A 55,439-nucleotide genomic window follows, 5' to 3' on the forward strand; every position below is an offset into this window, starting at 1 on the left:
GCCGGTGGGTCGTCTGCGGGTGCGTTGCCGCTGCGCGGAGGCCGGTTCCCCTACCCGCCCTTCCCCCGTTCCCCGGGCTGCGCCCGGACCCCTTCGGGGGGCTCCGCCCCCAGACCCCCGCGCCTCAAACGCCGGCGGGGCTGGATGTATCCAGCCCCGCCGGGAGCCATCGGCTACGCGATGCGGTCCAGGACGATCGGGTTCGCCGAGAACGCGGTGCCCGCGGGGGCGATGTCGTGCGAGCCCTCCAGGGAGGCCAGGGCGTACTCGAACTTCTCCGGGGTGTCCGTGTGCAGGGTCATCAGCGGCTGGCCGGCCGTGACCGTGTCGCCCGGCTTCGCGTGCAGCTCGATGCCCGCGCCCGCCTGGACCGGGTCCTCCTTGCGGGCGCGGCCCGCGCCCAGGCGCCAGGCGCCGACGCCGACCGCGTACGCGTCGAGGCGGGTCAGGACGCCGGAGGCGGAGGCGGTGACCACGTGCTGCTCGCGGGCGACCGGCAGGGCCGCGTCCGGGTCGCCGCCCTGGGCGGAGATCATCCGGCGCCACACGTCCATGGCGGAGCCGTCGGCGAGGGCCTTCGCCGGGTCGGCGTCCTTGATGCCCGCGGCCGTCAGCATCTCCTGCGCGAGGGCGATGGTCAGCTCGACCACGTCGGACGGGCCGCCGCCGGCCAGGACCTCGACGGACTCGCGGACCTCAAGGGCGTTGCCCGCGGTGAGGCCGAGCGGGGTGGACATGTCGGTGAGCAGGGCGATCGTCTTGACGCCGCTGTCGGTGCCGAGGGCCACCATGGTGGAGGCGAGCTCGCGGGCGTCCTCGATGTTCTTCATGAAGGCGCCGGAGCCGACCTTCACGTCGAGGACGAGGGAGCCGGTGCCTTCGGCGATCTTCTTCGACATGATCGAGGAGGCGATCAGCGGGATGGCCTCGACGGTGCCGGTGACGTCGCGCAGGGCGTAGAGCTTCTTGTCCGCCGGGGCCAGGCCGTCGCCGGCGGCGCAGATGACGGCGCCGGTGGTGTCGAGGACGTTCAGCATCTCCTCGTTGGAGAGCAGGGCCCGCCAGCCGGGGATGGACTCCAGCTTGTCGAGGGTGCCGCCGGTGTGGCCGAGGCCGCGGCCGGACAGCTGCGGCACGGCCGCGCCGCAGGCGGCGACGAGCGGCGCCAGCGGGAGGGTGATCTTGTCGCCGACGCCGCCGGTGGAGTGCTTGTCGGCGGTCGGGCGGGAGAGGGAGTCGAAGTTCATCCGCTCGCCGGAGGCGATCATCGCGGCGGTCCAGCGGGCGATCTCGGCCCGGTTCATGCCGTTGAGCAGAATGGCCATCGCGAGCGCCGACATCTGCTCGTCGGCGACGATCCCGCGGGTGTAGGCGTCGATGACCCAGTCGATCTGCTCGGGGCTCAGCTCACCGCGGTCCCGCTTGGTCCGGATGACGGAGATGACGTCCATGAGGTGACTTCCTTCTACGCGCATAGAGATGAGGGAGGGAGGTTCAAGGGGGGTTCAAGGGAGGTTCAGGGGGACTTCGAGGCGGGGCGGGAGCGGCGACGGCCCTCCGCCCGGCAGGGCGGAGGGCCGTCGTGCGGCTATCTCAGGTGGTCGGGCCCGAAGGCCTGCGGCAGCATCGCGCTCAGCGGCAGGATCCCGTCCGGTGTCTCCACCAGGAGCTCCGGGCCGCCGAACTCGTAGAGCAGCTGGCGGCAGCGCCCGCACGGTACGAGGATCTCGCCCTTGCCGTCCACGCACGTGAAGTGCGTGAGCCGGCCGCCGCCGGTGGCCTGGAGGGAGGAGACCAGGCCGCACTCGGCGCACAGGCCGAGTCCGTAGCTCGCGTTCTCGACGTTGCAGCCGGTGACGGTCCGGCCGTCGTCCACCCGGGCGGCGACCCCGACCGGGAAGCCCGAGTAGGGGGCGTACGCCCGGGTCATCGCGTCCCGGGCGGCCGTCCGCAGGGCTTCCCAGTCCACCGCCGGAGCCGGGGTCACTTGCCCTGGCCCTTGCGGTACGGCATGCCGTCCGCCTTCGGCATCCGCAGGCGCTGCGCCGACAGGGCGAGCACGAGCAGCGTGGTGACGTACGGGGCGGCGTCCACGAACTGGCTGGGCACCTGGTCGGTGGCGATGTACCAGGCGAAGAGACCGGCGGCGCAGACGGCGGCGATGCCGGCCTGGAGGTACTTCTTCTTGTACAGCTGCCAGCCGACGGAGATCACCAGGAGGATGGCGATCAGCAGCAGCATCGCGTGGACGTTCTCGGCACCGCCGCGCAGCTTGAGGCTGTCGGTGAAGCCGAAGAGGCCCGCGCCCAGCGCCATGCCGCCGGGCATCCAGTTGCCGAAGATCATCGCGGCGAGACCGATGTAGCCGCGGCCGCCGGTCTGGCCCTCCTGGTAGATGCCGGTGGAGACGATCGCGAGGAACGCGCCGCCGAGGCCGGCCAGGCCGCCGGAGACGACCACGGCGATGTACTTGTACTTGTAGACGTTGACGCCGAGGGACTCCGCCGCGACCGGGTTCTCACCGCAGGAGCGCAGGCGCAGGCCGAAGGCGGTGCGCCACAGCACCCACCAGGTGGCGGGGATCAGCAGCACGGCGACGATGGTCAGCAGCGACAGGTGGGTGACCAGGCCGCCGAGGACGCCTGCGATGTCCGAGACGAGGAACCAGTGCTTGGCCTGGAGGCTTTCCAGGCCGCTGGAGAGTCCCGGGATGGTGATCTCGGTGATGGGCTCGATGCGCGGGGACTGCTTGGAGGAGCCGCCCTCGGCCTTGTCGAAGGTGAAGTTCGACAGGTACTGGGTGAAGCCGGTCGCCAGGATCGTCACGGCCACACCGGAGACGATGTGGTTGACGTTGAAGGTGACGGTGATGATCGCGTGCAGCAGGCCGCCGAGGGCGCCGCCGACGATGCCCAGGACGACGCCCGTCCAGGGGCCCCACTGGTAGCCGGCCCAGGCGCCGAACCAGGTGCCGAGGATCATCATGCCTTCGAGGCCGATGTTGACCACGCCGGCCCGCTCGGCCCAGAGGCCGCCGAGGCCCGCGAGGCCGATCGGCACGGCGAGCTGGAGGGCTCCGGAGACCTGGCCGACGGAGGTCAGGTCGTTCGCGCCGGAGATGACCCGGACCAGCGAGACCAGCGCGAGGCCACCCGCGATGATCAGCAGGATCCAGGGCAGGGTGAGCTTGCGGCGGCCGCCCGGCTTGGGCGCGGCTTTCGTCGTGGAAACGGTGCTGGCGCTCACGCCGCGACCTCCTTCTCGGTCTTGATGGCGTGGCCGGCGGCCAGCTCCTCGCCGACCTTCTGCTGCTGGCGGCGGATGCCGTAGCGGCGGACGAGCTCGTAGCTGACGACCACGGCGACCACGATGAGGCCCTTCATGATCGTGCCGATTTCCTTGGCGTAGCCGGCCGTGTCGAGGCCGGCGGAGGCCTTGTCGATGAACGCGATCAGCAGCGCGGCGAAGAAGATGCCGACCGGGTTGTTGCGGCCGAGCAGCGCGATGGTGATGCCGGTGAAGCCGATGCCCGCCGGGAAGGACAGGTTGTACGTGTGGGACTCGCCGAGCAGCAGCGGCATGCTGACCAGACCGGCGACGGCGCCCGAGAGCAGCATCGAGGTCATGATCATCTTCTTGGCGTCCACGCCGGAGGCCTGGGCGGCGGACTCGCTGGCGCCGGTGGCGCGCAGGTCGAAGCCGAACCGGGTGCGGTTGAGGACGAACCAGTAGACGACGCCCAGCGCGAAGGCGATGAAGGTGAAGCCGTAGATCTCCAGGCCGTCACTGAGCTCGACGCCCGGGAACCAGCCCGACTCCGGGATGTCGCCGGTGGTCAGGTCGTTGGAGCCGACGGGCTGCACGCCGAGGTTCTTGGGCAGGATCAGCCAGGCGATCAGCGAGGTCGCGATGGCGTTGAGCATGATCGTCGAGACGACCTCGCTGACGCCGCGCTTGGCCTTGAGGATGCCCGCGATGCCGGACCAGAAGGCGCCGACGAGCATGGCGACGAGCACGATCACCAGGATGTGCAGCGGGCCGGGCAGCGTCACCGCCGCGCCGACCAGGGCGCTGACCATCGCGGCGAGGCGGTACTGGCCGTCCACACCGATGTTGAAGAGGTTCATCCGGAAGCCGATGGCGACGGCCAGGGCTGCCAGGTAGTACGTGCCGGCCTGGTTCACGATGAGGACCTGGACGTCCTCGTAACCGGCCTGCTCGATCATGATGCGCAGCGGCTCGATCGGGTCGACGCCCGACGCGGCCAGCACGATCATGCTGAGTACGAATGCGCTGACCAGTGCCAGCGCGGGTCCGGCGAAGCCGAGGAGCAGCCGGTCCTTGTCGAATTTCTTCATCGGGCCTCGTCCTCCGTCGTGTCGCCGGCGGCGTCGGCGGAGTGGTCGTCAGTGGCTTCCAGGTGCCCGGTGGCGGCGCCGGTCATGGCGGTGCCGAGCTCCTCGGGGGTGATCGTCGCCGGGTCGGCGTCCGCGACCAGGCGGCCGCGGTAGATGACGCGGAGCGTGTCGGACAGGCCGATCAGCTCGTCCAGGTCGGCGGAGATCAGCAGCACGGCGAGGCCCTCGCGGCGGGCCTCGCGGATCGCGTCCCAGATCTGCGCCTGCGCGCCGACGTCCACACCGCGCGTGGGGTGGGCGGCGATGAGGAACTTCGGGTTGTGGCTCATCTCGCGGCCGACGATCAGCTTCTGCTGGTTGCCGCCGGAGAGCGAGGCCGCGGTGACGTCGATGCCGGGCGTGCGGACGTCGTACTCGCGCACGATCCGCTCGGTGTCCTTGCGGGCGGCCTTCGGGTCGAGGATGCCCTTCTTGGAGTTGGGCGCCTCGGTGACGTGGCCGAGGATGCGGTTCTCCCAGAGCGGGGACTCCAGCAGCAGGCCGTGGCGGTGGCGGTCCTCGGGGATGTACCCGATGCCGCCCTCGCGGCGCTTGCGCACCGGCATCTTGGTGATGTCGTTGCCGTCGAGGCTGATGACGCCCGCGTCGGGGCTGATCATGCCCATCAGGGCCTCGATCAGTTCCGTCTGGCCGTTGCCCTCGACACCGGCGATGCCGAGGACCTCGCCCTTGTGGATCGTGAAGGTGATCCCGTCGAGCAGCAGGCGGCCGGCCACGGCGGGCTCGCGCAGGTCGGTGTCGGAGTCGCCGAGCTCGGGGACGGAGGTCTCGGGCGTGACGACGGCACCCGCGTCGGCGACGGTCAGGCCGTCGACCTTCAGCATGGGGGTCGTGGTGACCGTGGACTCGCGGGTCTCCGGCGAGGGCAGCTCGCTGCCGACCATCAGCTCGGCGAGCTGCTTGGTCGTCGCGGTCTTCGGGTCGGCGGTGCCGACCGTGGTGCCGCGGCGGATGACGGTGATGTCGTCGGCGACCTTCAGGATCTCGCCGAGCTTGTGCGAGATGAAGATGACCGTGAGGCCCTCGGCCTTGAGCTCGCGCAGGTTGTCGAAGAGCGCGTCCACTTCCTGCGGCACGAGCACGGCGGTCGGCTCGTCGAGGATGAGGGTCTTGGCGCCGCGGTAGAGGACCTTGAGGATCTCCACGCGCTGGCGGTCGGCGACACCGAGGTCCTCGATCAGGGCGTCGGGGCGCACGCCGAGGCCGTACGCGTCCGAGATCTCCTTGATCTTCTTGCGGGCCTTGGAGCCGATGCCGTAGAGCTTCTCGCCGCCGAGGACGACGTTCTCCAGGACGGTGAGGTTGTCGGCGAGCATGAAGTGCTGGTGCACCATGCCGATGCCGCGGGCGATGGCCTCACCGGGGTTGTTGAAGGAGACCTGCTCCCCGTCGATGGCGATGGTGCCCTCGTCCGGCTTCTGCATGCCGTAGAGGATCTTCATCAGGGTCGACTTGCCGGCACCGTTCTCGCCGATGAGGGCGTGGACCGTGCCCTTGCGGACGGAGATGGCGATGTCCTTGTTGGCGACGACGCCGGGGAAACGCTTGGTGATGCCGTGCAGTTCTACGGCGAGAGGGGGGCTGGACGCGTTGATGACGCACTCTCCTTGGCGCGGAAGGAGCTGGAAAGCCAAGTGGCTCGGCAGGAGGACAGGGCGGTGAGAGAAGGTATCGCGTCCACGATGCCTCTACGCGCGTAGCACTGTCGGAAGTGAAAACTTGCGGCCAACTGGCCACAAGTGGTCACGGACTGGAGAAGCGGAGACGCGGTGCGGGGTCCGGTGCGGTAGAGACCGCATCCGGACCCCGGAGACCGCGACTAGTCGTCAGACAGGGCCGTTACGGCGTGGTCTTGACGGTGATCTTCTTCGCGATGATGTCGGCCTTCGCCTTGTCCACCGCGGCGATCAGCTCGGCCATGTTCTTGTACTCGGGGTTGGAGTCGGCCAGGCCGACGCCGTCCTTGTCCAGGCCGTAGCGGACCTCGCCGGACTCCGGCTTGCCGTCCTTGACCGACTTGATCAGGTTGTAGACCGCGTCGGACACGTCCTTGGTGACCGAGGTCAGGATCTTGTCCTTGTACTTCGACAGACCGGCCTGGTTGTACTGGTCGGAGTCGACGCCGATGGCCCACTTGCCGGAGGTCGCGGCGGCCTCGATGGCGCCCGAGCCGGCGAGGCCGGCGGCGGCGTAGATCACGTCGGCGCCACCGTCGATCTGGCCCTTGGCAGCGGCCTTGCCCAGGTCGGGCTTGGCGAAGCCACCGAAGTCCGGCGGCTGGGAGAGGTACTTGCTCAGTACCTTGGCGTTGGGGTTGGTGTCCTTGACGCCCTGGGTGAAGCCCGCCTCGAACTTCTTGATCAGCGGAACCTCGACACCGCCGATGAAGCCGACCGTGCCGCTCTTCGACGCCTTGGCGGCGGCGACGCCGGCCAGGTAGGAGCCCTGCTCCTCGTTGAAGACCAGGTTCGCGATGTTCTTCTCGGTCACCGAGGTGTCGTCGATGATGCCGAACGTGGTGTTCGGGAACTTCGCCGCGACCTTCTTGATGGCCGGCGCGTAGGCGAAGCCGACGCCGATGACCGGGTTGTTGCCCTTGCGGGCCAGCTCGGTGAGGCGCTGGACCTTGTCGGCCTCGCTCTCGCCCTCGGTGGGCTCCGCCTCGGCGCCCTTGATCTTCAGGTCCTTCTCGGCCTTCTCGAGGCCCGCGAAGGCGGCGTCGTTGAACGACTGGTCACCACGACCGCCGATGTCGTACGCAATGGCCGCACCGGCGGCCGAGGACGACGCGCTGCCGTCGGAAGAGGGGCTGTCCGAGGACTTCTTTCCGCCACAGGCGGTGGCCGAGAGGGCCAGCGCCGCGGACGCGATGCCCACGGTGGCGATCCTGGTGATCCGGCGCAAGGGGAGGCTCCTTCAAAACCTGACCGAAGCGCCACGACCGGCGCTGGTTTCGCGGCGATCGTAACGCGCGTAGATGTCAGTTAAAGGCCCGTTCATGAGTCGTTATCGGATCGTCGCGAACCGGACAGTGACCGATTGGTAACGGGACAAGCGTCCAGCCCTTGTGTACCAAGGGCCGGACGCCGCCGACAGGAGGCCCGCCGGTGCTGTATGGAGCTTTACCCGATCTTTGACGTGACGGCCGTATTGCGGCGTCCGTCGAGGAGCGCGGCGGCGGTGAAGAACTCGACGCCGTAGCCGATCGAGGACTCGTCGACGTCGAAGTCGCCCCGGTGCAGGTCCCGCTTGGCGGTGTCGCCGGGGCGCCGGACGCCGAGGCGGGCCATGGCTCCGGGGACGTGCTCCAGGTACCAGGAGAAGTCCTCGCCGCCGAGGCTCTGCTCGGTGTCCTCCACCGACTCGGAGCCGCGCCGGGCGCCCATGGCCTCCCGGAGCAGTTCGGTCACCCCCGGGTCGTTGACCACCGGCGGAACGCCGCGCACGTGGTTGATCTCGAACTTGGCCCCGTGCATCGTGGCGACCTCGTCGATCGCCGCGTGGATCATGTCCGGGGCCTCGTACCAGGCGTTCAGGTCCAGGCAGCGGACCGTGCCGGACAGCTCGGCGTGCATCGGGATGACGTTGCAGGCGTGCCCGGACTCGATCCGGCCCCAGGTGACCGACATGCCCGAGCGGGCGTCCATCCGGCGGGCCAGCAGGGCCGGCACGTCCACGGCGACCCGCGCGGCGGCCGTCACCATGTCGGTGGTCAGGTGCGGGCGGGCGGTGTGGCCGCCCGCCCCTTCGAGGGTGACCTCCAGGCGGTCGCAGGCCGAGGTGATGGCGCCGGTCCGCAGACCGATCTTCCCCGCGTCGACCCGGGGGTCGCAGTGCACCGCGATGATCTTGCCGATGCCGTCCAGCACCCCGGACTCGATGGCCTCGGTCGCCCCGCCCGGCAGCACCTCCTCGGCCGGCTGGAACAGCAGCCGCACCGGCCGGGGCAGCAGGCCCTGGCGGTCGAGCTCGGCGAGCACCAGGCCGGCACCGAGGACGACGGTGGTGTGCACGTCGTGGCCGCAGGCGTGGGCGCGGTCCGGGTAGGTGGAGCGGTACGAGACGTGCGTCTTGGCGTCCGGGATGGGCAGGGCGTCGATGTCCGCGCGCAGGGCCAGCATCGGCCGTCCCCCGTCCCAGGTGCCGACGTCACAGATGAGCCCGGTGCCGGACTTCAGGACGCGTGGTCGCAGGCCCGCCTTCTCCAGCCGGGCCTTGATCGCCGCGGTGGTACGGAACTCCTGGTGTCCTAGCTCGGGGTGCATGTGCAAGTCCCGGCGGAAGGCGATCAGTTCGGCACGGAGCCGGTCCGGCAGCGTGCCGGGCAGCTCGGGCCGGACGGGCGTGCCGGGCAGGGCGGTCTGGGGCTCGCGGGACATCAACTGGTTCACCCGTTGAAGGGTAGGCGCACGGATGGGTCAACTGTCCGGAGATCACCAAAAGTTCATGCCCTTAGGGGAAAGAAAAGCGGCCTCTGGACGCATGACCGGTTGCGGCCGGGGGTAAACTCGCGCGCTCATCCGGCCGCGGGAGCGCTCCGTGCGGGGAGTCTGCGCACATCACGGGCGGTGTCGGTGACGCCCGCGAGGAAGCCGCGGGCCCGGGGCGAGGCGCCGGGCGCGAGCCAGGCGGGGTCGATACCGCATACGGCCACCGTCACGCCAGTGCCGGTGAGGGCGTAGGGCAGCGTGTGGACGACCGTGGACGGAAAGCTGACGATCGTACGTCCCACCGGTCCCCGACGGGCGATCAGCTCCAGCGGCAGGTCCGGCCGTACGATCTCCAGCCCGGTCGCCTCGCTCAGCGCGCGCAGCTTCTCCGGCGTCTCCCGGCGGTGCGCGAAGTACCGGGTCACGCCGTGCTCGCGGGTCAGGGCGCGGACGGCCTCCAGGTAGCGCACCGGGTCGACGACGCCGGTCTCCACGAGGGAGGTACCGACGAGGTCGGTGCCCCTGGTCAGGCGGGGCGGGCCGAAGCGGGCGCGGGTCCAGGCGAAGTCGTTGACCCGCAGTTCGGTCCCCGGCAGCGGGGTGACCGGCATCGAGGTGAACAGCTCGACGCGCCGCCCCTCCCCCGGCCGCAGCCGGCGCCGGGCCGCGCCGGACACCGGTGCGTACGCGAGTTCCCGCGCCCGGGACAGGGGGCCGCCGCCGGTGCGGTGCCAGCGGCGCAGCCGCTCGCCGCGGCCGAGCTGGGCGACGAACTCCATGGTGGCGGTGCCGTCGTCGACGACGACGAGTTCGGTGGCGGCCGCGGCCGGGGTCAGCAGCAGCTGGACGAAGCGGGAGAAGGGGTCGCCGACCACGATCCGCTCGGCGCGGCGGACGGCCGGGCCGAGGGCGGCCAGGGCGCGCAGGGGGGCGCCGGAGCCGCCGCGGGCCTCCTGCCAGTGGACGGCGTACCCCTCGTCGCGGGCGATCCCGGCGACCCGGCGCAGCTGTCCCCGGGACATCGGGTCGGTGGGCGGCAGGACGACGATGCGCAGCCGGTCGGCGACCGTGCGCGGGTCGGGCCGGTGGCGCCCGGCGCGGGGGCCGGGCTGGGCCGGGACGGCGGCCAGCAGGGGCTCGCGCCCGCGCCGGGTGTGTGCCCACTCCAGCACGTTGAGGAGCTGGACCGGGCTCTCCACGAGGGCCAGGGTGGGGGCGGAAGGGGTCACCGCGTACTCCGCTCGGGGGAGGGGTGGGGCCGGACGGCTCAGACGGCTGCCGGGGCGGGGAGGGCGCCCTGGACCCGGCGGAGCTTCTTCATGGGGCCGAGTTCGGAGGCGTAGACGCGCTTGACGCCGTCGCCGAGGGCGGTCTCGATGGTGCGGATGTCGCGGACCAGGCGGGCCAGGCCGCCGGGCTCGACGGAGGCGGCCTGGTCGGAGCCCCACATGGCGCGGTCGAGGGTGATGTGCCGTTCGACGAAGGCGGCGCCGAGGGCGACGGCGGCCAGGGTGGTCTGGAGGCCCGTCTCGTGGCCGGAGTAGCCGATCGGGACGTTGGGGTACTCCTCCTGGAGCGTGTTGATGACGCGCAGGTTGAGCTCCTCGGCCTTGGCCGGGTAGGTCGAGGTGGCGTGGCAGAGCAGGATGTTGTCGCTGCCGAGCACCTCGACGGCGTGCCGGATCTGCTTCGGGGTGGACATGCCGGTGGAGAGGACGACGGTGCGGCCGGTGGCGCGCAGGGTGCGCAGCAGTTCGTCGTCGGTGAGGCAGGCGGAGGCCACCTTGTGGGCGGGCGGGTCGAACTTCTCCAGGAAGGCGACGGCCTCGGTGTCCCAGGGGGAGGCGAACCAGGTGATGCCCCGCTTGGCGCAGTGCTCGTCGATGGCGAGGTAGTCGGCTTCGCCGAACTCGACGCGGTGGCGGTAGTCGATGTACGTCATCCGGCCCCAGGGGGTGTCGCGTTCCACGTCCCACTGGTCGCGGGGGGTGCAGATCTCGGGCGTGCGCTTCTGGAACTTGACGGCGTCGCATCCGGCTTCGGCGGCGGCGTCGATCAGGGCGAAGGCGGTGCCGAGGTCGCCGTTGTGGTTGATGCCGATCTCGCCGACGACGTAGACGGGCCGGCCGGGGCCGGCGACGCGCGGGCCGAAGGTGCGGAGGCGGGGTTCGGTGGTGGCGACCGTCATGGCGGGTGGTGTCCTTCGCTGGGTGCGTGGGGTGGGGTGCGGGGCGTCGTGCGCGGTGTCTTCGGGGGTGTCGAACAGGGGCGCGAGGAGGCGGGCGCGGGCCAGGTCGTGCGGGTCGTCGATCTCCAGGACGCGGGCCGGGTCGGCGGGGACGGGGAGGGTGCGTCCGAAGAAGCGGTGCCGGGCGGCGCGGAAGCCGGCGGCGGTCATGGCGTACGCCGCGCCGGTCTCCAGGAGTTCCTCGGGGCGGTCCTGGCGGCGGGGGCGGTACGAGGCCTCGTGGTTGACCCCGCTCCCGGAGCCGTCGGCGGCGCGGCGCCAGAGGAAGCCGTGGAAGGGGGCGGCGGTCAGGGCGGAGTCGGCGGTGCCGGAGGCCACGGCGGCGGCGACGGACTCGACGTCGGGTCCGGTGAGGAAGGGGCTGGTGCACTGGACCAGGAGGACCACGTCCACGGTGAGGGAGTGCAGCTCCTCGAAGGCGTCCAGGGCGTGGAGGACGGCGGCCTCGCTGGTGGCGGTGTCCCCGGAGAGGGCGGCCGGGCGGGCGACCACGTGGGCCCCGGCGGCGCGGGCGGCGGCGGCCACGGAACCGGAGTCGGTGGAGACCACCACGTCGGTGACGGTGGGTGCGGCCCGGCAGGCGGCCACCGCGCGGGCGACGAGGGGGATCCCGCCGACGGGCGCGGTGTTCTTCCCCGGCACCCCCTTGGACCCGCCCCGGGCCGGGATCACCGCGAGCACCCGGCGGGGCGCCGGGCCGGCGGGGTCGCGGGGGCTCACAGCTCCCCCAGCCTGCGGATGACCGGGGCCACCCGCTGGACCCCGTGCCGGTAGGCGCCGCGGGCGGCCTCGCGCAGGTGGGCCCGCAGCCACCGCCGGGCCGCCGACCCGTCCCTGCGGACGGCGCCCGGCAGCGGGGTCCCGTCGGGGGCGAGGTGCTGGCGGGCCAGGATCCCGGGGAGGTACCCGGGAGCGGTGGCGAGCGTGTAGTACGGGTCCACGGGCGCCAGCGGCCCGCCCGCGAGCAGCCCGCCGAGGCGCTGCCGCGCGGCGGCGTAGGGGTCGGCGGGGACGGCGGGCTCCGGCCCGGCTCCGGCGGGCCCGGCGGACCCGGGCCGGGCGGACGCCGTGGCGGCGGCGTCCGGCACCGCGGGATCCGCGGCAGCGGCGGGATCCGCAGCTGCGGCGAGCCGGACGGCGGGCTTCGGCCCGGCTCCGGCGGGGTCGGGGGCGGCGGGCCCGGCTCCGGCGGGCCCGGTCGGAGCGGGCGCCGTGGCGGTGGGATCCGTGCCGGTGGCCGGCAGGGCGGCGGCGGGACGGCGGGGGGACGGGACGCCGTGGGCGGTCATCCAGGCGGGGTCGCCCTGCGGGAGCAGTCCCGCGTCCAGGTGGTCCCACGAGGTCAGGCAGCCGGAGCCGAGGAAGTGCTGGTTGCCCAGGGCCTCGCGGATGCCGAGGTCGGTCAGGACGGCGGTCGGGATGCCCCGGTGCAGGGATTCCAGGGCCGCCGTGGAGGACACCGTGACCAGCAGGTCGGCGGTGTCCAGCACCTCGCCCATGTGCCCGTAGACCAGGCGGCAGTTCGGCGGGAGTCCGCCCGGGAGGCGCTCGGCGAGGCGCTGGTAGGGGTGCTCCTCCAGGTGGGTGGTGTGCTCCCCGGGCCGGCTGCGGAGTTTGACCAGCACCTCGCGGTCCGGGTGCAGCCGCGCGTGCCGGGCGGCCCGGCCCAGCAGGTAGCTGCGGTCGGAGCGGCCCTCCGGTACGGACGGCTGGACCGCGAAGACCACCCGGTGGGTGCGGTTCCCGGCGGGGGCGTGCGGCGCCCCGTCCAGGAAGGGAAGGGCCGTCTCGGTGACGGCGTCCGCGGCGGCGCCGACCCCCTCGTAGACGGCGCGGAAGCGGGCGGCGTCGTGGCGCGAGTTGGCGAGGACCAGGTCGGCCCCGTGCCGCAGCAGCAGCCCGTCGGCGAGCTTCTCGTACACGACCCCGACGTAGCCGGTGACGAACACCGGCCGGGCTGCGGGCTCCGGCCACAGGGCGCGGGCCCCGTGCAGCACGGCCTGGACGGCGCCGCCGACGAGGGCGAGGACGACCACGTCGTACCGTTCGCGTCCGCCCGCGATCTCCGCGAGGAACTCGGCGCAGGTCACCTCCGCCGGCGCGGCGTCCGCTCCGACGCCCGCCTCGCCGAGCTGGCGGGCGGTGGGGGTGGCCCGGCCGCGCAGCAGGTAGCCGGTGACCCGGGGGGTCCCGGGGGCGAGGCGGCGGGCGGTGAGGGCGCCCCATTTCCAGCGTGTGTCGGAATCGGCGAGTACGGCGATACGTTGATCGTCCCGGCTGCTTCTGAATGGCACTGGCACCCGGCAGAAGCTATTCCGCATTTCCGGTGTTCGGCCCAACGAGCGCACAACGGCGGGTTAACAACCCGTCGACGAAATGCGAAAGCGCCCGGGTTAACGCGCCCGCCCCGTTTCGTTCACATGGAATCCGCGTCCGGGCCACGGTGAATGACCGGGTGCGTCCTATTGTCTCGCGGGTGCTCAAGCTCTCTGTTGTCGTGCCGTTCTACAACGTGCAGACATACGCGCCCGACGCCCTGAAGAGTCTCGAACTGAACGCCCGCGGGGATTTCGAGTTCCTGCTGGTCGACGACCGTTCCACGGACGGGACCCCCGAGCTGCTGGAGCGTGCGGCGGCCGGCGGGCTGCCGGGGGCGGTGCACCTCAGACGGGACCGCAACGGCGGGCTGGCCACCGCCCGCAACACGGGGCTGGACGCGGCGCGCGGGGAGTACATCGCCTTCCTGGACGGGGACGACTGGCTGGCGCCGGGCCACCTGGCCCGCACCCTGGCCGCCATCGAGGCGCTGGGCTGCGACTTCGTACGCACCGACCACGTCCAGGTGACGGGCCGGACGCGCACGGTGCAGCGGGTGCCGTACGGGCCGGAGGGGGTGGTGGGCGATCCGCGCGCGGGGATCCTGCCGGTCTCGCGGGCCACGGCGGTGGACTATCCGTACGCCTGGGCGGGGATGTACCACCGGCGGCTGCTGGACCGGGGGCTGCTGCACTTCACCGAGGGGCTGCGCACGGCGGAGGACCGGCCGTGGATCTGGCGGCTGCACCGGGAGGCCGCCTCCTTCGCCGCGGTGGGCCTGCCGGGGGTGTTCTACCGGCGGGGCATTTCCACCTCGTTGACGCAGATCGGCGACGAGCGCCAGCTCGATTTCATTCGCGCATTCGACCAGGTCCTCGCGGACGTGGCGACCGACCGGGAATACGAACTGTTGATCCCCAAGGCCGTCCGAACATATTGCGCAATCATCGCGCACCACATCGGGTCCAGCGAGAGGTTCGAACCGGCCGTGGCGAAAAAACTCCGCATCATGAGCACGGCGGCGCTCGGCCGCATGCCCGCGCCGGTACTGGACCGGGTCATCGGCTCCATGGACGCCGAACGTTCCGCCCTGCTGCGGGGTCTGCGCCGCCGGCGGCGGGCCGCGGGGGCCCACGCGGCGGGGGCGGCCTCGTGAACGTCACCCAGCTCTTCCTCGCCTCCACCCTCTACGGGGCCGCCACCCTCGCCGCCGCCGTCGACTCCGGCGCCCTCCCGCCGGCCGGCCGGCGGATCCTGCTGACCAGCAACCACTCGCTCACCCCCGAGATCACCCCGGGCCTCGACGCCCTCCCCGGCTTCGGCGCACTGCGCACCCGCTTCGACGAGGTCCTCGACTGGAACGCGGTGATCGCCCCGCAGCACCCCAGCACCTGGGCCCCGCGCCCGGAGGACGTGCCGATGTGGGAGCGGCAGCTGCGCGCGCTGTGGGGGCTGGGGTCGGACCGGGTCGAGCTGGTCGTGGAGTCCCTCCAGGTGCCGCCCGCGCAGAGCCTGTGCCGGCTGTTCCCCGGGGCGGCCGTCGACGTCTACGCCGACGGGCTCATGTCGTACGGGCCCACCCGCTTCCGGCTCGACCCGCAGATCGGCATGCGGGTGCGCCGGGTGCTGCACCCCGACCTGGTCCCGGGGCTGGAGCCGCTGCTGCTGACGGAGTTCGGGGTGCGCGGGGAGGTGGTCCCGGCGACCGCGCTGCTGAAGGTCCTGGCGGAGCTCGCGGACCTGCCCGGGGTGGCGGACGCCGGCTACCAGCCGCGCGAGGAGGAACCGCCCGCCCTGCTGCTGGGCCAGTACCTGTCGGCGCTGGACCTGATGTCCCCCGACGAGGAGGAGGAACTGCACGCCGACATGGTGCGCGGGGCCTTCGAGTGGGGCCACCGGGAGCTGGTGTTCAAGCCGCATCCGAGCGCCCCGGCGGCGTACTGGAGGCGGGCGCGGGCCGAGGCCGAGCGGCTGGGGGCGCGGCTGACGGTGCTGGACGCGCCGGTACCGGCCGAGGTCCTGTACCAGCGGCTGCGCCCGGCCCTGGTGGCGGGCTGCTTCTCGACCGGGCTGCTGACGGCGCGGGCGCTGTACGGGATTCCGGTGGCGCGTACCGGGACGGCGGCGCTGCTGGCGCGCCTGGCCCCGTACCAGAACAGCAACCGGATCCCGCTGACGCTGGTGGACGCGCTGGTCCCGGACCTGCACGGGCCGGCGCAGGACCCGCCGGCGGACCTGGCCGGGCTGGTCGTGGCGGTGGGCTTCACGATGCAGCCCAAGGTGCTGGCCGGGCGCCGGGCGGAGGCCGAGGCCCACCTCGCGCGGCACCTGACCCCGCACACCCGCCGCTACTTCGGCCGCCGCCGGCTGACCGTGCTGGGGCTGCCGGGCGGGATCCCGGCGCAGCTGTCGTTCCTGCCGCGGAGCCCGGCCGTCCGGCGGACGGTGCACCGGCTGCGCCGGAAGCTGGGCGGACGGCTGGGCTGAGGGCCGGGCCGGGGAGCCGGACGACCGGACGGCCGGGCGGCCCGGCGGTCCGGCGGTCCGGCGGTCCGCCCGGCCGGCGCCGGGTCAGCTTGCGGCGAGCTTCGCGGCGAAGCCGAGGAAGATCACGCCGGCCGCCGAGGTCGCCCCGGCCGACAGCCGCTTGCGGCGGCGGAAGGCGGCCGACAGCCGGGTGCCCGCGAAGATCAGCACGGACAGGTACAGGAAGCTGAGGACCTGCATGACCGTGCCGAGCAGCAGGAACGACAGCGCCGGGTAGGCGTACCCGGGGTCGACGAACTGCACGAAGAAGGACAGCAGGAAGAGGATCGCCTTCGGGTTGAGCAGGCTGACCAGCAGCGCCCGCCGGTAGGGGTGCTCGGCCGCGCCGGCCGGCTCCTCCCCGGTGACGGGCTCCTCCTGCCGGTCCCTGCGGGTGCGCCACATGCCCCAGGCGGCCCGCATCATCCCGACGGCCAGCCAGCCGAGGTAGCCGGCGCCGAACACCTTGACCACGGTGAACAGCAGCGGGCTGGCCTGGAGCAGCGCGCCCGCGCCGACGGCCGTGAGCGCCATGAGCACGGCGTCCCCGGTGAACACCCCGCAGGCGGCCTTGTAGCCCTCCTTGACCCCGCGCCGCGAGGCGACGGAGAGCACGTACAGGGAATTGGGCCCCGGCAGCAGCACGATCAGCACGACGGCGGCGAGATACGTAGGAAGATCTGTCACACCCAGCATGGGCAGGAGTGTCCCATGAGGACACACCTGTCGCGCCACTGCGTTTCAGTGGGTGGAACGGGAGGGTTCATAGCTGCCCCAGACCTCCCGCAGCACCCCGCAGACCTCCCCCACCGTGGCCCGTGCCCGCAGGGCCTCCTTCATCGGGGGCAGCACGTTCTCCCGCGTCCCGGACGCCGCCGCCCGCAGCGCCGCCAGTCCCGCCGCGACGGCGCCGGCGTCCCGCTCCGCCCGCAGCCGGGCCAGGGCCGCGCACTGGCGGGCCTCGATCGCAGGGTCGACCCGCAGCGGCTCGTACGGCTCCTCCCGCTCCAGCGCGAAGCGGTTGACCCCGACGACGACCCGCTCGCCGCTCTCCTGCTCGCGGGCGGTCCGGTAGGCGCTGGCCTCGATCTCCGCCTTCTGGAACCCGGCCTCGATCGCGGCGACCGCCCCGCCCATGTCCTCGATCCGCCGCATCAGCGCGAGCGCGGCCGCCTCCACCTCGTCCGTGAGCCGCTCGACCGCGTACGACCCGGCGAAGGGGTCGACCGTCAGCGGCACGTCCGTCTCGTACGCGAGCACCTGCTGGGTGCGCAGCGCGAGCCGGGCCGCCTTCTCGGTGGGCAGCGCGATGGCCTCGTCGAAGGAGTTGGTGTGCAGCGACTGGGTGCCGCCCAGGACGGCGGCCAGCGCCTGCACGCCGACCCGCACGAGGTTCAGCTCGGGCTGCTGCGCCGTCAGCTGCACCCCGGCCGTCTGGGTGTGGAAGCGCAGCATCAGCGACTTCGGGTCCCGGGCCCCGAACTCCTCGCGCATCACCCGGGCCCAGATCCGCCGGGCGGCCCGGAACTTGGCCACCTCCTCCAGCAGCGTGGTCCGGGCGACGAAGAAGAAGGAGAGCCGGGGCGCGAACTCGTCGACCGCCATGCCGGCGGCGAGCGCGGTACGGACGTAGGCGACCGCGTCGGCGAGGGTGAAGGCGATCTCCTGCACGGGCGAGGCCCCGGCCTCGGCCATGTGGTAGCCGGAGACCGAGATGGTGTTCCACCGGGGGACGTGCTCGCGGCAGTAGCGGAAGGTGTCGGCGGTCAGCCGCAGGGAGGGGCCGGGCGGGAAGATGTACGTGCCGCGCGCGATGTACTCCTTCAGAACGTCGTTCTGCACGGTGCCCGTCAGCTGCCCGCCCGCGATGCCCTGTTCCTCGGCGACGAGCTGGTACATGAGGAGCAGCAGGGCGGCCGGGGCGTTGATGGTCATCGAGGTGGACACCCGGTCGAGGGGGATCCCGGCGAGGAGCACCCGCATGTCCTCGACGGAGTCGACGGCGACGCCGACCTTGCCGACCTCGCCGTGCGCGAGCGGGGCGTCGGAGTCGTGGCCCATCTGCGTGGGCAGGTCGAAGGCCACGGACAGGCCGGTCCCGCCGCCGGCGATGAGCGTCCGGTAGCGGGCGTTGGACTCGGCGGCCGTGCCGAAGCCGGCGTACTGGCGCATGGTCCAGGGCCGTCCGGTGTACATGGTGGGGTGGATGCCCCGGGTGTAGGGGTACTCGCCCGGCCTGCCGAGACTGGCCCGCGGATCCCATCCCGTCAGGTCGTCCGGGCCGTAGACCGGTTCGACGGGGATTCCGCTTTCGGTGCGTGCCGTGGGACGGGTCATGGGATGGAGCCTCCGTGTCCGTGGAGCCGACGGGCCCGGGGCTGGTACAACCGCACCGGGCCCGCGACGGCCTGGTCACAATGGGGCTACAGAGCGCGTTCACCCGCAACTCTCCACGCCCGTGAAGCATCACCTAGATACACAGACGTTGAACTTCGGGGGAACCGCCATGCAGCGAAAGAAAGCATTCATCCGTACGCTCGGCCTGGCCGCCGCCGTCGCGCTCGCCGCGACCGCGTGCGGGCCGCAGGGTGCCGGTGCGGGTCCGGCCGCGCCGTCCGCGCCCGGTGGCGGTTCCTCCTCGAAGCAGGACGACAAGCCGGGGGCGGCCTCGCCTTCCGGTTCGGCCGCGCAGCCGTCCGCGTCCGCCCCCTCGGGGTCGGCGGCTCCCGGTGCCAAGCCGCTCATGGCCAACGGCGACGAGAACGACCAGGTGCGCGAGCTCCAGGCGCGGCTGCGCCAGCTCAAGCTGGTGTCGACGGCGCCCACCGCCTTCTACGGTTCGAAGACGACCGCCGCGGTGAAGACCTTCCAGTCGCAGCACGGGCTGCCCGCCACCGGGTCGGTGGACGGGGCCACCTGGCAGAAGGTGCAGGGGCTGACGAAGGCGCCGACGCCGGAGGAGCTGCGCCCGCCGACCACCAACGAGGTGGACGCTCCGGACCCGCGCTGCATGCAGGGCCGGGTGATGTGCATCAGCAAGGAGAGCCGCACCCTGGCCTGGATGATCGACGGCAAGGTCGTCTCCACGATGGACGTGCGCTTCGGGTCGGAGAACACGCCGACCCGTGAGGGCCTGTTCCAGGTGGAGTGGAAGGCGAAGGAGTGGACGTCGACGCTCTACCACACGTCGATGCCCTACTCGATGTTCTTCAGCCAGGGCCAGGCGGTGCACTACTCGTCCGACTTCGCGGCCCGCGGCTACGACGGCGCCTCGCACGGCTGCGTGAACGTCCGGGACAAGAAGAAGCTGTCGGAGCTGTTCGACCAGGTGAACGTGGGCGACAAGGTCGTCGTCTACTGGTGATCCCGGTCCCGGGAGGGACGTGAGGGAGAGGGGGGCGCGGGCAGGGCCGGGGGAACGTGCCCCGCCCGCGCCGGGTGCGCCGAGCCCAGGGGTACGGGGGGAACCCCGGCTCGTGCGCGGCCGATGACCAGTCGGCTCGATACGTACTGCGCCGACGGTTCGAAAAGTGTTACTGCCCCCGTTCGGGAGCCTTGCCGGAACGTTTCAGCGGGTGCGGAAACCCAGCCCGCCGCTGGTCAGCGGGGACGGGGTGGGCAGCGGGGCGCTGCCCTGGTCGGCCCCGCCGCGCGGGACCGTGCCCTTCGTGGCCCCGTCGAGCAGGGTCGCGCAGAAGCGCTGGACCTTGGCGGCCCCGCCGGCGAGCTTGGAGAGGTACTCGCGCCGGTCCTCGGCGAGCTTCTTGGCCTTGTTGTCCCGGCACAGGTCCTCGGGGCGCGGCCGCTCCGCCTCGATGCCCTGGTTCCTGCCGCTGCTGCCGGTGCCGGTGCCGCCGTCCGCCTTGTCGCGGGTGCCGTCGGTGCCCGCCGCGCCCCCGCCGCCACCGCCGCCCCCGCCCCCGCCGCCCGAGGCGGTCGTGCCGGGCGGTGCCGACAGGCTGGGCGCGGTGTCGGGGAGCGTACGCATCTCCGTGCCCGGCGTCCGCAGGGGGTCCGGGCCGTGCGAGAAGCCGTCGACGCCCAGGGACGGGGTCGGCCGCAGCTGCGGCACGAGGGTGGGCCCGGCGGTGTCCCCCGCGGGCGCCGGGTCCGAGTCGGCGCTGACCGAGACCGCCGGGGCGGGGCCCGCCGTCAGGTGCGCGGCGCGGTCCAGCAGGCCGGTGCCGGCGACGGCGGCGATCCCGCCGACGGCGACGCCGGCCAGCGCGGCCGCCAGCCCGAACCGGGCGGCCGTCGCGGGACGCCGCTGCGCGGGTATCCGTACGCGGGGTATCGGGGCCAGGTCGATCAGCGGTTCGCCGCCGTCTCCGGCCCCGGGTGCGCCGGCCCCGGCGGGCGCCGTCGCGGGCGCCACCGCCGGCGGCGTCGCGGGCAGCTCGGCCCGGGCCGCGCGGAACGCGGCCAGGGCGGCTTCCTCACCGGGCAGTTCGCCCCCGGTGGTGCGGGGCTTCAGGGCGTCGAGGGCGGCGCGCATGCGAGCGGCCTCCGCCCGGGCGCGCGGGTCGGCACCGGATCCGACCGGGCCGGGGGTTCCTCCGCGCAACAGCTCGTCCGCCGTGGCTCCGTCCAGCCACGCGTTGTGCTCGTCGGCCATCACATGTCCTTCTGCGTCCGCCAACGTGAATGCGTCACACCGGTTTGCTCCACCAGGTCCCCCGCCCGCGCGCGCTGCGCGGGCACCGCGTCGAGATCGCGGTCCCGTGCCTGGTCCCCGGCATTATGGCCGACCCGGACCCGGGGTTCCGCTTCGTTTTCCGTCCCGCCCGTCCCGCCCGTCCCGCCCGTCCCGCCCGCCGCGCCGGCGGGGCCGAACTCCGCGCCGATCAGTTCCGCGAGCTTCTTCAGCCCCCGGTGCGCCGCCGTACGGACCGCGCCGGGGCGCTTGCCGAGGGTCTCGGCCGCGCTCTTGGCGTCCAGGCCGACGACCACGCGCAGGACGACGGCCTCGGCCTGGTCCTGCGGCAGCTGGGCTATCAGCTTCATGGTCCGCCCGGTGGACAGGGCCTCCATGGCCTCGCCGTAGGTGTCGGAGTCCGCGGCCCGGCCGGTCAGCTCGGTCTCGTCGCCGCCGATGGCGGGGCGGCGGCCGCGCATGCGGATGTGGTCGAGGGCCCGGTTGCGGGCGATGCGGGCGGCCCAGCCGCGGAAGCGGTCGGCGTCGCCGGTGAAGGAGCCGAGGTCGCGGGCGATCTGCAGCCAGGCCTCGGAGGTCACGTCCTCGGCGTCGGCGTCGCCGACGAGCGTGCGTACGTATCCGAGCAGGCGTGGGTGCACGGTGCGGTACACAGTCCGGAACGCGCTCTCGTCGCCGTCCTGTGCCGCGAGCACCGCGGCGGTCAGCTCCGCGTCGTCCCCCAGCAAAGTCCCCAACCCGTTCAACGTCCTGTACGTGTGGCGCAAATCCGCACGTTACGGCTTTCACGTACCTCTCGTCCACGAGTTGTACAACCAGCAACCAACCCTGCGCGGAGCGGGGTGTGACAGAAAACGCACTCCGTACGCTGACATGAATACGGGCTTGTCGCACGAGTCCGTGACGGATGGCGACCGGGGCCTCTCCTGTGGGGGGTGGCGGCCTCGGTCGCCCTCCCCTCTCCAGCCGGTGCAAACCTCCCCGGCCTCATCCTTTCGGCTCACTTCCGGGTGAAAACCCCGAACGGGCAGGGCACGGCCCCTCGGAGATCGCTAGCGTGGCGGTACACCCCGCGCCGCGCCCCGAGGAGTACTCCGCTGTCCAGCCAGCTTCCGGCACAGGTCCGCGGTCCGGCCTCCGCCCCCGGCGCCGGACTGGCCCGGTTCAACTCCCTGCCGCACGAGACCGCCCGCACGGTCCTGCTGCGCTGCTGCGGCAGCGGCCGCTGGGCCCACCGGGTGGCCGCCCACCGCCCCTACCCGGACACCGCCGCCCTGATCGCGGCCTGCGACGAGGCCTCGTACGACCTCTCCCAGGGCGACCTCACCGAGGCACTGGCCCGGGAGTCCTCGGCGGAGCTCGGCCAGGGCGCCCCGTACGCCGCGCTCCTCGCCCTCGACGCGGCGCGGGCGGAGTACGAGCGGACCTTCGGGCACGCCTTCGTGATCTGCCTGGACGGGCACCCGCCGGAGGAGCAGGTGGACCAGCTGCTGGCGGCGATCCGCCGCAGGATGGCTCACGAGATCGACGAGGAGCGCTCGACCTCCGCCGAGGAACTGCGCCTGGTCGCCCGCTCCCGGACCCTGCGACTGCTGGACCGGCTCGCCGGTGAGCGGCCGTGGGACCCCGACGACGGACTGCCCGCTGCCGATTTCGGGCTATTTGCCCCTGTGGGATAGGCCGTCCGTGCCTGTTTGATCACACCGGCGGACCCCGGGCGAGGGAACCGACGAAGCGTCGCTACGATGTCCGGGGCCGGTGGACCGTACCCGGCCGGGCCCGACCGACAAAGAAGCCGGCTGGCCCCCGCCCCGCTTCCGGAGGGTTTTCCGTGCCGGCTGGAACGTTGTACCGCGGCCGGGAAGGAATGTGGTCCTGGGTGGCTCATCGAGTCACCGGCGTCCTCATTTTCTTCTTCCTGTTCGTACACGTCCTCGACACCGCTCTCGTCCGCGTCTCCCCCGAGGCGTACGACGACGTGGTGGCTACCTACAAGACGCCGATCGTCGCGCTGCTGGAGTACGGCCTCGTCGCCGCCATCCTGTTCCACGCGCTCAACGGTCTCCGTGTCATCGCCGTGGACTTCTGGTCCAAGGGCCCCCGCTACCAGAAGCAGATGCTCTGGAGCGTCGTGGGCGTCTGGGTCGTCCTGATGATCGGGGCCCTGTACCCCGTCCTCGGCCACGCCTACCTCGAACTGTTCGGGAAGTGACACGCATGTCTTCTGACACTTCTTCCGCCAAGGCGATCGGCGACGTGGAGGGCGTTTCCCTCTACGACACCGACAACCCGGCGCCGTACATCGAGGCCCCGCGCAAGCGCACGGGCAAGACCCCGCGCTCTACCCGCGGCAACTTCGAGATGGCCGCGTGGCTCTTCATGCGCCTCTCGGGCATCGTGCTCGTCGTCCTCGTCATCGGCCACCTGCTGATCCAGCTGGTGCTGGACGGCGGCGTCTCCAAGATCGGCTTCGCCTTCGTGGCCGGCCGCTGGGCGTCCCCGTTCTGGCAGGTCTGGGACCTGCTGATGCTGTGGCTGGCCATGCTGCACGGCGCCAACGGCCTGCGTACCGTCATCAACGACTACGCGGAGCGCGCCAACACGCGGCTGTGGCTGAAGGGCCTGCTCTACACCGCCACGGTGTTCACCATCCTTCTGGGCACGCTGGTGATCTTCACCTTCGACCCGAACATCCGCTAGGCAACGGGGCTGAGGCGAAACAGATGAAGATCCACAAGTACGACACCGTCATCGTCGGCGCCGGTGGCGCGGGCATGCGCGCCGCCATCGAGGCGACGAAGCGCAGCCGCACCGCCGTGCTGACGAAGCTCTACCCCACCCGCTCCCACACGGGCGCCGCTCAGGGCGGCATGGCCGCCGCGCTGGCCAACGTGGAGGACGACAACTGGGAGTGGCACACCTTCGACACGGTCAAGGGCGGTGACTACCTGGTCGACCAGGACGCCGCCGAGATCCTGGCGAAGGAGGCCATCGACGCGGTCCTCGACCTGGAGAAGATGGGCCTGCCGTTCAACCGCACCCCGGACGGCACCATCGACCAGCGCCGCTTCGGCGGCCACTCCCGCAACCACGGCGAGGCGCCGGTCCGCCGGTCCTGCTACGCCGCGGACCGCACGGGCCACATGATCCTCCAGACGCTGTACCAGAACTGCGTCAAGGAGGGCGTGGAGTTCTTCAACGAGTTCTACGTCCTGGACCAGCTCCTGGTCGAGGAGGACGGCGTCAAGAAGTCGGCCGGTGTGGTCGCGTACGAGCTCGCCACCGGCGAGATCCACGTGTTCCAGGCCAAGTCCGTCATCTACGCCTCCGGCGGCACCGGCAAGTTCTTCAAGGTGACCTCCAACGCGCACACCCTCACGGGTGACGGCCAGGCGGCCTGCTACCGCCGCGGCCTGCCGCTGGAGGACATGGAGTTCTTCCAGTTCCACCCGACGGGCATCTGGCGCATGGGCATCCTGCTGACGGAGGGCGCCCGCGGTGAGGGCGGCATCCTCCGCAACAAGGACGGCGAGCGCTTCATGGAGAAGTACGCGCCGGTCATGAAGGACCTCGCGTCCCGTGACGTCGTCTCGCGCTCCATCTACACCGAGATCCGCGAGGGCCGCGGCTGCGGTCCGGCCGGCGACCACGTGTACCTGGACCTGACGCACCTCCCGCCGGAGCAGCTCGACGCGAAGCTCCCGGACATCACGGAGTTCGCGCGCACCTACCTCGGCATCGAGCCCTACACGGACCCGATCCCGATCCAGCCCACCGCGCACTACGCCATGGGCGGCATCCCGACCAACGTCGAGGGTGAGGTCCTGTCGGACAACACCACCGTCGTCCCCGGCCTGTACGCGGCCGGCGAGGTCGCGTGCGTGTCGGTGCACGGCGCCAACCGCCTGGGCACCAACTCGCTGCTGGACATCAACGTCTTCGGCAAGCGCTCCGGCATCGCGGCGGCCAAGTACGCGGCCGAGAACGACTACGTCGAGCTGCCGGAGAACCCGGCGCAGCAGGTCGCCGACCTGGTCGAGCACCTGCGCAACTCCACGGGCAAGGAGCGGGTCGCCGACCTGCGCCTGGAGCTCCAGGAGACGATGGACGCGTGCGTGATGGTGTTCCGTACGGAGCAGACCATCAAGACCGCGGTCGAGAAGATCGCGGAGCTGCGCGAGCGCTACAAGAACGTGTCCGTCCAGGACAAGGGCAAGCGCTTCAACACGGACCTGCTGGAGGCCATCGAGCTGGGCAACCTGCTCGACCTGGCCGAGGTCATGGCCGTCTCCGCCCTGGCGCGCAAGGAGTCCCGCGGCGGTCACTACCGCGAGGACTACCCGAACCGCGACGACGTCAACTTCATGCGCCACACCATGGCGTACCGCGAGGTCGACGCCGACGGCAAGGACTCGGTCCGCCTGGACTACAAGCCCGTCGTCGTCACCCGCTACCAGCCGATGGAGCGTAAGTACTGATGGCCACCCCCACCCTGGACAAGGTCGAGGCCGAGGCCGCGGCCTCGCACAACATCACGGTCACCTTCCGGATCCGCCGCTTCAACCCCGAGGTCTCGGCCGAGGCGGAGTGGCAGGACTTCCAGATCGAGATCGACCCGAAGGAGCGCGTGCTCGACGGTCTCCACAAGATCAAGTGGGACCTCGACGGCACGCTGACCTTCCGCCGCTCGTGCGCGCACGGCATCTGCGGCTCCGACGCGATGCGGATCAACGGCAAGAACAGGCTCGCCTGCAAGACGCTGATCAAGGACATCAACCCGGAGAAGCCCATCACGGTCGAGGCCATCAAGGGCCTCACGGTGATGAAGGACCTCGTGGTCGACATGGAGCCCTTCTTCCAGGCCTACCGCGACGTCATGCCGTTCCTGGTCACCAAGGGCAACGAGCCGACGCGCGAGCGCCTGCAGTCCGCCGAGGACCGCGAGCGCTTCGACGACACCACCAAGTGCATCCTGTGCGCCGCGTGCACGTCCTCGTGCCCGGTGTTCTGGAACGACGGCCAGTACTTCGGCCCGGCGGCGATCGTCAACGCCCACCGCTTCATCTTCGACTCGCGCGACGAGGCCGGCGAGCAGCGGCTGGAGATCCTGAACGACAAGGACGGCGTGTGGCGCTGCCGCACGACGTTCAACTGCACCGACGCGTGCCCGCGCGGCATCGAGGTCACGAAGGCGATCCAGGAAGTCAAGCGCGCCCTGATCACGCGCCGCTTCTGATCCCTTCCGGCTGAGCCCGAGCCCGAGGCCCGTACCCCGTTCCGGGGTGCGGGCCTCGGGTGCGCTCGGGGGCGGGTCAGGGTCGGGCCGGGGGTGACACCGATGGTCCGGGGATCTTGCTCTCGGCAGGCTCGCGGTCCCCAGGACACGGTCTCGGACGGCACGATGGTCCGGGCGTGGAACCGGACACCACCGTCGGCCGGGTCCTCCAGATCCTCGGCGCGACGGTCTGAGCGGCCACCCGATCCCGTGAAGCGGCCGCATCCGGCGCCGGAGCGGGACCCCGTCCTACGATGATGGCCTCGACCCATCCCATCGGGAGGCCCGGAATGTCCACAGCACCCGTCGAGCACCCCGAGCACGGCGGCGCGGGGCGGCCCCCGACCCTCCTCGAAACGGCCGCCGAGCTCACGGAACGACTCCCCGGCTACCGCGTCGAGATCATCGGAGGCCAGCTCACCGTGACCCCGCCACCGGACGCCCCGCACGCGCTGGCCCTGACGGAGCTCATGATCCCGTTCATGAGCGCCGGTCTGCACGGTCCCGAGTCGAAGATCGTCCAGGGCATCGGCCTCTGGCTGCCCGGCGGGCCCGAGGACTATGCGATCCCGGACCTCGCGGTGGTCGACGGCGACGTCAAGGAGCATCTGGTCGAGCACAACTGCTACGACCCGGCGGTCTTCCGCCTGGTCCTGGAAGTGACCTCGTCGAACTACAACACCGACCTCCGTTCCAAGGTCAGCGCGTACGCCGACGCCATGATCCCGGTCTACGTCATCGTGAACCGGCAGCACCAGCGGCTGCACGTGCTGACCGACCCCCGGGACGGCGACTACGCCGGCCATCGCGTCTACGCGTCGGGCGAGGTCGCCACCCTCCCCGACTCCATCGGCGCCAAGGTCACCCTCGACGTGGAAGAACTCCTCGTAGCGGGCCGCCCGGCCGAACCCCGACCAGAGGACTGAAGGCACCCCCAACCGGTGCGGATGGCCGGAACACGGCCCGGCGCGTCGACACGGGCGGTCGGGGGCGGGAGCATGGGCGGATGTGACGAGGCTCGCCAAGACCGCATGTCCGGACCGGAGTTCGCAGCAGTTCGGGCGGCGGACGTTCCTCACCGCGCTGGGGACCGTCGCCGCCACCTTCGCCACCGGGACCCCCGCCCACGCCACCGAGCACGCACGGGACGCCGCCACCGCCGCCGAGTACGTGGACGTGCAGCTCCTGAACATCACCGACCTGCACGGCTACCTCCAGGCCGCCCCCGGCGGCAACTCCGTGATCAGCGGCAACGGCGGGCGGAGCTACACCGTCGGCGGGGTCGCGTACATGGCCGCCCACCTCGCCCGGCTGCGGGACGGGCGGGCCAACTCGTTCTTCTTCACCCCCGGGGACGCCTTCGCCGGGTGGGAGTTCGACGCCGCCGCCTTCGCCGACGAGCCCACCATCGAGGCCCTCAACCGGATGGGGCTGGACTTCGCGACCGCCGGGAACCACGAGTTCGACAAGTCCCCCGCCATGCTGCGGCGGCACATGGAGCAGGGCGTGCCGTTCCCCGTCGAGGGCCGGGACGCCTCCTTCACCGACTCCTCCGGCGCCCGCTTCCACGGGGCCGACTTCCGCTACCACAGCGCCAACGTCGTCTGGGGCGCCGACGGGCGCACGGTGCTGCCCGCGTACAACGTCGAGACGGTCCGCACCGCCGCCGGCCAGGAGCTGCGGATCGGCTTCATCCACCTGACCGCCCTCGGCACCGAGCTGATGCCCGGCTCCTACCAGCCGGGGCTGGCCACCCTCGACGAGGTCGCCACCGCCGACCGGTACGCGGCCCTGCTCAAGGCCCAGGGGGTGGGCGCCATCGTGCTCAGCATCCATGACGGGGCCGTGGCCGGGGCCGACTTCAACAGCGGCGCGGACCCCTCCGGTCCGGCCCTGGACCTGGCGCTGCGGGTCTCCCCCGACATCGACGCCATCGTCACCGGGCACTGGCACACCCGGTTCAACATGATGGTCCCCGACCCGGACGGGGTGCCCCGTCCGTTCGTCGAGGCGGGCTGCCACGGCCAGCTGATCAACGAGATCAGCCTCCGCCTCGACCCGGCGACCGGGAAGGTGGTGCGCGAGCTGACCGTGTCCACGAACCATCCCAACACCCGTGACGTCGCCCCCGATCCGGCGCTGAAGGAGGTCGTCGACTACTGGGCCGGCCAGGCCGCCGCCCGCGACGCCACCCGGATCGGCCGGCAGACCGGCTCGTTCTCCCGGACCCGCAACACGGCGGGCGAGTCCACCATGGGCGACCTGGTCGCCGACTGGGCGCTGTGGGCGGGCCGCCGCCCCACCGATCCGGAGAACGACGCCAACGTCCACCCCAACGTGCCGGCCCAGCTCGCGCTGGTCGCCGCCGCGCCCCGGGTGGGGCAGGCCGTCATCGCGGGCGATCTGCCGCGCGACGCGGCCTCGGGCGGGGCCGTCACCTTCGGCCGGGTATGGCGGGCCGTCGGCTTCGGCGACCCCGTCGTCAGCGCGACGGTGACCGGGCAGCAGATCCACGACGCCCTGGAGCAGCAGTGGACGACGGCGGCGAGCGGCGAACTGCTCTTCGCCCCGCTCGCCGTCTCCCGGAACGTCCGCTACACCTTCGACGCCCGGGGCCGGGTCGGGGACCGCGTCAGCCCGGCGGACGTGTTCGTCGACGGCGTCCCGCTGGACCCGGCCCGGACCTACCGGCTCGCCGCCCCCTCGTACACCTTCCTGGCGCACGACGGGTACGGGGCGCTCGGCGGCTTCCAGGCCCCGTACCGCCACCAGCGGGACTACGAGAGCTTCGTCGCGTACGTCCGCGAGACGCAGACGCTGACCCCCGCGCCGCTGAACCGGGTGACGGCCGCGAACACGACCCGGCGCGGCGCCGATGTCGGCACCGTCCTGGAGCCGGAGCCCTACCTGTTCTCGGACGGCTCCCCGATGCCCCGGCCGGAGGCGGCCCTCGTCGCGGCGGACCGCCCGCCCGGCACGCCCTGGGGTTTCCGGCCGCCCTGCTGAACGGATCCGCCCCGCGGGTGCGGCACGCGGTATGGACCAATTCCGGGGCGCAGTCCGGGAAGCGGCCCGTGACGACCACGGCTCCGCACCCCGATAAAGTCAAACACCGTGACAGATCAGAAGGCGCCCAAGAGCGAGCAGACCCGCACGCTCATCCTCGAAACCGCGCTCCGGCTCTTCCAGGAGCGCGGGTTCGACAAGACGACCATGCGGGGCATCGCCAAGGAGGCGGGGGTCTCGGTCGGCAACGCGTACTACTACTTCGAGTCGAAGGAGCACCTCGTCCAGGGCTTCTACGACCGGATCGGCGCGGCCCACCAGGCCGTGGTCCGGCCGATCCTGGACCACGAGCCCGATCTGCAGAAGCGGCTCGCCGGGGTGCTGACGAGCTGGCTGGACGTCGCGGAGCCCTACCACGAGTTCGCCTCGCAGTTCTTCAAGAACGCGGCGGACCCGGAGAGTCCGCTCAGTCCCTTCTCGGCGGAGTCGGAGGCGGCCCGCAAGGCGGCCATCGACATCCACCGCGAGGTGCTGGCCGGGGCGAAGACCAAGGTGCCGGCCGAACTGGCCGACGTGCTGCCGGAGCTGATGTGGCTCTCGCAGATGGGTCTGGTCCTGTACTGGGTCTTCGACCGCTCGCCCGGCAGCGAGAAGACGCGGCGGCTCGCCGAGCGCGGTGCGCAGCTGACCACGCGGGGCATCGTGCTGGCCCGGTTCCGGGTGCTGCGCCCGCTGGTCCGCGAAGTGCACGAGCTGTTCGCGGACTTCCTGCCGGGCATGGCCCAGACGGCGGCCGCGCGGGGCGGGAAGCGCGCTTCGGACCCCCACCCCGGCGAGGAGTGAGGGTCCGGGGACCGGGGCGGCCGGGGCCGGCTCAGCCCAGGACGAGCAGGGTGGCCACCGCCGGGCCGAAGGCGCCGCCGAGCTGGTAGCAGAGGGTGAACAGGCCGATGGCGCTGGGCCGGTGGGCCTCGTCGGGGGCGGCCGAGACGGCGTGGGTGGACAGGACGGCGTTGGCGGCGCTGGCGGTGAACACGCCCACCGCGGTGGCCGCCACCAGCAGCAGGCCGGACGAGGCGAGGACGCCCGTGAGCGCGGCGGCGGTGCCGGCCGCGACGAGCACCGTACGGACGGCGGCGCGGCCCATCCGGGCCGAGGCGGCGGCGAGCAGCCAGGACAGGGCCGCCCCGGCCAGCAGCGCGATCAGCTGCCCGGTACCGGCGGAGGCGGCGTCCCAGCCGGCCCGGTCGGTGAGCAGCCGCGGCACGGAGAAGAGCAGGGTGAAGTAGGAGGTCGACAGCGCCAGCGCGAGCAGCGCCGAGACCACGAACACCGGCCGGCCGAGCAGCAGGGCGGGCACGAACCCGTCGGGGCGGCGGCGTACGTGCAGGGTGAGCAGCACGGCGGCGGCGAGGGCACCGGCGAGGGCGGCGAGGGGCTGGGTCGGCAGCAGCACCAGTGCGGTGGCGAGGGCGGTCAGCAGGGCGGCGCCGCGCCCGTCGAAGGGGCCCGCGGGGGCCGGTGCCGTGCGGCCGCCGGCGTGGCGGAGCACGGCGGGCACCGCCAGCAGGGCGACGGCCTGGACGGCGAGGGCGAGCCGCCAGGAGGCGCCGTCGGCGAGGGTCCGGCCGAGCAGCGGCCCGGAGGCGCCGAGCATGCCGAAGCCGGCGCTGATGACGCCCATCCGGCGGGCGGTCCCGGCGAGGCTCATCGCCGCCGCCACCAGTCCGGCGCCGCCCGCGGCCTGGGCGCAGCGGCCGAGGAGGGTGAGCGGGAGCCAGGGCGAGACGGCGACCAGCAGGGTCCCGCCGAGGACGAGGGCGGCGGCCAGGCGGAGCACCGGGGCCAGGCCCCGGCGGCGCAGGAGTCCGGCCATCAGCGGGGTGCCGGTGGCCATGGCCCAGCCGAAGGCGGTGAGCAGCCAGGCGGCGGTGGCGTCGGCGACCCCGAGCGAGCGGGCCATGTCCGGGAGGATCAGCACCGGCGCGTTGGCCCCGGCGGCGATGGGGGTGGCCAGCAGGGCGAGCCAGAAGACCGGGACGGGCGCCCGGGTGGTGGCGGGTGCCGGTGCCGGTGCCGCGCTTCTCTTGCTGCCGGTGGTGACCGTCATGGACGACCCACTCCCCTTCATCCCTCAACCTTGGCAATCTCAACCTTGATAATCTCAACGTTGAGATAAAAACAGAGAGACTCCCTCAACGTCAAGTGTCTTAACGTTGAGGTATTCTCGGGGCCATGGAGACGGAGATGGAGACGGAGATGGACAAGGGCGGGGACAAGGGCAACGACCAGGACGTCGTGGCCGCGATCGTCGGCGAGTGGCGGCAGGAGCGCCCCGACCTCGCGGAGGCGCTGTGGCCCGTCGAGGTGCTGGCCCGGATCTCCCGGATGAACCGGATCATCGACAAGTACCTCAAGGCCTTCACCGCCGAACACGGCCTGGAGGTGGGCGAGTTCGACGTACTGGTCAGCCTGCGCCGGTCCGGCCCCCCGTACGCGATGACCGCCGGCGCGCTGATCCCGGCCGCCATGGTGACCTCGGGCGCGATCACCAACCGGATCGACCGGCTGGAGGCCAAGGGCCTGGTCGAGCGGGTCCGCGACGAGGCCGACCGCCGCTCGGTGCGCATCCGCCTGACCGAGGCGGGCGGCACCCTGGCCGACACGGTCATGGAGGAGCACCTGGGGCACTACGCGAGCCTGCTGGCCCCCCTGGACCGCGCGACCTGCGACGCGCTGGCCGGCCCCCTGCGCACCCTGCTGCTGGCGCACGGGGACACCCTCGCGGCCCCTACAGCCAGTTGAGCTCCCACAGCCGCCAGACGCCCGTGCCGTCGGAGAGGAACTGGGAGCCGGTGACGGCCTCGCGCGAGAGGACGTAGTCCTTCTTCTGCCAGATCGGCAGCATGGGCACCTGCTGGGCCACCACCCGCTGGAGCTCGCGGAAGTCCGCGGCGGCGTTCGCGCGCTCGCCGTGCGCCTGGGTGCGGGTGATCAGCTCGTCGACGTACTTGTCGGAGAAGCCGTTGTTCATGCTGGACTCCCGGCCGACCAGCGGCGCGAGGAAGTTGTCCGCGTCCGGGAAGTCGGCGATCCAGCCGATCGTGTAGGCGTCGAACCGCCCGGCCGCGTAGGCCTTCTGGAAGTCCTCCCAGGCCTCGACGGACGTGATCTTCACCTGGAAGAGGTTCGTCGACTCCAGCTGCCGCTTGATCTCCTCGGCCTCGGCGAGGTTCGCGCCGCGCGCGTTGACCCCGAGGGTGACGGGGACCGGCACTGTGATCCCGGCCTCGCGCAGGAGCTTGCGGGCGGCCGCGCCGTTGGGTGCGGGATAGGCGTCGAAGAAGGGCGTGCTGTGCGCCGGCACACCCGCCGGGACCAGGGAGTACAGCGGGGTGACGGTGCCCTTGTGGACGTCCCCGGCGATCTTGGAGCGGTCCAGGACGGCCGCCACCGCCTGGCGCACGGCCGGCTTCTCCACCGCGGACCCCGGGCGGACGTTGAAGACGAGGTTACGGGTCTCCGTGCCGCCGGTGGCCTGGTAGCGGGTGTCCTTCAGGCCCGGGTTGAGGCCCGCGAGCACCGCCGGGGGCATGTCCCGGTGCGCCACCTCGACCTCGTGGTCCCGCCAGGCCTTGTCGAGCTGTGCGGAGTCCTTGAAGTACCGGACGGTGACCAGCGCCCGGGCGGGGCCGCCCTGCCCCTTGTACGCCGGGTTGGGCCGCAGTTCGGCACTGGCGCCCCGGCGGTACGCGGCCAGGGTGTACGGGCCGGAGCCGTCCGCCTTGCCGTCCTCGCGCAGCGCCTTGGCCGGGTAGCGGTCCTTGTCGACGATCGAGGCGGCGCCCGTGGCGATCTTGAAGGGGAAGGTGGCGTCGCGGGAGGCCAGGTTGAAGGTGACCGTGCGGCCCTCGGCCTTGACCGACTGGAGGTTGGTGAAGAGCGGGGCCGGCCCCTGGTCGGAGTTGATCTGCCGGATCCGGTCGAAGGAGAACTTCACGTCCTCGGCGGTGACGGCGCGGCCGCCCGCGAAGGTCAGGTCGGGGCGCAGCTCGCACTGGTAGGTGGTCAGCTTCTGCCCGATGAACTTGCAGGAGGACGCGGCGTCCGGGACCGGGGTGGCGGAGCCGGGCTTGATGGTCAGCAGCGACTGGTAGATGTTGCCGAACAGGGCCCAGGAGCCGGCGTCGTAGGCGCCCGCCGGGTCGAGGGCGGAGACCACGTCGGTCGTGCCGACGCGGATGGCACCGCGGCCCTCCTCGTCGGAGGGCAGCAGCTGCCAGGCACCGACGCCGGCCGCGCCGAGGACCAGCCCGGCCGCGATCACCTTCGAGCGGACAGACCGCATCCCCGAACCCCGTCCCGTTCCCCAGTGACCGATATCCGAACACACTCTCCGGATATCGGTCACTGAATCACGGAACATCAGCCACGGGAAGGCCCGCGATGCCCGGTCGGACCAGGTCAGGCCTGGTATGAGGCGAGTTCTACGACGGTGATGTCGGACGGTGCCCCGACCCGCACCGGCGGCCCCCAGGCGCCCGCGCCCCGGGACACGTACAGCTGGGTGTCGCCGTAGCGCTCCAGACCGGCGACGGTCGGGTTCGCCAGCTCGGCCAGGTACTTGCCGGGCCACAGCTGGCCGCCGTGGGTGTGTCCGGAGAGCTGGAGGTCCACCCCGTGGCGGACGGCCTCGTCGATCACGATCGGCTGGTGGGCGAGGAGTACGGAGGCCCGGGCGCGGTCCCGGTCGCCGAGGGCCGCCTGGAAGTCGGGGCCCTTGCCCTCCTTCTCGCCCTGGACGTCGTTGACCCCGGCGAGGTCGAAGTGGGGCAGCTCGCGGCGGGCGTTCTCCAGCGGGGTGAGGCCGAGTTCGCGGACGTGGTCCACCCACTGCTGGGCGCCGGAGAAGTACTCGTGGTTGCCGGTGACGAAGAAGCTGCCGAGGCGGGAGCGGAGTTCGCGCAGCGGTTCGGCGGCCGGGCCGAGGTCGCGGACGTCGCCGTCCACGAGGTCGCCCACGATGGCGATGAGGTCGGGCTGGGTGCGGTTGACGGTGTCGACGATGCGGCGGGTGTGGGCGTGGCCCAGCACCGGGCCGAGGTGGACGTCGCTGACGACGGCGATCCGGAACCCGTGCGCGGCGCGGGGCAGCCGGGCGAGGGGCACCTGCACCCGCTTCACGCGGGGCCCGCGGAGCACACCGTAGGTCCCGTTCCCGACCACCCCTGCGGCGGCGACCGCCGCCGCCCCACCGAGCACCCGCGCCACGAACACCCGCCGCCCGACCCCTGCGGGGGCGCTCGGCGCGCCGACGGTGCCGGGTGCGGTGGCCGTCCCGGGTGCGGGGGCGTCGAGGCCGTCGGCCGTACCGGGTGCGACCGGTGCGGGGGCGTCGGTCGGCCGGGCGGCGGTGTCCGGGCCCTGCGGGGCCGTTCCCCTACCCGCCCCTTCCCGCAACTGGGGCTCCGCCCCAGCCCCCGCCCGGGGCTCCGCCCCGGATTCCCCGCCTGCGGCGGACGCGGCAGTAGCGGCCCGTGCAGGCTCCAGGGGCTCCGCCCCCGGCCCCCCACCCGGCTCCGCCGGGGACTGGGGCTGCGCCCCGGGGGCCATTTCAAGCCCCTCCGGCGATTGAGGAGCGGGGCCCGCGGCCACACCACCCGGCGCAGCCGGTCCCACCCCGGCCACCCCGCCCACGGGAACGGGACGACCGCCGGAACGCACCGGCTCCGCCGGGGACTGGGGCTGCGCCCCGGGAGCCGGTTCGAGCCCCTCCGGCGATGGAGGAGTCGGGGGCTGGGCGAGCCGGCGGAGCCACAGGTGGCGGATGGGTTCCGCCACGGCCAGCGCCATCGTGAGATACAGCAGCACCGCGAGCCACATGTACCCCGGCCACGCCACCAACCGCTCCAGCCAGAACGGCGCGCCCGCCCGCCCCGCCGTCAGCGCGGCCAGCGCCAGCAGCGGCAGGGCGAAGGCCAGGACGGTGCCCGCCCTCCGGGCCGGCCCGCCCGGACGGGTCGTGTCGCGGACCAGGCGGACCCACAGCCACCGGTGGACCAACGCAAGGAGCGCCAGTACCGCAACCACCGCCACAATCACCACAAACACGGTCATCGTGATTCACGTCGCAGAGCGAGGACGCTGCGCAACCCGATCACACCAACGGCGGTCCCCAAGAGGAAGGACGCCACCGCCAGGAGAAGGTGCACCCAGAAGTAGGCCGTGGGCTGACCGTCATCGAATGCCAGACCGCTGGCGTCATTGAAGAGGTTCTTGACGAACGTGGACCAGATCACCCAGGACCAAGCTCCGAACGCTGCGAGGAACCAGGACGCGGTACGGCTGAGTTTCATGCCCCCAGTATCGGATTCGTCCCCAGGACGGACGCGCAGGGGTGGGCCGTACCGGGGGTGGTTGGGCCCGGTTGGCCGGTCCCGGACGCCAGGCAGTCCATCGGGATGTACGTTCACCTGCGTGTCTGCCAAGAAGACCGCACTGACGGTCCTTTCCGCCGCACTCCTGGTCCCGGCGGCGCTCGTGGCGCCGGCGAGCACGCCCGCGCTCGCCGCGCCCACGCCGCCCCCCGCGGCCGACGGGAAGGGGCAGCCCCCGAAGGCGCCGAACGCCCCGGCGCCGCCGCCCTCGATGTCCACCGTCGGCGGCGCCCGCCTCGGTCAGCCGGGGACCCAGGTCAACCCGCTGCCCGGCGCCCCCGCCCTGCCCGCCAACCTCAGCGGCCGGTCCTGGATCGTCGCGGACGCCGAGACCGGCGAGGTGCTCGCCGCGCACAACGCCCACTGGCGGCTGCCCCCGGCCTCGACCATGAAGATGCTCTTCGCCGACACCGTGCTGCCCGGCCTCCCCAAGGACCAGGTGCACCACGTCACCGACCAGGACATGGACGGCGTCGGACCGGGCAGCAGCCTGGTGGGGGTCAAGGAGGACCACGACTACAGCGTCCACGACCTCTGGCTCGGCGTGTTCCTGCGCTCCGGGAACGACGCCGTGCACGTGCTCTCGGCCATGAACGGCGGCATCGACAAGACCGTCAAGGACATGCAGGCGCACGCCGAGGAGCTCCAGGCGCTGGACACCCACGTGGTGTCCCCGGACGGCTACGACGCGCCCGAGCAGGTGTCGAGCGCGTACGACCTCACCCTCGTCGCCCGCTCCGGACTCCAGAAGCAGGACTTCCGCGAGTACTGCGGGACGGCGGAGGCGAAGTTCCCCGGCAGGCAGGAGGCGGGCCGGCCCCGCGAGTACTTCGAGATCCAGAACACCAACCGGCTGATGACCGGAGCCGGCGGCATCACCCCGTACAAGGGCATCGCGGGGGTGAAGAACGGCAACACCACCATGGCCGGGTCCACCTTCACCGGCGCCGCCCAGCGCGGCGACAAGAAGCTGCTGGTGACCGTGATGAACCCGGACAACGGCGGGGCCAACTCGGTCTACGAGGAGACGGCCGAGCTCTTCGACTGGGGGTTCGCGGCGGCCGGGAAGGTCAAGCCGGTCGGCGAGCTGGTGCCCCCGAAGAGCGCGGACACCTCCCCGCACGGCTCCCCCGCCACCTCGCACGAGAAGGGGGACCACGCGGCGGGCGGCGAGTCCTCCGGCAGCAGCGGGCTCGGCACGGCCCTCGGCATCGCGGGCGGGGCGCTGGCCGTCCTGGCCGGCGGGGCCTTCGTGGTCAACCGCCGCTGGCCGCGCGGCCGCCGCGGCCCGGGGGGAGGCGGACCCGCCGCGGACTAGGTCGTCGCTTCGGAGGCCTCCGCGCCCTCCGCGGTCTCCTCGGCCCCCTCGTCGTCGCGGGTCGCCGTCCAGGCCGCGCAGAACAGGAGCAGCTTCGCCGTGAAGTTGATCCACAGCAGCAGGGCGATCGGCACGCCGAAGGCCCCGTACATGCTCTTGCCCGCGACCTCCCGCATGTAGCCGCTGAGCAGCAGCTTCAGCAGTTCGAAGCCCGCCGCGCCGATGAGTCCCGCCTGGATCAGGCGGCCGCGCGGCGGCTCGACCCCGGGCAGCAGGGTCAGCAGGTAGAGCAGCAGCAGGAAGGCCGCGAGGACGCCGACGCCGAAGGCCGCGGCGCGCAGCAGCGCCCCGCCCGCGCCCTCCCGCGGGATGCCCAGGAGCTCGGCGGACTTGCCGACCGCGCTGGCCCCGATGGTCGAGGCGGCGGCGGAGGCGAGGGCGGCGCCGCCGAGGCCGAGCAGGACCAGGGCGTCCTTGCCCTTGCGCAGGACGGGGTTGCCCTCGTCCTCATCGTCCTTGTCCCAGACGGCGCGCAGGCAGTCGCGCATCGAGCCGATCCAGCCGATTCCGGTGAAGAGGAGGAGGGCTCCGGCGACGAGTCCGACGGCGCCCGCGTTGGCGACGAGCCCTTCCAGGTCGAGCTGGTCGGAGATCCCGGGGACCTGTTCGGCGAGGGTCTTCTGGAGCTTGTCCAGCTGCTCCTGGCTGAGCAGCGCGGCGCCGACCGCGGCGGCGACGGTGATCAGCGGGAAGAGCGCGAGGAAGCTGATGAAGGTGATCGCGGCGGCGAGCCGGGACCAGTGCACGCGGTCGAGGCGCTCGTACGAACGCCAGGCGTGGGTCCGCATGGCGGCGGAGGCCGCCGGTCCGACCACCGGGAGTTTCTTCAGCCAGTCCATGGGGGCCACCGTAAATGAGGCGAGCGAAATAGCAGGGATTGCCGGTTTTGGGCGCTACGGTCGTCGATTGTGACTTTTCGCCCTACGGATCGTCCCCAGGCCAGCCCTTTCCACACCCTGCTGCTGCGGGGTCTCCGCTTCCGCGCGCACCGGGCCCTGCGGCCCCTGCGTCAGGGGCGCGGCACCGCCGCGCCGGCCGGCGGCGCGGGCTGTGCGGGAACGCCGGCGGCGCCGGTGCCGAAGGGGTACTCGCGCAGCTTGCGCCAGACCCCGTCCGAGCCCTGCTCGTAGAGCGCGAAGCCCTCGCACAGCCAGCCGGCGGCGTAGTCGGCGAGCTCGGCGTAGGCCCGGTCCATCGCCTCCTCGGAGATCCCGTGGGCGACCGTGACGTGCGGGTGGTACGGGAACGCCAGCTCGCGGGCGAGCGGCCCCTCGGGGTCGCGCACCTCGCCCTGGAGGCGGGTGCAGCCCGGGGTGCCCTCGGCGAGCCGGACGAAGACGACCGGGGAGAGGGGCCGGAAGGTCCCCGTGCCCTCCAGCCGCATCGGGAAGGCCGGGAAGGACCTGGCGACCGCCGCCAGGTGGGCGCGGACGGCGGGCAGCCGGTCCGTCTCCACCTCGGTGGGCGGTACGAGGGTGACGTGCGTGGGGATGCCGTGCGCGGCGGCGTCCCCGAAGCCGGCGCGCAGCTCCTGGAGCTGGCGGCCGTACGGCTCCGGGACCGCGATCGAAACGCCGAGCGTTACGGTCCCCACGTGTGTCTCCTTGGTGTGTGTACGAGGTGCTGCCGCCAGTGTGGCGGCAGCACCCCCTCTGCCGCCAGGGGCCCGAGGTCCGTCAGTGCTTGGCGGGCAGGAAACCGAGGTGGTCGTAGGCCTGCGCCAGGGTCTCGGCGGCGACCGCCCGGGCCTTCTCCGCGCCCTTGGCCAGCAAGGAGTCCAGGGTCTCCGGGTCGTCCAGGAACTCCTGGGTGCGCTGGCGGAAGGGTGTGACGAAATCGACCATCACGCCGGCGAGGTCGGTCTTGAGCGCTCCGTAGCCCTTGCCCTCGTACGAGGCCTCCAGGGCCGGGATCGACTCGCCCGTGAGGGTGGAGAGGATCGTGAGCAGGTTGCTGACGCCGGGCTTGTTCTCGGTGTCGAAGCGGATCACGGTGTCCGTGTCGGTGACCGCGCTCTTGATCTTCTTCTCGGTGACCTTGGGCTCGTCGAGGAGGTTGATCAGGCCCTTGGGGGAGGACGCGGACTTCGACATCTTGATCGCCGGGTCCTGGAGGTCGTAGATCTTCGCGACCTCCTTGACGATGTGCGCGGCGGGGAGGGTGAAGGTCTGGCCGAAGCGCTGGTTGAAGCGCTCGGCCAGGTCGCGGGTCAGCTCGATGTGCTGGCGCTGGTCCTCGCCGACCGGGACGGCGTTCGCCTGGTAGAGGAGGATGTCGGCGACCTGGAGGATCGGGTACGTGAACAGGCCGACGCTGGCGCTGTTGACCCCGCCCTTGGCGGACTTGTCCTTGAACTGGGTCATCCGGCTGGCCTCGCCGAAGCCGGTGAGGCAGTTCATGACCCAGCCGAGCTGCGCGTGCTCCGGGACGTGGCTCTGGATGAAGAGCGTGCACCGCTCGGGGTCCAGGCCGGCCGCGAGGAGCTGCGCGGCGGACAGCCGGGTGTTCGCGCGGAGCTCCTTCGGGTCCTGCGGCATGGTGATCGCGTGGAGGTCGACGACCATGTAGAAGGCGTCGTGCGTCTCCTGGAGGGCGACGTACTGGCGGATCGCTCCGAGGTAGTTCCCGAGGTGGAACGAGCCGGAGGTGGGCTGGATGCCGGAGAGCGCGCGAGGACGGTCAGAAGCCATGGCCCCATTCTTCCACCTGCGTGGGCCGCCTCGGCCCGGACCCCTCCGCCGGCGGGGCTGGATACAGCCTCGCCGGCGTTTGAGGCGCGGGGGTCCGGGCAGAGCCCGGGGAACGGTGGAAGGGCGGGTAGGGGACCCCGCTCCGCGCAGCGGCCCACCACCCGCACCCGACCCACCGGCCCAGTACGTCAGGCCAGCGGGAGCCCCGGGGCCGGGAAGGCCGCCATGAGGGACGAGACCTCGGCGCGGATGCCGGCGAGGGCCGGCTCGTCGGCCTTGGCGGCGGCGTCCACGGCGCGGGAGATCCACTCCGCGACCACCGGCATGTGCTCGGTGCCCAGACCGCGCGAGGTCAGCGACGGGGTGCCGATCCGGATGCCGGACGGGTCGAACGGCTTGCGCGGGTCGAACGGCACGGTGTTGTAGTTGACGACGATCCCGGCCCGGTCCAGCGCCTTCGCCGCGACCTTGCCCGGGACGTCCTTGCCGGTGAGGTCGATGAGGATCAGGTGGTTGTCCGTGCCGCCCGAGACCAGGTCGAAGCCCCGCTCCAGCAGGGCCGCGGCCAGCGCCTTCGCGTTGGCCACGACCGCGTGCGCGTACGAGACGAAGGACGGCTGGGCGGCCTCGTGCAGGGCCACCGCGATGCCCGCCGTCGTCTGGTTGTGGGGGCCGCCCTGGAGGCCGGGGAAGACCGCCTTGTCGATGGCCTTCGCGTGCTCCTCCCTGCACATCAGCATCGCGCCGCGCGGGCCGCGCAGGGTCTTGTGCGTGGTCGTGGAGATCACGTCCACGTGGCCCGCCGGGGAGGGGTGGGCGCCGCCCGCGATCAGGCCCGCGATGTGGGCCACGTCCGCGACCAGGATCGAGCCGGCCTCCTCGGCGATGGAGGCGAAGGCCGCGAAGTCGATGGTGCGGGGCAGGGCGGTACCGCCACAGAAGATGATCTTCGGGCGTTCGGCCAGGGCCAGCGCGCGGACCGCGTCGTAGTCGATGAGCCCGGTGTCGGGCTGGACGCCGTACTGGACGCCGCGGAACCAGGAGCCCGTGGCCGAGACCCCCCAGCCGTGCGTCAGGTGGCCGCCCATCGGCAGGGCCATGCCCATCACCGTGTCGCCGGGCTTGGCGAAGGCCAGGTAGACGGCCAGGTTGGCCGGGGAGCCGGAGTACGGCTGGACGTTGGCGTGGTCCACGCCGAAGAGGCCCTTGGCCCGCTCGATCGCGAGGGCCTCGACGCGGTCGATGTTCTGCTGGCCCTCGTAGTAGCGGCGGCCCGGGTAGCCCTCGCTGTACTTGTTCTGCAGGACGGTGCCGGACGCCTCCAGCACGGCCGCGGAGACGTAGTTCTCGCTGGGGATCAGCCGCAGGGTCTCGGCCTGGAGGGTCTCCTCGGCGGACACGAGCGCGGCGAGGTCGGGGTCGGTGGCGAACAGGGCGGGCTGGCGGTGCGCGGTCATCGCGGCTCCTCCGGGGTCGATGATCGGATCTCGTCCCCGCGAGGCCCAGGCGAGCGGCCCTGTGTGCGGTCGTGCGCGCACGACTCCCCCGGAGTTGGTTCTCCGTACGCCAGTCGCCGTGCGTACCGAACACCATAGCGGGCGCGGCACCGAGGAGGTTTCCGGTTCCACGATCCGAGCGACGATACAAAGGACGTCACCCACGTCACTCGCGCCACCAGCCAGCCGGACGATCGGAGACCCCGTGTCGAGAACTGCTGATGCCATCCGCTCCGCCGACGCACACAGCGCGCACAACTACCACCCCCTGCCGATCGTCGTCGCGTCGGCGGAGGGCGCGTGGATGACCGACGTGGAGGGCCGCCGGTACCTCGACATGCTCGCCGGGTACTCGGCGCTCAACTTCGGCCACGGCAACCGCAGGCTCATCGACGCCGCCCGCGCGCAGCTGGAGCGGGTCACCCTCACCTCCCGCGCCTTCCACCACGACCGCTTCGCCGACTTCTGTGCCGAACTGGCCGCGCTGTGCGGCAAGGAGATGGTGCTGCCCATGAACACGGGCGCGGAGGCGGTGGAGACGGCGGTCAAGACGGCCCGCAAGTGGGGGTACGAGGTCAAGGGCGTCCCCGACGGCCAGGCCAAGATCGTCGTCGCCGCGAACAACTTCCACGGCCGGACGACGACCATCGTGTCCTTCTCCACCGACCACGAGGCCCGCGACCACTACGGCCCCTACACGCCCGGCTTCGAGATCGTCCCGTACGGGGACCTGACCGCCCTCGACGCCGCCGTCACCGCGAACACCGTGGCCGTGCTGCTGGAGCCGATCCAGGGCGAGGCCGGGGTGCTGGTCCCGCCCGCCGGATACCTGGCGGGCGTACGGGAGCTGACGCGCCGGCGGAACGTGCTGTTCATGGCGGACGAGATCCAGTCGGGCCTGGGCCGCACCGGCCGGACCTTCGCGTGCGAGCACGAGGACGTCGTGCCCGACGTGTACGTCCTCGGCAAGGCGCTCGGCGGCGGGGTCGTGCCGGTGTCGGCCGTGGTCGCCGACCGGGACGTGCTCGGGGTGTTCCGGCCGGGCGAGCACGGGTCCACCTTCGGCGGGAACCCGCTCGCCTGCGCCGTCGCCCTGGAGGTGATCGCGATGCTGCGCACCGGCGAGTACCAGCAGCGCGCCGCGGAACTCGGCGACCACCTGCACCGGGAGCTGAACCTGCTGGCCGGCTCCGGCGCGGTGACCGCCGTGCGCGGCCGCGGACTGTGGGCGGGCGTGGACATCGCCCCGGCGCTCGGGACGGGCCGCGAGGTCTCCGAGAAGCTGATGGAGCTCGGCGTCCTGGTGAAGGACACCCACGGGTCGACGATCCGGATCGCGCCGCCGCTGGTGATCTCCAAGGAGGACCTGGACTGGGGGCTGGACCGGCTGCGGTCGGTACTCTCCGCCTGACGGCGGCCGGTCGCCCGCCGCTGCGGTGGACAGGGCGGGCGGCCCGCCGGACGATGGGAGGACCCGTACGGGTGCGCGTCCCCGGCCTGCGCCGGGCCGACCCTCCGATGGGAGCACCCCCATGCACCGACGCAACCGACACACCCTGCTGTGCGCCGCCCTGGCGTCCTCCGTCGCCCTCGGCACCGCCGCCGCCCTCGCGGTGCCGGCGTCCGCCGCGCCGGCCGCGGTCCCCGCCGCCAGCTGCACGGTCACCCCCGACCCGTCGGGGAAGTTCGTCGTCATCACCGGCGAGGGGTTCACCGCCCCGCGCAACCTCAACGACGGCGAGAGCACCGAGCGGCTGAACATCGACGCGAACGGGAACTTCCGGCTCCAGCGGTTCCAGAAGAACGTCGACTACACCGTCCTCGCGGTCAACGAGGACCAGAACTTCGTCTTCGTGAACTGCAAGGTGGCAGCGGCCAAGCCCCCTTCGTCCACCACCCCCCAGGGAACCCAGCAGGACTACCGCAGGGGCTACCTGAGCGGCGTCGTCGCCGGGCGGCAGGCCGGCCAGGAAGGCTGCAAGGCGCAGCCCGTGGCCGACAAGAGCCAGACCACCCGTTCCGAGAACTACTGGAAGGGCTGGACGGCGGGCGCCACCCAGTCCTACGCCCGGATCTGCGGGAGCTCCTCTACAGGATGACGTGCGGCAGGAAGCGGGCGTACTCGTCCGTGACCGGCCCCGCCGATTCCCGGATGCCGAGCCCCGCCGCCTCCTCCTCGACGACCCACGCGCCGAGCACGACGCGGTTGCCGTCGAAGTCGGGCAGCGGGGCCAGCGCCTGGAACACGTACGTCTCCCCCTCGGCCGGGACGAACGGCTCGCCGTCCGCGCCCGCCCCGTGCAGCGTGACCCCGGCGCCCTCGCGGCCCAGCAGCGGCTTGGCGACGTACCCGCAGGTGTCGGCCAGTTCGCGGGGGCCGTCCAGGTAGGCGGGCAGCAGGTTCGGGTGTTCGGGGAAAAGCTCCCACAGGATCGCCAGCAGCGCCTTGTTGGCGAGCAGCATCTTCCACAGCGGCTCGATCCAGGCAGTGGTGCCCGAGCCGCCGCCGTGGTCGTAGGTGTCGAGCACCTGCGGGCCGAAGTCGTCGCCGGCCAGCCACTCCCACGGGTAGAGCTTGAAGCAGCTGCGGATGAAGCGGAGCTTCTCGTCCACGAACCGGCCCGACAGGCTGTCCCAGCCGATCATCTCCACCGACAGCGCGTGCGTCTCCAGCCCGGCCTGCTCGGCGGTCTCCTGGAGGTAGGCGACCGTCATCAGGTCCTCGCCGAGTTCGTCGGTCTCGGAGTGCGCGAAGTGCACCGGGCCCGGCGGCAGCAGCTCGGCCTGGCGCCGCCAGGCCTCGACGAGCCGCTCGTGGAGGGAGTTCCACTGGTCGGCGCCGGGGAAGCGCTCCTCCATCCAGAACCACTGCGGGCTGGCCGCCTCGACCAGGGAGGTCGGGGTGTCGGCGTTGTACTCCAGCAGCTTGGCGGGCTCGCCGGCGCCGTCGTAGCGCAGGTCGAAGCGGCCGTAGAGGGAGGGCTGCTCGGCGCGCCGCCGCCAGGACTCGGTGATCTTGGCGGCCAGTTCCGGATCGGTGATGCCGAGGTCCGCGAAGCGGTCGGTGTCGACGATGTGCGCGGCAGCGGCCAGGCACATGGCGTGCAGGTCCTCGACCACGTCCTCCAGCGCCTCGACCTCCGGGAGCGAGAAGGAGTAGTAGGCGCTCTCGTCCCAGTAGGGGCGCAGGGAGTCGTCGGGGTAGCGGGTGAGGGGGTAGATCAGCCCCTGCTCCTCGACGGTCTTCTGCCAGTCCGGGCGCGGTTCGATGGTGTGCCGCTGCATGTGCGCTCAGCCGCCGGAGGAGCCGGAGCTGCTGTGGCCGCCGATGCCGCCGCGGGTGACGGCGGACTTGTCGAAGCTGCCGCCGGTCACCTTGCCGTTGCTGACCTTGCCGCCGTAGTAGTACGCGCCGCGGCCGCCGCTCTTGCACTCCTTCATGTTCAGGTGGTCCAGCGACGAGCGGGAGGCGCAGCGCTTGTCGGGCTCGTCGCTGCTCCCGCACGCGACGAGGGTGGCGGCGAGCAGGCCCATGCCGCCGAGGGCGACCGCGCCGGAGCGCATGCGTCGTCTGGTCGTGTTGCCGGTATCCATGGCCTGCACCCTAGAGCGGTGGTGCGGGGGGATGGAATCCGGCCGTCGTCACACCCTTGTCACGACGGGTGACTTACAGTCGCTTCGTGTTGATTGGGATGGTTTGCGCGCTGGGTGCGGCGGTCTGTTTCGGTACCGCGTCGGTGCTCCAGGCCATGGCGGCCCGGGCGGCGGCCCGGCCGGGCGGCGGTTCCGGGGTGGACCCGGGGCTGTTCCTGCGGGCGGTGCGGCAGTGGCGGTACCTGGCGGGGCTCGGGCTGGACGCGGTCGGGTTCGTGCTCCAGATCATCGCCCTGCGGCACCTCCCGATCTACGCGGTGGGGGCCGCGCTGGCCGCGAGCCTGGCGGTGACGGCGGTGGTCGCGGCCCGGCTGCTGCGGACGCCGCTGTCGCGGCTGGAGTGGGCCGCGGTGGGGGTGGTGTGCGCGGGGCTGCTGATGCTCGGGCTGGCCTCCGGGGAGGAGGGCTCGGGAACCGGGACGCCCGCGCTGGGCTGGGGCCTGCTGGGCGTGGCCGGGCTCGTCCTGGTGGTCGGCGCGGCGGCGGGGCACCTGCCGGACCGCTCGCGGGCGCTGGTGCTCGGCCTGGCGGCGGGGACGGGCTTCGGGGTGGTGGAGGTGGCCGTCCGCCTCATCGACTCCGTCTCGCTGGAGGAACTCCGCAACCCGGCGCTGTACGCGCTGCTGCTGGGCGGGGCGGCGGCGTTCCTGCTGCTCACCTCCGCCCTGCAGCGCGGCTCGGTGACCGCGGCGACGGCGGGCATGATCCTGGGCGAGACGATCGGCCCGGCGCTGGTGGGCGTGGCCTGGCTCGGCGACCGCACCCGCGAGGGCCTGACCTGGCTGGCCGTGGCCGGCTTCGCCGTGGCGGTGGCGGGCTCCCTGGCCCTGTCCCGCTTCGGGGAACCGGAGGCCTAGCCGGCCCTGACCCCGTCCAGGAACGCCGCGAATGCCGCCGCGCCGAATTCCAGCACCGGGCCGCCGGGGGTCTTCGAGTCCCGGACCGGGACGATGCCGGGCAGGTTGGTGGCGACCTCGACGCAGTCACCACCGTTGGCGCTGTAGGAGGACTTGCGCCAGCGGGGTACGTCGGGGGAGGTCGTCATGCGGCCTTGATACCCGCCACGAACACGGCGAATGCCTCCGCACGGAAGTTCAGCACCGGCCCGCCGAAGGTCTTCGAGTCCCGGACCGGGACGATGCCGGGCAGGTTGACGGCTACCTCGACGCAGTTGCCGCCGTTGTTGCTGTAGGAGGACTTGAACCAACGGGGGAAATCGGACCTGGTCGTCACGGGGTGCCCTTTCGTACCTCATTGATCATGGCCACTGATGCCGCCTGGGACAGGGCTTCGGCCTGAAGCTGATGGTAGGCCGTCAGCATGGGCAGCACCGAGACGGTTTCGCGGTCCAAGTGGCCCTGCGACTGGGACTCGGCGTAGGCGGCGACCGACCGGTCGGCGAGGGTCAGCAGATTGACCGGGAGGTCGAACGGCCGCCGCTCCCCAATCTCGTACGGCGCGACCTGGAGCATCGTGTGCGGCCGAGCAGCGAACTCGACCAGGCGCTCCAGTTGGGCACCCATCACCTCCGGGCCGCCGACGGGCCGCCGGATGCAGCTCTCGTCCATCACCACGAACACCATGGGCGGTCGCACGCGCTCCAGCGCCTCCTGCCGCTCAGCGAGGAACGCGACCCGCTCGGCCGCGAACTCTGGCGTGATGGCCCCTCGTTGCACGGCACTGTCCGCCAAGACCCGCGCGTACTCGGGCGTCTGCAACAGTCCGGGGATGATCCCGATCTCGAAGAGACGGAGCTCCACCGCCCGGCCTTCATAGCCGACGTACTCCGGAAAGCCCTCCAGCAGCGCGCCGTGACGGATCTCAAGCGACAGGCGCTCGAACGTGTCTCCGACACCGAGAGCCGCGTCCACACCTCGCGAAAACCGCAAGGTCGGAACTTTGCGACCGGTTTCCACGGCCGAGATGTGGGTGCTCGAATACCCCATCCGCTCGCCCAGTTCCTCCTGCCTCCAGCCGCGCGCCACCCGCATACCGCGCAGACGTGCGCCGTACGCGGCTTGCGGCGAGCTGTCCGGGTTCAACTCCTTGATGTTCACAGGGCTCCCACCGACCTTTCGTCCTCCCCTGACACGTTGAACGCTTCCCGGCAACGGACCACTCTGAACCCGCCTGGTAGTGATACGGCTACGGAGAGGAGTCCCGGCATGCCCGACGCCGGATACGAATGGCGCCAGCGGTTCAGCAGCACCCGACGAGGCGTACGCCTCGCCCGGCATCTGGCGGTGCTCGAACTGTGCCGGTGGGACTTCCCGCTCGGCGGGGACGAGTCCGACCGGGTCGCGCAGGTCGTCGCGGAGCTGGCGACCAACGCCGTGGTCCACGGCTCCGTGCCGGGGCGGGACTTCGAGCTCGGGCTCCGACATCTGGACGGGGTCCTGCGGGTGGAGGTGTCCGACGCGCACTCCGGGAAGCAGCCCGACCTGCGCCCCGCCGGAGACGGCCACGGCTACGGGCTGCGGATCGTCGAGGAGCTCTCCGACGCCTGGGGCGTCACCGGCCGGGTGATCGGCAAGACCGTATGGGCCGAGGTGGCCCGACGGGGGCGGACCGCTACGGGAGTACGGCCGTGAGCGCCGCCAGGGTCGGGGTCCAGGCGCTGGACGGCGGGGTGCCGTAGCCGACGACCAGGGCCTCCCTCGGCGGCATCGCCGAGTCCGGGTGGCGGAAGCGGGCGAGGCCCTCCAGGGCGAGGTCCTGCCAGGCGGCGGCCTGGACGATGGACCGCTCCGTGCCCGGCGGGAGGTCCAGCACCGCGTGGAGTCCCGCCGCGATGCCGGACACCGGGACGCGTCCCGCCACCGCGGCGAGGAGGTCGTCCCGGCGGCGCCGGTACCGCAGGCGCATGCCGCGTACGTGGCGGTCGTACGCCCCGGAGGCGATGAACTCCGCCAGGGTCAGCTGGTCCAGCGCGCTGGACGTCCAGTCGGTGTCGCCCTTCGCCGCCAGCACCTCCCCCAGCAGGTCCGGCGGGAGCACCATCCAGCCCATCCGCAGCCCGGGGGCCAGGGACTTGCTGGCGGTGCCCAGGTACACCACCCGGTCCGGGTCCAGGCCCTGGAGCGCGCCGACGGGCTGGCGGTCGTAGCGGAACTCCCCGTCGTAGTCGTCCTCCAGGATCACCCCGCCCGTGGTCCGCGCCCAGTCCACGGCCGCCGCCCGCCGCTCGGGGGTGAGGGCCGCGCCCGTCGGGAACTGGTGCGCCGGGGTCAGCAGCACGGCGCCGGTGCGGGGGCCGAGCCCGGCCAGGTCCGTGGTGCGGGCCCCGGCCCCGTCCACCCAGAGCGGGCGGGTCACCAGACCGGCGCCGGACAGCAGGTCCCGGTGGATGTCGAGGCTGTACCCCTCCACCGCCACCTCCCGCACCCGGCGCCCCCGCAGCACCCCGCCGAGGAGCCGGAGCGCGTGCGCGAAGCCGGCGCACAGCACGATCCGGTCCGGGTCCGCGTACACCCCGCGGGCCCGCGCCAGGTACCCGGCGAGGGCCTCCCGCAGCTCCGCCCGGCCGCGCACGTCCACCGCGTACCCGAAGGCCTCGTTCGGGGCGTCGGCCAGGGCCCGCCGGGCCGCCGCCAGCCAGGGCCCGCGCGGGAAGCCGCCCAGGTCCGGGGAGCCGGGGACCAGGCTGTACGCGGGCCCGCGCCGCGCGGGGCGGCGCACCTGCGGGGCGCCGGCGGCCCGGCGGACCCTGGCCCGCTCCGCGACCCGGGTGCCCGAGCCCCGGCGGGCCGTCAGCCAGCCCTCGGCGACGAGTTCCGCGTACGCCTCCGCGACGGTGTTGCGGGCGATCCCCAGGTCGGCGGCGAAGGAGCGGGAGGACGGCAGCCGGGTGCCGGGCGCGAGCCGCCCGCTGCGCGCGGCCTCCCGCAGCGCCTCCGTCAGGGCGGCCCGCAGGCCCCGGCCGCCCGCCGCCGCGGCGAGGTCCACGTGCAGGTCGGCTCCGAAAGTGGCCCACGTTCCCGTCATGGGAATGGACCATATCGGCGGGCCGCTCGGCCCCTACGTTGGACACATGAGCAACCAGACCAGCACCCACGCCCACACCGCCGGGCTCGCCCCCGAGCACGCCCCCCGGATGCAGTACGCGAAGGTCGCCCCCGAGGTCTACAAGGCCGTGATCGGCCTGGAGATCGCGGCGAAGAAGGGCCTCGACCCGAGCCTCGTCGAGCTCGTCAAGCTCCGCGCCTCCCAGCTCAACCACTGCGCCTTCTGCATGGACATGCACAGCAAGGACGCGCTCGCCGCCGGCGAGAGCGTGGAGCGCATCCTGCTGCTCGGCGCCTGGGAGGAGTCGCGGCACTTCTACACCGAGAAGGAGCTGGCCGCGATCGAGCTGACCGAGGCCGTCACCGTGCTGACGGACGGGTTCGTGCCGGACGAGGTGTACGCGCGGGCCGCGAAGCACTTCGAGGAGGCCGAGCTGGCCCAGCTGATCGCCGTCATCGCGACGATCAACGTCTGGAACCGGATCGGCGTCACCACCCGCATGACCCCCGGGCACTACACCCCGCCGGCGGCCAAGAAGGCCTGATCAGTCCGGGCGGAAGGAGTCCAGGGCCGCCGTCAGGTTCGCGCGGGTGGTCGTGGCGTCGGCGGCCGGTCCGGCCGCCAGCAGCGCCCACCGGCCGCCGCCCGGGGTGGTGACGATCCGCTCGATGCCCCGGCGGCGGCCGTTGGAATCCACGCTGTCGTACTCGTAGACCAGCTCGCAGCCGCTCCCGCCGGCCGGGTCGATGGAGACCTCCCGGTAGCCCGGGTTCGCCCTCAGCTGGTCCGAGGAGACCTGGAGCAGGGTGCACGAGCCCATGGAGCTGCTCTCGGTGATCCGGAAGATCTGGAGCAGGGCGCTGCGGTCCCCGGGCTTCCGGTAGAAGGAGCCGCTGCCCGTCTCGTTGGTGCTGGGCTCCCAGCCGGTGGGGACGGCCACCGAGAAGCCGCTCTCGTTGCGCACCAGCGTGTAGCCGGTGCCCGCCGACGGGCTGGGGCTCGGTGACGGGCTCGTGGGCGCGGGTGACGAGGGACCGGGCCCGGGGGTCGAGGGCCCTCCCGACGCGGAGGCCGGCGGCGGGGCCGCCCCCTTCTTGTCCCCGTCGGTGCCGAGCAGCATCCACGACGCCACCGCGGCGCCGCCCACGACCGCCGCCGCCACCCCGACCAGCACCGGGGTGCGCCACTGGCCGCCGCCGCCCGGCGGGGGCGGCGGCGGGGGCGTCGGCCCGGGCGCCATCGGGGGCCACGGCTCGTCGTAGCCGCGGCCGGGCTGCGGGTGCGCCGGCGGCATCGGGGGCAGGCCGGCGTCCGCGGACGGCGGCGGACCCCACACCCAGCGCTGCGACTGCGGGTCCCAGCGGGCGCCGTCGGACGAGGACACCGGTCAGCCTCCCAGCGAGGTGAGCAGCCCGCCCAGCGCGGTGGCCGCGCTCAGGGTCTCCACCAGCGGGGCCCACCGCTCCAGCGCCCCGCGCAGCCGCGCGGGCAGGCCGGGCCGGATCTCCCCGGCCCCCTCCAGCTCCCCGGCCGCCCCGTCGAGTTCGGCGTCGAGCTCGGAGCGCTCGGTGCTGCGGGGCAGCCGCACGAGGGCGGCGCGCAGGTCGCGCACGGCCTCCAGCAGTTCCTCGGCGCCGGGCGCACCGTCCTGGGCACCGCCTCCGTGGTGGACGGCGTTGCTGTTGTGGCTGCCGCCGATGCTGAAGGCGCTGCCGTGGACGTCGCCGATCCTGATCCCGCGTGCGTCGTCGTCAGTTCCCACCGCTGCTCCCCTTGCCGCTCGTGCCGCCGGTGTTGGTGTTGTGGCTGCCGCCGAAGCTGGCGGCGCTGTTGTTCATCGACTGGATGTAGACGCCGCCCTCGGCGACGGTGACCGCGCGCCGCGAGAACTCCTCCGTGTGCCAGCCGGCTTCGTGCAGGGCGACGGTAACCCCGCCGACGACCCGGTCCTGGATCGTTTTCAGATACCGGTCGAGGTCCATGAGGTGGAAGAGGGAGCCTTCGTCCGTCGAGGCGAGTTCCCGCACCGACACCGCCGGCCCCTCGGGGCGGGCGCCGCCGTGGCCCCCGGTGGCGATCCGGCTCCCGCTGCGGGACCCGCGGCCCAGGGTGGCGACGGAGGCGGCGAACGAGCCGGGGGTCGCGGTGAGCGCGTCGGCCGCCTTGCCGAGCCAGGTGTTGTTCAGCAGCCGCTGGGCGGCCGCGTCGGCGTTCTGGAACCCGGCGCGCACGGGGAGCAGCACGTGCGGGGCCACTTCCAGCATCAGCATGCCGCCCTGGGTGTGGACCCGTACGAAGACGGTGACGACGAGGTTCTCGTCCCAGCCGCCGACCCGGATGCGCAGGAAGTGCCTGCGCCGCTCCCCGCCCTCCTCGATGGCCCCGAGGCGGTGCTCGGCGAACTGTGCGGGGGACACCGGGGCCGCGTCCCGGTGCGGCAGGCCGTTGGCCGGGAGGAAGACGCACTCGTCCACGGCCAGCTCCCGCAGCCGGTCCAGGACGGCCTCCTGCGCCTCCCGCGAGCCGTGCGGGGAGGGGACGCGCAGGGCGTGCAGGAGCGGGGTGATGCGTCCGACGATGTGCGCGTTGGTGACCGGTTCCGGCTTCCGGCCGGGGCCGAGGTCGTCGCGGGGGCGCAGTTCCACGGACAGCTGCCAGGGCCGGAAGGCCTCCCCCGCCCCGGTGAAGGGGGCGTTGACGTCGTACATGACCAGCGGGGAGTGCTGTTCGTTCCGGATGCGGTGGCGGACCCGCCGGAAGCGGGCGCCCTGCCCGGTCTCGGCGGGGTCGTTGGCCTGGTCGGCGTACCGGGCCGGGGAGAGCTCCCGCAGGACGATGCGGGCGGCGTGCCCGCGCTGGAGTCCGACGACGGTGACGATCGCCGCGAACACGACGGGGGTCAGCCACGCGGTCAACCGGCCGGACGGCCCGGAGGGGCGGTAGCTGCTGTGGCCGGAGGAGTCGAACAGGTTGAAGAGGTTGCGGAAGTCCAGGAGTGCGACGAGTTCGCCGGTCGCGGCGCCCAGCAGGGCCAGGACGACGACGAAGAGCGACAGCGAGGCGTAGACCTGGACCACGATGCCCAGGAGGCGGACCAGGTAGTTGCCGCGGGCGCGCAGCCAGGTGGCGAGGCTCAGCAGCAGGAAGGGGACGAGCAGCAGCATGATGCCGCCGCCGGTCAGCAGGGAGCCCGTGAACCAGGCCCCGATGACCCCGGCGGCCCAGGCCAGCTCGACGCGGCGGGCGCGCAGGGCGTGGGCGAGGACCCGGGCGGCGTCGAAGCCGTAGGAGGGGGCGGCGATCCGCTCCTCGTGGACGAACAGTTCGTCGATCACCCGATCGCGGTACGCCGCGTCGAGGTAGGTCCCGGCGCACAGGAGGCGGCCGGCCTCGCTGACGGAGGGGTGCACCGGCGGTCGGCCGTCCCGCAGGTCCGCTCCGGCAGCGCCGCCCTCACCGCCGGGCTGATGGGGAATCAGGTGGTCGGTCACCGGGCGACCTTATTTTCCGCCTACATGGCTGGACAGGCGCTTTCACGCCAAAGCGCCCCGGCCGGGTTCGGACGGGGCGCTTCGGGTTCCGTACCGATCAGGCCTTCCGGTGAAGTGCCTGGTCGGGACGGGTGGATCAGATCAGGCCGAGCTCGCGGACCGCGTCGCGCTCCTCGACGAGCTCCTTCACGGACGCGTCGATGCGCGCACGGGAGAACTCGTTGATGTCCAGGCCCTGGACGATCTCGTACTTGCCGTCCTTGGTGGTGACGGGGAAGGAGGAGATGATGCCCTCCGGGACGCCGTAGGAGCCGTCCGACGGGATGCCCATCGAGGTCCAGTCGCCCGCGGCGGTGCCGTTGACCCAGGTGTGCACGTGGTCGATGGCGGCGTTGGCGGCCGAGGCGGCCGAGGAGGCGCCACGGGCGTCGATGATCGCGGCGCCGCGCTTGGCGACGGTCGGGATGAAGGTGTCGGCGAGCCACACCTGGTCGTTCACGACCTCGGCGGCGTTCTTGCCGGCGATCTCCGCGTGGAAGATGTCCGGGTACTGGGTGGCCGAGTGGTTGCCCCAGATCGTCAGGCGCTTGATGTCGGTGACGTCCGAGCCGGTCTTCTGGGCCAGCTGCGTGATCGCGCGGTTGTGGTCCAGGCGGGTCATCGCGGTGAAGCGCTCGGCCGGTACGTCCGGGGCGGCGGCCTGCGCGATGAGCGCGTTGGTGTTGGCCGGGTTGCCCACGACCAGGACCTTGATGTCGTCCGCGGCGTGCGCGTTGATCGCGGCGCCCTGCGGCTTGAAGATGCCGCCGTTGGCGGCGAGCAGGTCACCGCGCTCCATGCCGGCCGTACGCGGGCGGGCGCCCACGAGCAGCGCGACGTTGGCGCCCTCGAAGCCCTTGTTCGGGTCGTCGAAGATGTCGATGCCCTTGAGCAGCGGGAAGGCGCAGTCGTCGAGCTCCATGGCGGTGCCCTCGGCGGCCTTCATGCCCTGGGGGATCTCCAGGAGGCGGAGCTTGACCGGCACGTCCGCGCCGAGCAGGTGGCCGGACGCGATGCGGAAGAGCAGCGCGTAGCCGATCTGGCCGGCGGCGCCGGTGACAGTGACATTCACGGGAGTGCGGGTCATGGCCTTCTCCGTTAGACAGCTGGCGGTGGGGCGTCCCCGCCCCATGTGCTGGACCCCAAAGACTGGGGAGGACGCCGCTTCCCTGTCCTGTGAATCTTGACGTGAAGAGACATCCGCGGTCAGGCTATCCGACCCGCGGGGCCCCCAATCCCCCGGACCCTGTGGTGCACGGCACACGGGCGCCCGGGGGCGGAGGTTTCGAAGGCCCGGACGGGTGTGCGGCCCCTACTCCCCTGCTCTCCCGCTCCCCTACTCCACCCGGAAGACCTCGCCCGTCCGGTGTCCCTCGACGGACTTGACGTAGGCGTTCGCCGCACGGGCGACCGGTACCGGGTCGAAGCCGGCGAAGGCGTCCCCGTACGCGTCGAGGGACTCGGTGAAGACGGTCGGGCTGACGGCGTTGATCCGCTGACGGCCCGGGAGTTCGATGGCGGCGGCCCGCACGAAGGCCTCGACGGCGCCGTTGACGAGGGAGGCGACCGAGCCGGTGAGCAGCGGTTCGCGCGCGAGGATGCCGGTGACCAGGGTGAAGGAGGCGTGCGCGGGGAGCCGGGGGGCGCCCTGGCGGACCAGCTCGATCTGGCTGACGGCCTTGCCCTCCAGGCCCGCGCGGACGTCGGCGGTGGTCAGCTCGGACAGGGGGCGCCACGGGACGCTGCCGGCGGCGCTCGCCACGGCGTCGACGGGGCCGACCGCGTCGTACATCGCCCGGACGGACTCCGGGTCGGTGATGTCGACGTACACGTCCGCGTCCTTGCGGGAGGCGGTGACCACCTCGTGGCCGCGCTCGCGCAGGGCCGTGCGGACCGCGCTGCCGAGGGTTCCGTTGGCTCCGACCAGGAGCACCTTGCGGGGAGCGTTCATACGCCGAGCATCCGCCCCAGCCCATCGTGAAGTCCAGCTACTTCGCCTACACCCATCGTTAAGCTGAACTCATGCTTGATGTGAAGCGGATGGTGATCCTGCGGGACCTCGCCGAGCACGGGAAGGTGACCGTGGTCGCCGAGCTGCACCGGGTGACCCCCTCCGCCGTCTCCCAGCAGCTGCGCGCCCTCGAAGCCGAGGCCGGGGCCGTCCTCGTCGAGCGGGAGGGGCGCGGACTGCGGCTCACCCCCGCCGGCGCGGCCCTGGCGGCCGCCTGCGAACCGGTGCTGGCCGCGCTGGAGCGGGCCGAGGGGGCGGTACGGGCCCTCGACACCGGCCCGGCCGGCGAACTGTACGTGGGCTGCGCCCCGAGCGCGCTCGCGACGGTGGCCGCGCCGCTCGTCGCCCTGCTGGCCCGGCGCCACCCCGGGCTGCGGCCGCGGGTGGTCCAGGCCGACCCCGAGGAGGCCGTGCCGCAGCTGCGCGGGCGGCGCCTGGACCTCGCGGTGACGTACGCGTACCCGCTGCTCGGCGCCGCGCCCGCAAGCGGGACCACCGCCGTCCCGCTGTTCGACGACCCGCTGTGCCTGGCGCTGCCCGAGGCGCTGCTGCCGGCCTACGAGCGGGAGGGGCCCGCGGCGCTGCGCGGGGCCGACTGGGTCTCGGCGCCCGCCCCGAGCAGCTGCCGGGAGATGCTCGTGCACGTCTGCCGCAACGCCGGGTTCACCCCGCGCATCGCGCACGAGTGCTCCGACCTGCGGGCCGGGCTGTGGCTGGTCGCCGCCGGCCGGGCCGCATCGGTCCTGCCGAAGCTGCTGTGCGACGCCCCGCCGCCCGGCACGGCGGTGGTGGAACTGCCGGGCCGGGGGCGCGTGCTCCAGGCGCTGGTCCGGGCGGGTACGGAGACCCGCCCGGCGGTCGCCGCGGCCCTGGACGCCCTCGGGGAGGTCGTCAGCGGACGGTGAAGCGGACGGCGCTCTCCAGGAAGGGGATCTGCAGCCACGGCTCGGGTTCCATGACCAGCGCGAGCAGGGTGATGGCCACGCCCAGCACCCCGTACGTGATCATGTCCGTGAAGCGGGAGCGCACCGCGAGCATGCCGACCGAGGGCAGGACCCGGCGCATCACGGCCGCCGCGACCAGCGCCACGCCGATCACCAGGCAGCCGATCCGCGGGTGCCCCACCGCCGTGGTCAGCAACCCCACCGCGGTGGCGGCGAGGACGCTGAGCATCGGCCACTGACGGGCCGGCGTGGACACCGCCCCCGGGATGGCGCGGCCACCGCCCTCGGGGCGGGCCGTGTCCTGCGTGACGGTGGGGAACCGCCGCGACCGCGCGACCGCCGGGGCCGGGCCCGGCTCCGGGTCCGGGTCCGCCGCCGGGGCCGGGCCGTCCTGCGGGCGGGGCGCCTCTTCCGGCGTCCC

General features: G+C 72.6%; 53 protein-coding genes, 1 pseudogene and 1 riboswitch (1 of these 55 running past the window's edge). Of the genes and pseudogenes, 19 read left to right on the forward strand and 35 right to left on the reverse strand.

The window, feature by feature from the left end; all coding sequences use genetic code 11:
- Positions 1-173: 173 nt before the first annotated feature.
- The 11 genes and pseudogenes from ACIPW5_RS20615 to ACIPW5_RS20665 form a co-directional block, all read right to left on the reverse strand.
- The gene (locus ACIPW5_RS20615) at positions 174-1,451 is read right to left on the reverse strand and encodes a thymidine phosphorylase (RefSeq protein ID WP_401246723.1); all 1,278 of its coding nucleotides are present in this window, start codon (positions 1,449-1,451) and stop codon (positions 174-176) included.
- 137 nt (positions 1,452-1,588) lie between these two features.
- A complete protein-coding gene (locus tag ACIPW5_RS20620) occupies positions 1,589-1,987 on the reverse strand; it encodes a cytidine deaminase (protein WP_401246726.1) in 399 nt (132 codons plus the stop codon).
- On the reverse strand, positions 1,984-3,246 hold the full coding sequence (locus tag ACIPW5_RS20625; RefSeq protein ID WP_401246729.1) for an ABC transporter permease: 1,263 nt from the start codon (positions 3,244-3,246) through the stop codon (positions 1,984-1,986). The genes ACIPW5_RS20620 and ACIPW5_RS20625 overlap by 4 nt, the downstream gene beginning before the upstream one ends.
- Positions 3,243-4,358 (reverse strand): ABC transporter permease, encoded by a 1,116-nt coding sequence (locus ACIPW5_RS20630; protein ID WP_401246731.1) that lies wholly within the window; start codon positions 4,356-4,358, stop codon positions 3,243-3,245. Before ACIPW5_RS20630 ends, ACIPW5_RS20625 begins: the two co-directional genes overlap by 4 nt.
- Positions 4,355-6,013, reverse strand: coding sequence for an ABC transporter ATP-binding protein (locus tag ACIPW5_RS20635; RefSeq protein WP_401247205.1), 1,659 nt, complete (start codon positions 6,011-6,013; stop codon positions 4,355-4,357). The genes ACIPW5_RS20630 and ACIPW5_RS20635 overlap by 4 nt, the downstream gene beginning before the upstream one ends.
- A 244-nt stretch (positions 6,014-6,257) precedes the next feature.
- Positions 6,258-7,322, reverse strand: a complete 1,065-nt coding sequence (locus ACIPW5_RS20640) for a BMP family protein (protein ID WP_401246734.1) — start codon at positions 7,320-7,322, stop codon at positions 6,258-6,260.
- A gap of 218 nt (positions 7,323-7,540) precedes the next feature.
- Positions 7,541-8,797, reverse strand: a complete 1,257-nt coding sequence (locus ACIPW5_RS20645) for an amidohydrolase (RefSeq protein ID WP_401247207.1) — start codon at positions 8,795-8,797, stop codon at positions 7,541-7,543.
- 137 nt (positions 8,798-8,934) lie between these two features.
- On the reverse strand, positions 8,935-10,077 hold the full coding sequence (locus tag ACIPW5_RS20650; protein ID WP_401246737.1) for a hypothetical protein: 1,143 nt from the start codon (positions 10,075-10,077) through the stop codon (positions 8,935-8,937).
- Between the two features lie 38 nt (positions 10,078-10,115).
- Entirely contained in the window at positions 10,116-11,036 is a 921-nt protein-coding gene (locus ACIPW5_RS20655) for an N-acetylneuraminate synthase family protein (RefSeq protein ID WP_401247210.1), read from the reverse strand.
- 381 nt (positions 11,037-11,417) lie between these two features.
- Positions 11,418-11,909, reverse strand: a pseudogene (locus ACIPW5_RS20660) (cytidylyltransferase domain-containing protein); the annotation flags it as partial.
- Positions 11,813-13,417, reverse strand: a complete 1,605-nt coding sequence (locus tag ACIPW5_RS20665) for a DUF6716 putative glycosyltransferase (RefSeq protein WP_401246740.1) — start codon at positions 13,415-13,417, stop codon at positions 11,813-11,815. The gene ACIPW5_RS20665 and the pseudogene ACIPW5_RS20660, both read right to left, overlap by 97 nt.
- A gap of 155 nt (positions 13,418-13,572) precedes the next feature.
- Between ACIPW5_RS20665 and ACIPW5_RS20670 the strand changes: the two genes are divergently transcribed.
- Positions 13,573-14,568, forward strand: coding sequence for a glycosyltransferase family 2 protein (locus tag ACIPW5_RS20670; RefSeq protein ID WP_401246743.1), 996 nt, complete (start codon positions 13,573-13,575; stop codon positions 14,566-14,568).
- On the forward strand, positions 14,565-15,899 hold the full coding sequence (locus ACIPW5_RS20675; protein WP_401246745.1) for a polysialyltransferase family glycosyltransferase: 1,335 nt from the start codon (positions 14,565-14,567) through the stop codon (positions 15,897-15,899). Before ACIPW5_RS20670 ends, ACIPW5_RS20675 begins: the two co-directional genes overlap by 4 nt.
- Before the next feature lie 84 nt (positions 15,900-15,983).
- Here the strand turns inward: ACIPW5_RS20675 and leuE are convergent, their stop codons facing one another.
- Both leuE and ACIPW5_RS20685 read right to left on the reverse strand, forming a co-directional pair.
- Positions 15,984-16,634: a leucine efflux protein LeuE gene (gene leuE, locus ACIPW5_RS20680; RefSeq protein ID WP_401246748.1), complete on the reverse strand. Its 651-nt coding sequence runs from the start codon at positions 16,632-16,634 to the stop codon at positions 15,984-15,986.
- 45 nt (positions 16,635-16,679) lie between these two features.
- Positions 16,680-18,275 carry a methylmalonyl-CoA mutase gene (locus tag ACIPW5_RS20685; protein WP_401246751.1) on the reverse strand — a complete coding sequence of 532 codons (1,596 nt, stop codon included), beginning with the start codon at positions 18,273-18,275 and terminating at the stop codon, positions 16,680-16,682.
- Between the two features lie 169 nt (positions 18,276-18,444).
- On the opposite strand from ACIPW5_RS20685, the gene ACIPW5_RS20690 reads away from it, so the two are divergent.
- Positions 18,445-19,302 (forward strand): L,D-transpeptidase family protein, encoded by an 858-nt coding sequence (locus ACIPW5_RS20690; protein ID WP_401246754.1) that lies wholly within the window; start codon positions 18,445-18,447, stop codon positions 19,300-19,302.
- Between the two features lie 204 nt (positions 19,303-19,506).
- Here the strand turns inward: ACIPW5_RS20690 and ACIPW5_RS20695 are convergent, their stop codons facing one another.
- A complete protein-coding gene (locus tag ACIPW5_RS20695) occupies positions 19,507-20,553 on the reverse strand; it encodes a hypothetical protein (RefSeq protein ID WP_401246757.1) in 1,047 nt (348 codons plus the stop codon).
- On the reverse strand, positions 20,553-21,320 hold the full coding sequence (locus tag ACIPW5_RS20700) for an RNA polymerase sigma factor (RefSeq protein WP_401247212.1): 768 nt from the start codon (positions 21,318-21,320) through the stop codon (positions 20,553-20,555). Before ACIPW5_RS20700 ends, ACIPW5_RS20695 begins: the two co-directional genes overlap by 1 nt.
- Before the next feature lie 282 nt (positions 21,321-21,602).
- Here ACIPW5_RS20700 and ACIPW5_RS20705 point away from each other — a divergent pair, with 282 nt between their 5' ends.
- The 8 genes from ACIPW5_RS20705 to ACIPW5_RS20740 all read left to right on the forward strand — a co-directional run bounded on the left by ACIPW5_RS20705 (position 21,603) and on the right by ACIPW5_RS20740 (position 29,716).
- Positions 21,603-22,271, forward strand: a complete 669-nt coding sequence (locus ACIPW5_RS20705; RefSeq protein WP_401246759.1) for a 2-oxo-4-hydroxy-4-carboxy-5-ureidoimidazoline decarboxylase — start codon at positions 21,603-21,605, stop codon at positions 22,269-22,271.
- Between the two features lie 152 nt (positions 22,272-22,423).
- Positions 22,424-22,804: a succinate dehydrogenase, cytochrome b556 subunit gene (sdhC, locus tag ACIPW5_RS20710; protein ID WP_401246761.1), complete on the forward strand. Its 381-nt coding sequence runs from the start codon at positions 22,424-22,426 to the stop codon at positions 22,802-22,804.
- A 5-nt stretch (positions 22,805-22,809) separates the two neighbouring features.
- Entirely contained in the window at positions 22,810-23,292 is a 483-nt protein-coding gene (locus ACIPW5_RS20715) for a succinate dehydrogenase hydrophobic membrane anchor subunit (protein ID WP_267033120.1), read from the forward strand.
- Positions 23,293-23,315: 23 nt separating this feature from the next.
- Positions 23,316-25,070, forward strand: coding sequence for a succinate dehydrogenase flavoprotein subunit (gene sdhA / locus ACIPW5_RS20720; RefSeq protein ID WP_401246764.1), 1,755 nt, complete (start codon positions 23,316-23,318; stop codon positions 25,068-25,070).
- Positions 25,070-25,828, forward strand: a complete 759-nt coding sequence (locus ACIPW5_RS20725) for a succinate dehydrogenase iron-sulfur subunit (protein ID WP_125818876.1) — start codon at positions 25,070-25,072, stop codon at positions 25,826-25,828. The genes sdhA and ACIPW5_RS20725 overlap by 1 nt, the downstream gene beginning before the upstream one ends.
- 329 nt (positions 25,829-26,157) lie before the next feature.
- Positions 26,158-26,793 carry a Uma2 family endonuclease gene (locus ACIPW5_RS20730; protein ID WP_401246767.1) on the forward strand — a complete coding sequence of 212 codons (636 nt, stop codon included), beginning with the start codon at positions 26,158-26,160 and terminating at the stop codon, positions 26,791-26,793.
- 82 nt (positions 26,794-26,875) lie between these two features.
- Positions 26,876-28,873 (forward strand): bifunctional metallophosphatase/5'-nucleotidase, encoded by a 1,998-nt coding sequence (locus tag ACIPW5_RS20735; protein WP_401246770.1) that lies wholly within the window; start codon positions 26,876-26,878, stop codon positions 28,871-28,873.
- 108 nt (positions 28,874-28,981) lie between these two features.
- Positions 28,982-29,716 (forward strand): TetR family transcriptional regulator, encoded by a 735-nt coding sequence (locus ACIPW5_RS20740; RefSeq protein ID WP_401246773.1) that lies wholly within the window; start codon positions 28,982-28,984, stop codon positions 29,714-29,716.
- Between the two features lie 31 nt (positions 29,717-29,747).
- Here ACIPW5_RS20740 and ACIPW5_RS20745 read toward each other — a convergent pair whose 3' ends face one another.
- A complete protein-coding gene (locus ACIPW5_RS20745; protein WP_401246776.1) occupies positions 29,748-30,983 on the reverse strand; it encodes an MFS transporter in 1,236 nt (411 codons plus the stop codon).
- A 125-nt stretch (positions 30,984-31,108) separates the two neighbouring features.
- Between ACIPW5_RS20745 and ACIPW5_RS20750 the strand changes: the two genes are divergently transcribed.
- Positions 31,109-31,678: a MarR family winged helix-turn-helix transcriptional regulator gene (locus ACIPW5_RS20750; protein ID WP_401246779.1), complete on the forward strand. Its 570-nt coding sequence runs from the start codon at positions 31,109-31,111 to the stop codon at positions 31,676-31,678.
- Here ACIPW5_RS20750 and ACIPW5_RS20755 read toward each other — a convergent pair.
- From ACIPW5_RS20755 to ACIPW5_RS20765, 3 genes are all read right to left on the reverse strand, one after another.
- Entirely contained in the window at positions 31,665-33,221 is a 1,557-nt protein-coding gene (locus ACIPW5_RS20755; RefSeq protein WP_401246782.1) for an ABC transporter substrate-binding protein, read from the reverse strand. The two genes, ACIPW5_RS20750 and ACIPW5_RS20755, sit on opposite strands and share 14 nt — an antisense overlap.
- A gap of 116 nt (positions 33,222-33,337) precedes the next feature.
- Positions 33,338-34,990: a metallophosphoesterase gene (locus ACIPW5_RS20760; RefSeq protein ID WP_401246785.1), complete on the reverse strand. Its 1,653-nt coding sequence runs from the start codon at positions 34,988-34,990 to the stop codon at positions 33,338-33,340.
- Positions 34,987-35,229, reverse strand: coding sequence for an SCO4848 family membrane protein (locus ACIPW5_RS20765; protein ID WP_401246787.1), 243 nt, complete (start codon positions 35,227-35,229; stop codon positions 34,987-34,989). Before ACIPW5_RS20765 ends, ACIPW5_RS20760 begins: the two co-directional genes overlap by 4 nt.
- Before the next feature lie 121 nt (positions 35,230-35,350).
- On the opposite strand from ACIPW5_RS20765, the gene ACIPW5_RS20770 reads away from it, so the two are divergent.
- Complete coding sequence (locus ACIPW5_RS20770) at positions 35,351-36,628, forward strand: D-alanyl-D-alanine carboxypeptidase family protein (RefSeq protein WP_401246790.1); 1,278 nt, start codon at positions 35,351-35,353, stop codon at positions 36,626-36,628.
- Here the strand turns inward: ACIPW5_RS20770 and ACIPW5_RS20775 are convergent.
- From ACIPW5_RS20775 to glyA, 4 genes are all read right to left on the reverse strand, one after another.
- A complete protein-coding gene (locus tag ACIPW5_RS20775) occupies positions 36,625-37,527 on the reverse strand; it encodes a YhjD/YihY/BrkB family envelope integrity protein (RefSeq protein WP_401246792.1) in 903 nt (300 codons plus the stop codon). The genes ACIPW5_RS20770 and ACIPW5_RS20775 overlap by 4 nt on opposite strands.
- A 170-nt stretch (positions 37,528-37,697) precedes the next feature.
- Positions 37,698-38,282, reverse strand: coding sequence for a 2'-5' RNA ligase family protein (locus ACIPW5_RS20780; protein ID WP_401246794.1), 585 nt, complete (start codon positions 38,280-38,282; stop codon positions 37,698-37,700).
- A gap of 82 nt (positions 38,283-38,364) precedes the next feature.
- Positions 38,365-39,378, reverse strand: a complete 1,014-nt coding sequence (gene trpS, locus ACIPW5_RS20785) for a tryptophan--tRNA ligase (protein ID WP_401246797.1) — start codon at positions 39,376-39,378, stop codon at positions 38,365-38,367.
- 188 nt (positions 39,379-39,566) lie between these two features.
- On the reverse strand, positions 39,567-40,835 hold the full coding sequence (glyA, locus tag ACIPW5_RS20790; protein WP_401246800.1) for a serine hydroxymethyltransferase: 1,269 nt from the start codon (positions 40,833-40,835) through the stop codon (positions 39,567-39,569).
- Positions 40,836-40,871: 36 nt separating this feature from the next.
- Positions 40,872-40,962: riboswitch (ZMP/ZTP riboswitch) on the reverse strand.
- 117 nt (positions 40,963-41,079) lie between these two features.
- Between glyA and rocD the strand changes: the two genes are divergently transcribed.
- Both rocD and ACIPW5_RS20800 read left to right on the forward strand, forming a co-directional pair.
- Complete coding sequence (gene rocD / locus ACIPW5_RS20795) at positions 41,080-42,285, forward strand: ornithine--oxo-acid transaminase (RefSeq protein ID WP_401246803.1); 1,206 nt, start codon at positions 41,080-41,082, stop codon at positions 42,283-42,285.
- Positions 42,286-42,406: 121 nt separating this feature from the next.
- Positions 42,407-42,973 (forward strand): hypothetical protein, encoded by a 567-nt coding sequence (locus tag ACIPW5_RS20800; RefSeq protein WP_401246806.1) that lies wholly within the window; start codon positions 42,407-42,409, stop codon positions 42,971-42,973.
- On the opposite strand, the gene ACIPW5_RS20805 is transcribed toward ACIPW5_RS20800, so the two are convergent.
- Together ACIPW5_RS20805 and ACIPW5_RS20810 are read right to left on the reverse strand one after the other, a co-directional pair.
- Positions 42,963-44,159 carry a glutathionylspermidine synthase family protein gene (locus tag ACIPW5_RS20805; RefSeq protein WP_401246809.1) on the reverse strand — a complete coding sequence of 399 codons (1,197 nt, stop codon included), beginning with the start codon at positions 44,157-44,159 and terminating at the stop codon, positions 42,963-42,965. The genes ACIPW5_RS20800 and ACIPW5_RS20805 overlap by 11 nt on opposite strands.
- A 6-nt stretch (positions 44,160-44,165) precedes the next feature.
- Entirely contained in the window at positions 44,166-44,468 is a 303-nt protein-coding gene (locus ACIPW5_RS20810; protein WP_401246812.1) for a hypothetical protein, read from the reverse strand.
- A 98-nt stretch (positions 44,469-44,566) separates the two neighbouring features.
- On the opposite strand from ACIPW5_RS20810, the gene ACIPW5_RS20815 reads away from it, so the two are divergent.
- Complete coding sequence (locus ACIPW5_RS20815; protein WP_401247214.1) at positions 44,567-45,385, forward strand: hypothetical protein; 819 nt, start codon at positions 44,567-44,569, stop codon at positions 45,383-45,385.
- Here ACIPW5_RS20815 and ACIPW5_RS20820 read toward each other — a convergent pair.
- Genes ACIPW5_RS20820 through ACIPW5_RS20830 form a run of 3 tightly spaced genes read right to left on the reverse strand, consistent with a single transcriptional unit; the run spans position 45,382 to position 46,585 of the window.
- Positions 45,382-45,573, reverse strand: a complete 192-nt coding sequence (locus ACIPW5_RS20820; RefSeq protein ID WP_401246815.1) for a DUF397 domain-containing protein — start codon at positions 45,571-45,573, stop codon at positions 45,382-45,384. The genes ACIPW5_RS20815 and ACIPW5_RS20820 overlap by 4 nt on opposite strands.
- On the reverse strand, positions 45,570-45,761 hold the full coding sequence (locus ACIPW5_RS20825) for a DUF397 domain-containing protein (RefSeq protein WP_401246818.1): 192 nt from the start codon (positions 45,759-45,761) through the stop codon (positions 45,570-45,572). Before ACIPW5_RS20825 ends, ACIPW5_RS20820 begins: the two co-directional genes overlap by 4 nt.
- Positions 45,758-46,585: a helix-turn-helix domain-containing protein gene (locus ACIPW5_RS20830; RefSeq protein WP_401246820.1), complete on the reverse strand. Its 828-nt coding sequence runs from the start codon at positions 46,583-46,585 to the stop codon at positions 45,758-45,760. Before ACIPW5_RS20830 ends, ACIPW5_RS20825 begins: the two co-directional genes overlap by 4 nt.
- Before the next feature lie 108 nt (positions 46,586-46,693).
- Here ACIPW5_RS20830 and ACIPW5_RS20835 point away from each other — a divergent pair, with 108 nt between their 5' ends.
- Positions 46,694-47,119 carry an ATP-binding protein gene (locus tag ACIPW5_RS20835; protein ID WP_401246823.1) on the forward strand — a complete coding sequence of 142 codons (426 nt, stop codon included), beginning with the start codon at positions 46,694-46,696 and terminating at the stop codon, positions 47,117-47,119.
- Here ACIPW5_RS20835 and ACIPW5_RS20840 read toward each other — a convergent pair.
- A complete protein-coding gene (locus ACIPW5_RS20840; RefSeq protein WP_401246826.1) occupies positions 47,100-48,512 on the reverse strand; it encodes a PLP-dependent aminotransferase family protein in 1,413 nt (470 codons plus the stop codon). The two genes, ACIPW5_RS20835 and ACIPW5_RS20840, sit on opposite strands and share 20 nt — an antisense overlap.
- 46 nt (positions 48,513-48,558) lie before the next feature.
- Between ACIPW5_RS20840 and ACIPW5_RS20845 the strand changes: the two genes are divergently transcribed.
- Positions 48,559-49,077 carry a carboxymuconolactone decarboxylase family protein gene (locus tag ACIPW5_RS20845; RefSeq protein WP_401246829.1) on the forward strand — a complete coding sequence of 173 codons (519 nt, stop codon included), beginning with the start codon at positions 48,559-48,561 and terminating at the stop codon, positions 49,075-49,077.
- On the opposite strand, the gene ACIPW5_RS20850 is transcribed toward ACIPW5_RS20845, so the two are convergent.
- From ACIPW5_RS20850 to ACIPW5_RS20870, 5 genes are all read right to left on the reverse strand, one after another.
- On the reverse strand, positions 49,078-49,917 hold the full coding sequence (locus ACIPW5_RS20850; RefSeq protein ID WP_401246832.1) for a hypothetical protein: 840 nt from the start codon (positions 49,915-49,917) through the stop codon (positions 49,078-49,080).
- A gap of 3 nt (positions 49,918-49,920) precedes the next feature.
- Positions 49,921-50,295 (reverse strand): hypothetical protein, encoded by a 375-nt coding sequence (locus ACIPW5_RS20855; protein WP_401246835.1) that lies wholly within the window; start codon positions 50,293-50,295, stop codon positions 49,921-49,923.
- The gene (locus ACIPW5_RS20860; protein ID WP_401246838.1) at positions 50,285-52,024 is read right to left on the reverse strand and encodes a hypothetical protein; all 1,740 of its coding nucleotides are present in this window, start codon (positions 52,022-52,024) and stop codon (positions 50,285-50,287) included. The genes ACIPW5_RS20855 and ACIPW5_RS20860 overlap by 11 nt, the downstream gene beginning before the upstream one ends.
- Before the next feature lie 136 nt (positions 52,025-52,160).
- Complete coding sequence (locus ACIPW5_RS20865; protein WP_401246841.1) at positions 52,161-53,150, reverse strand: malate dehydrogenase; 990 nt, start codon at positions 53,148-53,150, stop codon at positions 52,161-52,163.
- A gap of 249 nt (positions 53,151-53,399) precedes the next feature.
- Positions 53,400-54,014: a short chain dehydrogenase gene (locus ACIPW5_RS20870; RefSeq protein ID WP_401246844.1), complete on the reverse strand. Its 615-nt coding sequence runs from the start codon at positions 54,012-54,014 to the stop codon at positions 53,400-53,402.
- Positions 54,015-54,085: 71 nt separating this feature from the next.
- On the opposite strand from ACIPW5_RS20870, the gene ACIPW5_RS20875 reads away from it, so the two are divergent.
- Positions 54,086-54,979: a LysR family transcriptional regulator gene (locus ACIPW5_RS20875; RefSeq protein WP_401246847.1), complete on the forward strand. Its 894-nt coding sequence runs from the start codon at positions 54,086-54,088 to the stop codon at positions 54,977-54,979.
- Here the strand turns inward: ACIPW5_RS20875 and ACIPW5_RS20880 are convergent.
- Positions 54,966-55,439, reverse strand: the 3' portion of a protein-coding gene (locus tag ACIPW5_RS20880; RefSeq protein WP_401246849.1) for a DUF3017 domain-containing protein. Its footprint extends 15 nt past the window's final position; 474 of the gene's 489 nt are visible here — the last part of the coding sequence; its start codon lies off the right edge, out of view; it ends in the stop codon at positions 54,966-54,968. The genes ACIPW5_RS20875 and ACIPW5_RS20880 overlap by 14 nt on opposite strands.

The sequence above is a fragment of the Streptomyces sp. NPDC090077 genome, from assembly GCF_044747545.1.
GTDB lineage: Bacteria > Actinomycetota > Actinomycetes > Streptomycetales > Streptomycetaceae > Streptomyces.

Bases quoted from the DNA above. Each gene is read 5' to 3' on its own strand.
- ACIPW5_RS20615 (WP_401246723.1), bottom strand. From the start codon at position 1,451: ATGGACGTCATCTCCGTCATCCGGACCAAGCGGGACCGCGGTGAGCTG.
- ACIPW5_RS20630 (WP_401246731.1), bottom strand. From the start codon at position 4,358: ATGAAGAAATTCGACAAGGACCGGCTGCTCCTCGGCTTCGCCGGACCC.
- ACIPW5_RS20645 (WP_401247207.1), bottom strand. From the start codon at position 8,797: ATGTCCCGCGAGCCCCAGACCGCCCTGCCCGGCACGCCCGTCCGGCCC.
- ACIPW5_RS20655 (WP_401247210.1), bottom strand. From the start codon at position 11,036: ATGACGGTCGCCACCACCGAACCCCGCCTCCGCACCTTCGGCCCGCGC.
- ACIPW5_RS20665 (WP_401246740.1), bottom strand. From the start codon at position 13,417: ATGCGGAATAGCTTCTGCCGGGTGCCAGTGCCATTCAGAAGCAGCCGG.
- leuE (WP_401246748.1), bottom strand. From the start codon at position 16,634: ATGCTGGGTGTGACAGATCTTCCTACGTATCTCGCCGCCGTCGTGCTG.
- ACIPW5_RS20685 (WP_401246751.1), bottom strand. From the start codon at position 18,275: ATGACCCGTCCCACGGCACGCACCGAAAGCGGAATCCCCGTCGAACCG.
- ACIPW5_RS20690 (WP_401246754.1), top strand. From the start codon at position 18,445: ATGCAGCGAAAGAAAGCATTCATCCGTACGCTCGGCCTGGCCGCCGCC.
- ACIPW5_RS20695 (WP_401246757.1), bottom strand. From the start codon at position 20,553: ATGGCCGACGAGCACAACGCGTGGCTGGACGGAGCCACGGCGGACGAG.
- ACIPW5_RS20715 (WP_267033120.1), top strand. From the start codon at position 22,810: ATGTCTTCTGACACTTCTTCCGCCAAGGCGATCGGCGACGTGGAGGGC.
- sdhA (WP_401246764.1), top strand. From the start codon at position 23,316: ATGAAGATCCACAAGTACGACACCGTCATCGTCGGCGCCGGTGGCGCG.
- ACIPW5_RS20725 (WP_125818876.1), top strand. From the start codon at position 25,070: ATGGCCACCCCCACCCTGGACAAGGTCGAGGCCGAGGCCGCGGCCTCG.
- ACIPW5_RS20730 (WP_401246767.1), top strand. From the start codon at position 26,158: ATGTCCACAGCACCCGTCGAGCACCCCGAGCACGGCGGCGCGGGGCGG.
- ACIPW5_RS20745 (WP_401246776.1), bottom strand. From the start codon at position 30,983: ATGACGGTCACCACCGGCAGCAAGAGAAGCGCGGCACCGGCACCGGCA.
- ACIPW5_RS20750 (WP_401246779.1), top strand. From the start codon at position 31,109: ATGGAGACGGAGATGGAGACGGAGATGGACAAGGGCGGGGACAAGGGC.
- ACIPW5_RS20755 (WP_401246782.1), bottom strand. From the start codon at position 33,221: ATGCGGTCTGTCCGCTCGAAGGTGATCGCGGCCGGGCTGGTCCTCGGC.
- ACIPW5_RS20760 (WP_401246785.1), bottom strand. From the start codon at position 34,990: ATGACCGTGTTTGTGGTGATTGTGGCGGTGGTTGCGGTACTGGCGCTC.
- ACIPW5_RS20765 (WP_401246787.1), bottom strand. From the start codon at position 35,229: ATGAAACTCAGCCGTACCGCGTCCTGGTTCCTCGCAGCGTTCGGAGCT.
- ACIPW5_RS20775 (WP_401246792.1), bottom strand. From the start codon at position 37,527: ATGGACTGGCTGAAGAAACTCCCGGTGGTCGGACCGGCGGCCTCCGCC.
- trpS (WP_401246797.1), bottom strand. From the start codon at position 39,378: ATGGCTTCTGACCGTCCTCGCGCGCTCTCCGGCATCCAGCCCACCTCC.
- glyA (WP_401246800.1), bottom strand. From the start codon at position 40,835: ATGACCGCGCACCGCCAGCCCGCCCTGTTCGCCACCGACCCCGACCTC.
- ACIPW5_RS20800 (WP_401246806.1), top strand. From the start codon at position 42,407: ATGCACCGACGCAACCGACACACCCTGCTGTGCGCCGCCCTGGCGTCC.
- ACIPW5_RS20805 (WP_401246809.1), bottom strand. From the start codon at position 44,159: ATGCAGCGGCACACCATCGAACCGCGCCCGGACTGGCAGAAGACCGTC.
- ACIPW5_RS20810 (WP_401246812.1), bottom strand. From the start codon at position 44,468: ATGGATACCGGCAACACGACCAGACGACGCATGCGCTCCGGCGCGGTC.
- ACIPW5_RS20815 (WP_401247214.1), top strand. From the start codon at position 44,567: ATGGTTTGCGCGCTGGGTGCGGCGGTCTGTTTCGGTACCGCGTCGGTG.
- ACIPW5_RS20820 (WP_401246815.1), bottom strand. From the start codon at position 45,573: ATGACGACCTCCCCCGACGTACCCCGCTGGCGCAAGTCCTCCTACAGC.
- ACIPW5_RS20835 (WP_401246823.1), top strand. From the start codon at position 46,694: ATGCCCGACGCCGGATACGAATGGCGCCAGCGGTTCAGCAGCACCCGA.
- ACIPW5_RS20840 (WP_401246826.1), bottom strand. From the start codon at position 48,512: ATGACGGGAACGTGGGCCACTTTCGGAGCCGACCTGCACGTGGACCTC.
- ACIPW5_RS20845 (WP_401246829.1), top strand. From the start codon at position 48,559: ATGAGCAACCAGACCAGCACCCACGCCCACACCGCCGGGCTCGCCCCC.
- ACIPW5_RS20865 (WP_401246841.1), bottom strand. From the start codon at position 53,150: ATGACCCGCACTCCCGTGAATGTCACTGTCACCGGCGCCGCCGGCCAG.
- ACIPW5_RS20870 (WP_401246844.1), bottom strand. From the start codon at position 54,014: ATGAACGCTCCCCGCAAGGTGCTCCTGGTCGGAGCCAACGGAACCCTC.
- ACIPW5_RS20875 (WP_401246847.1), top strand. From the start codon at position 54,086: ATGCTTGATGTGAAGCGGATGGTGATCCTGCGGGACCTCGCCGAGCAC.